At 60.6% G+C, this 56,696-nt stretch carries 52 protein-coding genes and 1 other RNA gene (1 of these 53 running past the window's edge); 35 read left to right on the top strand and 18 right to left on the bottom strand.

All coding sequences use genetic code 11. The annotated features are described in order from the left end of the window. From AC0Z5Z_RS22745 to AC0Z5Z_RS22725, 5 genes are all read left to right on the top strand, one after another. Positions 1 to 790 carry the end of a DUF1302 domain-containing protein gene (locus AC0Z5Z_RS22745; protein WP_056790239.1) on the top strand. It extends 1,100 nt beyond the left edge of the window, so only the last 790 of its 1,890 coding nucleotides appear in the window; its start codon lies off the left edge, out of view; the stop codon is at positions 788 to 790. Between the two features lie 27 nt (positions 791 to 817). Then, a complete protein-coding gene (locus tag AC0Z5Z_RS22740) occupies positions 818 to 2,182 on the top strand; it encodes a DUF1329 domain-containing protein (RefSeq protein WP_024014265.1) in 1,365 nt (454 codons plus the stop codon). 175 nt (positions 2,183 to 2,357) lie between these two features. After that, positions 2,358 to 5,093, top strand: coding sequence for a winged helix-turn-helix domain-containing protein (locus AC0Z5Z_RS22735; protein ID WP_485611678.1), 2,736 nt, complete (start codon positions 2,358 to 2,360; stop codon positions 5,091 to 5,093). A 60-nt stretch (positions 5,094 to 5,153) separates the two neighbouring features. Beyond that, positions 5,154 to 5,798: an MBL fold metallo-hydrolase gene (locus tag AC0Z5Z_RS22730; RefSeq protein WP_041479973.1), complete on the top strand. Its 645-nt coding sequence runs from the start codon at positions 5,154 to 5,156 to the stop codon at positions 5,796 to 5,798. Between the two features lie 120 nt (positions 5,799 to 5,918). Then, entirely contained in the window at positions 5,919 to 6,653 is a 735-nt protein-coding gene (locus AC0Z5Z_RS22725) for a YiaD family glycine zipper/OmpA-like lipoprotein (protein WP_041479972.1), read from the top strand. A gap of 226 nt (positions 6,654 to 6,879) precedes the next feature. On the opposite strand, the gene AC0Z5Z_RS22720 is transcribed toward AC0Z5Z_RS22725, so the two are convergent. Continuing rightward, entirely contained in the window at positions 6,880 to 7,314 is a 435-nt protein-coding gene (locus AC0Z5Z_RS22720) for a Z-ring associated ZapG family protein (RefSeq protein ID WP_016773251.1), read from the bottom strand. Positions 7,315 to 7,458: 144 nt separating this feature from the next. On the opposite strand from AC0Z5Z_RS22720, the gene AC0Z5Z_RS22715 reads away from it, so the two are divergent. The 3 genes from AC0Z5Z_RS22715 (at position 7,459) to zapE (ending at position 10,653) form a co-directional block, all read left to right on the top strand. Next, positions 7,459 to 8,088: an alpha/beta hydrolase gene (locus tag AC0Z5Z_RS22715; protein WP_160768466.1), complete on the top strand. Its 630-nt coding sequence runs from the start codon at positions 7,459 to 7,461 to the stop codon at positions 8,086 to 8,088. Positions 8,089 to 8,112: 24 nt separating this feature from the next. Beyond that, a complete protein-coding gene (locus AC0Z5Z_RS22710) occupies positions 8,113 to 9,468 on the top strand; it encodes a tryptophan--tRNA ligase (RefSeq protein ID WP_310218304.1) in 1,356 nt (451 codons plus the stop codon). 90 nt (positions 9,469 to 9,558) lie between these two features. Then, positions 9,559 to 10,653: a cell division protein ZapE gene (gene zapE, locus AC0Z5Z_RS22705; RefSeq protein WP_016773254.1), complete on the top strand. Its 1,095-nt coding sequence runs from the start codon at positions 9,559 to 9,561 to the stop codon at positions 10,651 to 10,653. A gap of 173 nt (positions 10,654 to 10,826) precedes the next feature. Here zapE and AC0Z5Z_RS22700 read toward each other — a convergent pair whose 3' ends face one another. Next, the gene (locus tag AC0Z5Z_RS22700; RefSeq protein ID WP_163012735.1) at positions 10,827 to 11,723 is read right to left on the bottom strand and encodes a GlxA family transcriptional regulator; all 897 of its coding nucleotides are present in this window, start codon (positions 11,721 to 11,723) and stop codon (positions 10,827 to 10,829) included. A 250-nt stretch (positions 11,724 to 11,973) separates the two neighbouring features. Between AC0Z5Z_RS22700 and AC0Z5Z_RS22695 the strand changes: the two genes are divergently transcribed. Then, on the top strand, positions 11,974 to 13,110 hold the full coding sequence (locus AC0Z5Z_RS22695) for an acyl-CoA dehydrogenase family protein (RefSeq protein WP_485611677.1): 1,137 nt from the start codon (positions 11,974 to 11,976) through the stop codon (positions 13,108 to 13,110). A gap of 156 nt (positions 13,111 to 13,266) precedes the next feature. Here the strand turns inward: AC0Z5Z_RS22695 and AC0Z5Z_RS22690 are convergent, their stop codons facing one another. After that, entirely contained in the window at positions 13,267 to 14,307 is a 1,041-nt protein-coding gene (locus AC0Z5Z_RS22690; RefSeq protein ID WP_039761359.1) for an NADP(H)-dependent aldo-keto reductase, read from the bottom strand. 244 nt (positions 14,308 to 14,551) lie between these two features. Between AC0Z5Z_RS22690 and rplM the strand changes: the two genes are divergently transcribed. The 7 genes from rplM to AC0Z5Z_RS22655 all read left to right on the top strand — a co-directional run bounded on the left by rplM (position 14,552) and on the right by AC0Z5Z_RS22655 (position 19,441). Continuing rightward, a complete protein-coding gene (rplM, locus tag AC0Z5Z_RS22685) occupies positions 14,552 to 14,980 on the top strand; it encodes a 50S ribosomal protein L13 (RefSeq protein WP_003228062.1) in 429 nt (142 codons plus the stop codon). A gap of 14 nt (positions 14,981 to 14,994) precedes the next feature. Then, positions 14,995 to 15,387: a 30S ribosomal protein S9 gene (gene rpsI / locus AC0Z5Z_RS22680; protein ID WP_003228056.1), complete on the top strand. Its 393-nt coding sequence runs from the start codon at positions 14,995 to 14,997 to the stop codon at positions 15,385 to 15,387. A gap of 273 nt (positions 15,388 to 15,660) precedes the next feature. Further along, a complete protein-coding gene (gene petA / locus AC0Z5Z_RS22675; RefSeq protein WP_041479967.1) occupies positions 15,661 to 16,254 on the top strand; it encodes a ubiquinol-cytochrome c reductase iron-sulfur subunit in 594 nt (197 codons plus the stop codon). Beyond that, a complete protein-coding gene (locus AC0Z5Z_RS22670) occupies positions 16,254 to 17,465 on the top strand; it encodes a cytochrome b (protein WP_016773261.1) in 1,212 nt (403 codons plus the stop codon). The genes petA and AC0Z5Z_RS22670 overlap by 1 nt, the downstream gene beginning before the upstream one ends. Next, positions 17,465 to 18,247 (top strand): cytochrome c1, encoded by a 783-nt coding sequence (locus AC0Z5Z_RS22665; protein WP_016773262.1) that lies wholly within the window; start codon positions 17,465 to 17,467, stop codon positions 18,245 to 18,247. The genes AC0Z5Z_RS22670 and AC0Z5Z_RS22665 overlap by 1 nt, the downstream gene beginning before the upstream one ends. Before the next feature lie 146 nt (positions 18,248 to 18,393). Further along, positions 18,394 to 19,011: a glutathione S-transferase N-terminal domain-containing protein gene (locus AC0Z5Z_RS22660; RefSeq protein ID WP_007961620.1), complete on the top strand. Its 618-nt coding sequence runs from the start codon at positions 18,394 to 18,396 to the stop codon at positions 19,009 to 19,011. A 16-nt stretch (positions 19,012 to 19,027) separates the two neighbouring features. Continuing rightward, entirely contained in the window at positions 19,028 to 19,441 is a 414-nt protein-coding gene (locus AC0Z5Z_RS22655; protein ID WP_016773263.1) for a ClpXP protease specificity-enhancing factor, read from the top strand. Positions 19,442 to 19,489: 48 nt separating this feature from the next. Here the strand turns inward: AC0Z5Z_RS22655 and AC0Z5Z_RS22650 are convergent, their stop codons facing one another. The 4 genes from AC0Z5Z_RS22650 to AC0Z5Z_RS22635 all read right to left on the bottom strand — a co-directional run bounded on the left by AC0Z5Z_RS22650 (position 19,490) and on the right by AC0Z5Z_RS22635 (position 22,933). Then, complete coding sequence (locus tag AC0Z5Z_RS22650) at positions 19,490 to 20,068, bottom strand: BON domain-containing protein (RefSeq protein ID WP_024014250.1); 579 nt, start codon at positions 20,066 to 20,068, stop codon at positions 19,490 to 19,492. Further along, positions 20,065 to 20,658 carry a phosphoheptose isomerase gene (locus AC0Z5Z_RS22645; protein ID WP_008082788.1) on the bottom strand — a complete coding sequence of 198 codons (594 nt, stop codon included), beginning with the start codon at positions 20,656 to 20,658 and terminating at the stop codon, positions 20,065 to 20,067. Before AC0Z5Z_RS22645 ends, AC0Z5Z_RS22650 begins: the two co-directional genes overlap by 4 nt. A 101-nt stretch (positions 20,659 to 20,759) precedes the next feature. Continuing rightward, on the bottom strand, positions 20,760 to 21,122 hold the full coding sequence (locus AC0Z5Z_RS22640; protein WP_122603711.1) for a YraN family protein: 363 nt from the start codon (positions 21,120 to 21,122) through the stop codon (positions 20,760 to 20,762). After that, complete coding sequence (locus AC0Z5Z_RS22635; protein ID WP_073473468.1) at positions 21,122 to 22,933, bottom strand: penicillin-binding protein activator; 1,812 nt, start codon at positions 22,931 to 22,933, stop codon at positions 21,122 to 21,124. The genes AC0Z5Z_RS22640 and AC0Z5Z_RS22635 overlap by 1 nt, the downstream gene beginning before the upstream one ends. A 177-nt stretch (positions 22,934 to 23,110) precedes the next feature. Between AC0Z5Z_RS22635 and rsmI the strand changes: the two genes are divergently transcribed. The 18 genes from rsmI to lpxC all read left to right on the top strand — a co-directional run bounded on the left by rsmI (position 23,111) and on the right by lpxC (position 42,664). Further along, a complete protein-coding gene (rsmI, locus tag AC0Z5Z_RS22630; protein ID WP_016773267.1) occupies positions 23,111 to 24,016 on the top strand; it encodes a 16S rRNA (cytidine(1402)-2'-O)-methyltransferase in 906 nt (301 codons plus the stop codon). Positions 24,017 to 24,089: 73 nt separating this feature from the next. Continuing rightward, an RNA gene (gene rnpB / locus AC0Z5Z_RS22625) (RNase P RNA component class A) lies at positions 24,090 to 24,443 on the top strand. Positions 24,444 to 24,845: 402 nt separating this feature from the next. Beyond that, positions 24,846 to 25,301 (top strand): division/cell wall cluster transcriptional repressor MraZ, encoded by a 456-nt coding sequence (mraZ, locus tag AC0Z5Z_RS22620; RefSeq protein ID WP_007917012.1) that lies wholly within the window; start codon positions 24,846 to 24,848, stop codon positions 25,299 to 25,301. Beyond that, positions 25,298 to 26,245 (top strand): 16S rRNA (cytosine(1402)-N(4))-methyltransferase RsmH, encoded by a 948-nt coding sequence (gene rsmH / locus AC0Z5Z_RS22615; RefSeq protein ID WP_024014247.1) that lies wholly within the window; start codon positions 25,298 to 25,300, stop codon positions 26,243 to 26,245. Before mraZ ends, rsmH begins: the two co-directional genes overlap by 4 nt. Beyond that, entirely contained in the window at positions 26,242 to 26,535 is a 294-nt protein-coding gene (ftsL, locus tag AC0Z5Z_RS22610) for a cell division protein FtsL (RefSeq protein WP_016773269.1), read from the top strand. The genes rsmH and ftsL overlap by 4 nt, the downstream gene beginning before the upstream one ends. After that, a complete protein-coding gene (locus tag AC0Z5Z_RS22605) occupies positions 26,535 to 28,274 on the top strand; it encodes a peptidoglycan D,D-transpeptidase FtsI family protein (protein WP_174823877.1) in 1,740 nt (579 codons plus the stop codon). The genes ftsL and AC0Z5Z_RS22605 overlap by 1 nt, the downstream gene beginning before the upstream one ends. Next, on the top strand, positions 28,274 to 29,737 hold the full coding sequence (locus AC0Z5Z_RS22600; RefSeq protein WP_016773271.1) for a UDP-N-acetylmuramoyl-L-alanyl-D-glutamate--2,6-diaminopimelate ligase: 1,464 nt from the start codon (positions 28,274 to 28,276) through the stop codon (positions 29,735 to 29,737). The genes AC0Z5Z_RS22605 and AC0Z5Z_RS22600 overlap by 1 nt, the downstream gene beginning before the upstream one ends. Continuing rightward, entirely contained in the window at positions 29,730 to 31,097 is a 1,368-nt protein-coding gene (locus AC0Z5Z_RS22595) for a UDP-N-acetylmuramoyl-tripeptide--D-alanyl-D-alanine ligase (protein WP_150741843.1), read from the top strand. The genes AC0Z5Z_RS22600 and AC0Z5Z_RS22595 overlap by 8 nt, the downstream gene beginning before the upstream one ends. Continuing rightward, on the top strand, positions 31,097 to 32,179 hold the full coding sequence (gene mraY, locus AC0Z5Z_RS22590) for a phospho-N-acetylmuramoyl-pentapeptide-transferase (protein ID WP_016773275.1): 1,083 nt from the start codon (positions 31,097 to 31,099) through the stop codon (positions 32,177 to 32,179). Before AC0Z5Z_RS22595 ends, mraY begins: the two co-directional genes overlap by 1 nt. Positions 32,180 to 32,184: 5 nt before the next feature. Then, on the top strand, positions 32,185 to 33,531 hold the full coding sequence (gene murD / locus AC0Z5Z_RS22585; RefSeq protein ID WP_485611676.1) for a UDP-N-acetylmuramoyl-L-alanine--D-glutamate ligase: 1,347 nt from the start codon (positions 32,185 to 32,187) through the stop codon (positions 33,529 to 33,531). Further along, complete coding sequence (gene ftsW / locus AC0Z5Z_RS22580; protein ID WP_016773276.1) at positions 33,528 to 34,745, top strand: putative lipid II flippase FtsW; 1,218 nt, start codon at positions 33,528 to 33,530, stop codon at positions 34,743 to 34,745. Before murD ends, ftsW begins: the two co-directional genes overlap by 4 nt. Then, the gene (murG, locus tag AC0Z5Z_RS22575) at positions 34,735 to 35,805 is read left to right on the top strand and encodes an undecaprenyldiphospho-muramoylpentapeptide beta-N-acetylglucosaminyltransferase (protein ID WP_016773277.1); all 1,071 of its coding nucleotides are present in this window, start codon (positions 34,735 to 34,737) and stop codon (positions 35,803 to 35,805) included. Before ftsW ends, murG begins: the two co-directional genes overlap by 11 nt. Next, positions 35,798 to 37,258 carry a UDP-N-acetylmuramate--L-alanine ligase gene (murC, locus tag AC0Z5Z_RS22570; RefSeq protein WP_039761387.1) on the top strand — a complete coding sequence of 487 codons (1,461 nt, stop codon included), beginning with the start codon at positions 35,798 to 35,800 and terminating at the stop codon, positions 37,256 to 37,258. The genes murG and murC overlap by 8 nt, the downstream gene beginning before the upstream one ends. Continuing rightward, entirely contained in the window at positions 37,255 to 38,229 is a 975-nt protein-coding gene (locus AC0Z5Z_RS22565) for a D-alanine--D-alanine ligase (RefSeq protein ID WP_016773280.1), read from the top strand. The genes murC and AC0Z5Z_RS22565 overlap by 4 nt, the downstream gene beginning before the upstream one ends. A 4-nt stretch (positions 38,230 to 38,233) precedes the next feature. Then, a complete protein-coding gene (locus AC0Z5Z_RS22560; protein WP_039761388.1) occupies positions 38,234 to 39,100 on the top strand; it encodes a cell division protein FtsQ/DivIB in 867 nt (288 codons plus the stop codon). A gap of 15 nt (positions 39,101 to 39,115) precedes the next feature. Further along, positions 39,116 to 40,375 (top strand): cell division protein FtsA, encoded by a 1,260-nt coding sequence (ftsA, locus tag AC0Z5Z_RS22555; RefSeq protein WP_016773282.1) that lies wholly within the window; start codon positions 39,116 to 39,118, stop codon positions 40,373 to 40,375. A gap of 68 nt (positions 40,376 to 40,443) precedes the next feature. Continuing rightward, entirely contained in the window at positions 40,444 to 41,640 is a 1,197-nt protein-coding gene (gene ftsZ / locus AC0Z5Z_RS22550; protein ID WP_016773283.1) for a cell division protein FtsZ, read from the top strand. A gap of 112 nt (positions 41,641 to 41,752) precedes the next feature. Then, positions 41,753 to 42,664, top strand: a complete 912-nt coding sequence (lpxC, locus tag AC0Z5Z_RS22545) for a UDP-3-O-acyl-N-acetylglucosamine deacetylase (RefSeq protein ID WP_007916984.1) — start codon at positions 41,753 to 41,755, stop codon at positions 42,662 to 42,664. 150 nt (positions 42,665 to 42,814) lie between these two features. On the opposite strand, the gene AC0Z5Z_RS22540 is transcribed toward lpxC, so the two are convergent. From AC0Z5Z_RS22540 to AC0Z5Z_RS22510, 7 genes are all read right to left on the bottom strand, one after another. Then, positions 42,815 to 44,323, bottom strand: a complete 1,509-nt coding sequence (locus AC0Z5Z_RS22540) for a sensor domain-containing diguanylate cyclase (protein ID WP_485611675.1) — start codon at positions 44,321 to 44,323, stop codon at positions 42,815 to 42,817. A gap of 185 nt (positions 44,324 to 44,508) precedes the next feature. Beyond that, on the bottom strand, positions 44,509 to 45,825 hold the full coding sequence (locus AC0Z5Z_RS22535) for an OprD family porin (RefSeq protein ID WP_485611674.1): 1,317 nt from the start codon (positions 45,823 to 45,825) through the stop codon (positions 44,509 to 44,511). A 194-nt stretch (positions 45,826 to 46,019) separates the two neighbouring features. Beyond that, on the bottom strand, positions 46,020 to 46,241 hold the full coding sequence (locus AC0Z5Z_RS22530; protein ID WP_016773285.1) for a hypothetical protein: 222 nt from the start codon (positions 46,239 to 46,241) through the stop codon (positions 46,020 to 46,022). Between the two features lie 299 nt (positions 46,242 to 46,540). Then, positions 46,541 to 47,905, bottom strand: a complete 1,365-nt coding sequence (locus tag AC0Z5Z_RS22525) for a heavy metal sensor histidine kinase (RefSeq protein ID WP_485611673.1) — start codon at positions 47,903 to 47,905, stop codon at positions 46,541 to 46,543. Continuing rightward, on the bottom strand, positions 47,895 to 48,572 hold the full coding sequence (locus tag AC0Z5Z_RS22520; RefSeq protein ID WP_016773287.1) for a heavy metal response regulator transcription factor: 678 nt from the start codon (positions 48,570 to 48,572) through the stop codon (positions 47,895 to 47,897). The genes AC0Z5Z_RS22525 and AC0Z5Z_RS22520 overlap by 11 nt, the downstream gene beginning before the upstream one ends. 7 nt (positions 48,573 to 48,579) lie before the next feature. Next, positions 48,580 to 51,693: a multidrug efflux RND transporter permease subunit gene (locus AC0Z5Z_RS22515; RefSeq protein WP_485611672.1), complete on the bottom strand. Its 3,114-nt coding sequence runs from the start codon at positions 51,691 to 51,693 to the stop codon at positions 48,580 to 48,582. Beyond that, the gene (locus AC0Z5Z_RS22510) at positions 51,690 to 52,850 is read right to left on the bottom strand and encodes an efflux RND transporter periplasmic adaptor subunit (protein WP_423665221.1); all 1,161 of its coding nucleotides are present in this window, start codon (positions 52,848 to 52,850) and stop codon (positions 51,690 to 51,692) included. Before AC0Z5Z_RS22510 ends, AC0Z5Z_RS22515 begins: the two co-directional genes overlap by 4 nt. Positions 52,851 to 53,257: 407 nt before the next feature. Here AC0Z5Z_RS22510 and AC0Z5Z_RS22505 point away from each other — a divergent pair, with 407 nt between their 5' ends. Next, positions 53,258 to 53,497, top strand: coding sequence for a hypothetical protein (locus AC0Z5Z_RS22505; RefSeq protein WP_016773292.1), 240 nt, complete (start codon positions 53,258 to 53,260; stop codon positions 53,495 to 53,497). Positions 53,498 to 53,632: 135 nt separating this feature from the next. Here the strand turns inward: AC0Z5Z_RS22505 and AC0Z5Z_RS22500 are convergent, their stop codons facing one another. The 4 genes from AC0Z5Z_RS22500 to AC0Z5Z_RS22485 form a co-directional block, all read right to left on the bottom strand. After that, on the bottom strand, positions 53,633 to 54,382 hold the full coding sequence (locus AC0Z5Z_RS22500; protein WP_485611671.1) for a YkgJ family cysteine cluster protein: 750 nt from the start codon (positions 54,380 to 54,382) through the stop codon (positions 53,633 to 53,635). Between the two features lie 83 nt (positions 54,383 to 54,465). Next, positions 54,466 to 54,792, bottom strand: coding sequence for a hypothetical protein (locus AC0Z5Z_RS22495; protein WP_252884808.1), 327 nt, complete (start codon positions 54,790 to 54,792; stop codon positions 54,466 to 54,468). 144 nt (positions 54,793 to 54,936) lie between these two features. Beyond that, the gene (locus AC0Z5Z_RS22490) at positions 54,937 to 55,419 is read right to left on the bottom strand and encodes a GNAT family N-acetyltransferase (protein ID WP_485611670.1); all 483 of its coding nucleotides are present in this window, start codon (positions 55,417 to 55,419) and stop codon (positions 54,937 to 54,939) included. A gap of 3 nt (positions 55,420 to 55,422) precedes the next feature. Further along, positions 55,423 to 56,325, bottom strand: coding sequence for a chemotaxis protein CheV (locus tag AC0Z5Z_RS22485; protein ID WP_016773296.1), 903 nt, complete (start codon positions 56,323 to 56,325; stop codon positions 55,423 to 55,425). Positions 56,326 to 56,696 lie beyond the last annotated feature (371 nt).

Here is a 56,696-nt window from a genome sequence, read left to right as displayed (position 1 = left end):
CCCGGAAGACATTCGTCTCTACGGTCTGAGCTTCTCCACCACTCTGCCTACCGGTACGGCGTGGAGCGGTGAGATCAGCTATCGTCCGAACGCGCCGGTACAACTGAACTCCACCGACATCCTGTTTGCCGGTGTGCGTCCATTGGGCGGTGCACTGACCAACGCTTCGCTGCTGACCGGCGTGCCGGGTCAGGATCTGCATGGCTATGAGCGCAAGGAAATCACCCAGATCCAGACGACGTTCACGCACTTCTTCGATCAGGTCATGGGCGCCAGCCGTCTGACCCTCGTCGGTGAAGTCGGTGCAACCTACGTCGGTGGCCTGGAAAGCCGTTCCGACAAGCGCTATGGCCGCGACCCGGTCTACGGTCCGGGTGAGTTGCCGGCTACTGGCACAGTCGATACCTGCGCCAACATCCTCAACAACAGCACCATCAACGGCGCAGGTCCCGGTTCGCCGCAGAACAACCGCAGCCGCAATTGCGAAAACGACGGCTTCACCACGTCGATGTCGTGGGGCTACCGTGGTCGGGCGATCTGGGAATACAACGACGTGTTCGCTGGCGTGAACCTGAAGCCGAACGTGGCCTGGTCCCACGACGTGAGCGGTTACTCGCCAGGCCCTGGCGGCAACTTCGAGGAAGGTCGCAAAGCGGTCAGCCTGGGCGTCGACGCCGAATACCAGAACACCTACACCGCGAGCCTGGCTTACACCAATTTCTTCGACGGCAAGTACACCACCGTGGATGACCGCGACTTCGTGGCGCTCAGCTTCGGCGTGAACTTCTAAGCACTGCATTTCAGGACGAACGAATTTATGAAAATAACAAAGAGTCTGTTCCACGCCGGTGTTCTGGGCCTGTCGCTGCTGGCGACCAGTGTCATGGCGGCGGTGCCTGCTGCCGAAGCGGATAAACTGGGCAAGAGCCTGACGCCGATGGGCGCGGAAATGGCCGGTAATGCCGACGGTTCGATCCCGGCCTGGAAACCGCTGCCAAAAAATGCCGGCAGCGTCGACAGCAAGGGCTTCCTGTCCAACCCTTACGCCAGTGAGCAGCCGCTGTTCACCATCACCGCCAAGGATGTCGACAAGTACAAGGACAAGCTTGCGCCGGGCCAGTACGCGATGTTCAAGCGCTACCCGGAAACCTTCAAGATGCCGGTCTATCCGTCCCATCGCGGCGCCACCGTGCCGGATGACGTGTTCGCCGCGATCAAGAAGAACGCCACCAGCACCAACCTGGTGTCCGGCGGCAACGGTCTGGAAAACTTCGATACCGCCGTACCATTCCCGATCCCGAAAACCGGTGTGGAAGTGATCTGGAACCACATCACCCGCTATCGCGGCGGGAGCGTGACCCGTCTGGTGACCCAGGCCACGCCGCAACCGAACGGCTCGTACAGCCTGGTGTACTTCCAGGATCAGTTCGTGTTCCGCGACAAGATGAAGGACTACGATCCGGCGAACCCGGGCAACATCCTGTTCTACTTCAAGCAGAAAGTGACTGCGCCGGCGCGTCTGGCCGGTGGCGTACTGCTGGTGCACGAGACGCTCGACCAGGTCAAAGAGCCGCGTTCGGCGTGGGTCTACAACGCCGGGCAACGTCGTGTGCGCCGTGCACCGCAAGTGTCGTATGACGGCCCGGGTACTGCCGCCGACGGCCTGCGTACCTCGGACAACCTCGACATGTACAACGGCGCGCCGGATCGTTACGACTGGAAGCTCGAAGGCAAGAAAGAGATGTACATCGCCTCCGACAGCTACAAGCTCGACGATCCGAAACTGAAGTACTCGGACATCATCAAGGCCGGTCACATCAACCAGGACCTGGCTCGCTACGAGCTGCGCCGCGTCTGGCACGTGGTCGCGACCCTGAAGGAAGGCCAGCGCCACATCTACGCCAAGCGTGACTTCTACATCGACGAGGACACCTGGCAGGCAGCGGTCATCGACCACTACGACGGTCGTGGCCAACTGTGGCGTGTAGCCGAGGCACATGCCGAGAACTACTACGACAAGCAAGTGCCGTGGTACGCCCTCGAAACCCTCTACGACCTGCAGTCCGGCCGTTATCTGGCACTGGGCATGAAGAACGAAGAGAAGCAGGCGTATGACTTCGGCTTCACCGCCACCACCAGCGACTTCACCCCGGCCGCTCTGCGTCAGGATGGTGTTCGCTAAACCTGCGTAAACCCGAGGCCGCATCCTCATGAAAACGCCCCGACCGGTTCGGGGCGTTTTTGTGTCTGTAGCCTTTTTGTAGCCATTTGTAGCAGCGACCTTCATTACCTCTTCGTTTAAGGCTAGGCTGCGGACATCTGCAACGCCGCCAATCGCCTTCGAACAAGAGCCGGCCATGACTGATCTGTCCCCACTTCCGGGTCCCGCAAGCATCACCGTCGCAGCACTGGACGGGCGTTTTTTTCGCCCGCCGCTGCCTGATGGCTATGTCTTGCGGCCGCGCCTTTGCCAGCGTCTGCAGGCCGGGCTCGGAGGTCGGTTGCTGCTGGTCAGCGCCCCGGCCGGATTCGGCAAGAGCTCGCTGGCGGTGGAGTTCTGTCAGAGCCTGCCGGCCCACTGGCAAAGTCTATGGTTGGGTTTGAGTCCGCGTGACAGCGATCCCGGACGTTTTCTTGAGCGCTTGCTCGAAGGTCTGCAGGACTACTTTCCGGCCTTGGGCGCTGGCGCTCTTGGTCTGCTGAAAATGCGTCAGCGTCATCAGCCATTTGCTTTCGAAGAGTGGCTCGACGGTCTGCTCGATGAGCTGGCGCTGCATCTCGATCCTGCTGCACCGCTGCTGCTGGTGCTCGACGACTACCACCTCGCCCAAGGGCCGGTGCTGGATCGTTGCCTGCAATTTTTCCTCAATCATCTGCCCGATGGCTTGCTGGTGATGGTCACCAGCCGTCAGCGCCCGGACTGGCATCTGGCGCGTCTGCGCCTGTCGCGGCAGTTGCTCGAGCTGCACGAACAGGATTTGCGCCTGACCCACGACGAGGCCCTGACCTTGCTCGATCGCCACAGCAGCTCACTGCGCGGCGAAGCACTGGAAAGCCTGATCCAGCGCAGCGAAGGCTGGGTCGCCGGCCTGCGCTTCTGGCTGCTGGCGGTGGCCGAGGCGGGCAACGATGCCGCGCTGCCGCAAGCGCTGAACGGCGGCGAGGGGTTGATACGCGACTATCTGCTCGAAGAAGTCATCGATTGCTTGCCGGCCGAAGTGCAATCGTTTCTCTACGAAACCGCTCCGCAGGAACGCTTTTGCAGCGAGCTGTGTGACGCTGTCCGTGAAGCCCATGACAGCGCGGAAATCCTGCGCTTTCTCCTCGCCCATCAAGTGTTTCTGGTGCCGCTGGACGAGCATGGTCACTGGTACCGCTATCACCATTTGTTCTCCGACTTGTTGCGCAGCCGGCCAATCGCCCAGGCGATGGTGCCCAACGCTACCCTGCATTTGCGCGCCTGCCGCTGGTTCAATGCGCAAGGCCTGCTCGACGAAGCGGTGGAGCAGGCGTTGCGTGCCGGGCATCTCGATGTCGCGGCTAATTTGGTACAGAACTTGTCCGAAGAACAGCTGCTCGCCGAGCAGAACGTCGGCATGCTGCTGCGCTGGAAAATGGACTTGCCCGACAGCCTGCTGATCAGCACGCCACGGCTGATCGTGCTCTACAGCTGGGCGCTGGGGCTGGCCTGTCAGCTCGACGCCGCTGAAGAGCTGGCCAGCCATTTGAGCCGTTTCCTGCCGGCGCCTTCGGCCACCGCGCAAAAATCCATGCTGGCGCAATGGCTGGCGCTGAGCGGGATCATCGCTCGCGGGCGCGGCCATCGCGATTTGACCCTGCGTTATTGCAGTGAAGCGCTGGAGAGCCTGCCGGCCAAGCGTTATGGCCAGCGGCTGATGTGCCTGTCGACCTTGTCCAATCTGGCGATCGCCGACGGTGATCTGTGGCGCGCCCGTGGCCTGAACCGTGAATCCCTCGAGCTGGCGCAACGGGTCGGCAATCCATTATTCGAAGCGTTGGCTCACTACGACAGAGCTCGAGTCTTGCAATCGAGGGGCGAGATTCTGCGTGCGCTGGATGAAGTGCATCAGGGTCTGGAGCGCTTGCGCGGTCTGTCGCCGCAACGCCTGTACGCCGTACGCGCACGGCTGACGTTGTATGAAGGTTTCCTGCTGGCGATGCGTTTGCAGCCGCAAGCCGCTCGCGTGCGTCTGCTGGCCGGCATTGGCGAGGCGCGCGCCTGTCGCGACATCAGCGTGCTGATCGGGCACTGCGTGATCGCTCGCTTGGACGGCGCCAGTGGCGAATTCGCCAAGGCCTTCGCCGAACTCGCCGAAGCCGAACGCCTGATGCACATCTGGGACGTACCGCCGATCTACTATCTGGCGATGATCACCCTGGTCAAATGCGAACTGTGGCTGGCCCAGGGCCGGATTGATCTTGCCGAGGCGTGGCTTGCACGCCTGGGCCAGACCTACACCGGCGAACACGCTGCGGCGCCACCGGAATTCCATCCGCAACTGCCACTGCATGTGGAACTGCAACAGGCGCTGCTCGATGTGATTCAGGGGCAACCGATGCTCGCCGAAGGGCGGCTGAACGTGTTGCATGAAAACGGCCAGCGGACCGGGCGGCAGTTGCTCAGTGTGATGGCGTTGACGCAGAAGGTGGCGCTGTTGCTGTCCAGTGGACGCGAGCCCGATGCGCGCAAGGTGTTGAGTCAGGCGCTGGAAGCTGCGGCCGGCGGCGTCTTCCAGCCCTTCGATGCGCTGCTGAAAAGTCATGCCGACTGGATGCGCGGGCAATTGCAGGCGCTTTCCTGCCACGCCGTCAGCCAGCAATTGCTCACACAGTTCCCAACAGCCGCGCCGCGACCGAGCGTAGAAAGCTCAACTACCGAACAACTCAGCAGCCGGGAATTGGCCGTGCTGCGCCTGATCGCCCAAGGCTGTTCCAATCAGGAAATCAGCGAGCAGTTGTTCATTTCCCTGCACACCGTGAAAACCCATGCCAGCCATATCAACAGCAAGCTCGGGGTTGAGCGGCGTACGCAGGCGGTGGCGCGGGCGAAGGCGTTGGGGTTATTGCTCTAGCGACGGTAAAATTCGCCATCGGCCGTTGCCAACGGCGTTGACCCTGTCCAGGATTTTTCCATGACCACGCCCAGCCCTGCGCTTATCCGCGAAACCTTCCCCGTCGGCCCGCTCCAGTGCAACTGCACGATCATCGGCGACCCACTCACAAAAAAAGCCATCGTCGTCGATCCCGGCGGCAACCCGGACCTGATCATGGCGCGCCTCGATGCCCATGGCCTGAAAGTCGTCAGCATCATCCACACCCACGCGCATCTCGATCACTTTCTCGCTTCCGGGCAGATGAAGGAGAAAACCGGCGCGACCCTGCATCTGCACAAGGAGGATCAATTCCTCTGGGACAACCTTGAAATGCAATGCCAGATGTTCGGCGTGCCTTACACCCCGGTGCCGTCGCCGGATCGCTGGTTGAGCGATGACGAAGAACTAGCCTGCGGTTGCGGTGTGGCACTGCACACGCCGGGACATACACCCGGGTCCATGAGCTTTTGGTTTTCCGAGGCTAAGCTGTTGATAGCCGGCGACACGCTGTTTCGTCGCGGGGTAGGGCGTACGGATTTGTGGGGTGGCGATCAGGCGACCATCGTGCGTTCGATCAAGCAGCGGCTGTATACGCTGGACGAGGACGCAACGGTTGTCACCGGGCACGGCCCGGACACGCGTCTGGGTGATGAGATGCGCGAGAACCCGTTTGTGCGTGCCTGAATTTTTTGTCACGGGCAGCGGGCGGAATTTTTAGGCATTGTCATGATCCAACGCCCGCGCAGGTCCATTGATTGATCAGTGGCCGCTGCACCACAGAATGCAGAAAACCAGGAGCTCTCCATGTTCACCACGCGTCGTTTGATTATTGTCGCTACTGCCGTGGCCGTGCTGTCCGGCTGCGCCTCGCCTAATCCGTATGACAATCAGGGTCAGGCCGACGGTGGCTCGCAAGGCATGAGCAAAACCGCCAAATACGGTGGCCTCGGCGCGCTGGCCGGCGCACTCGCCGGTGCCGCCATCGGTCACGACAACCGTGGCAAGGGCGCCTTGATCGGCGCTGCTGTCGTCGGTGCCTCCGCTGCCGGCTACGGCTACTACGCCGACCAGCAGGAAAAGAAACTGCGCGCGAGCATGGCCAACACTGGCGTTGAAGTGCAGCGGCAGGGCGATCAGATCAAGCTGATCATGCCGGGCAACATCACCTTCGCCACCGATTCGGCGAACATTGCCCCGAGTTTCTACCAGCCGTTGAACAACCTGGCCAACTCGCTGAAGGAGTTCAACCAGAACCAGATCGAAATCGTCGGTTACACCGACAGCACCGGCAGCCGCCAGCACAACATGGACCTGTCACAGCGTCGTGCGCAGAGCGTGGCGACCTACCTGACCTCGCAAGGTGTCAGCGGTGCCAACCTGTCGGCCCGTGGCGCCGGCCCGGATAACCCGATTGCCAGCAACGGCGACGTGAATGGCCGCGCGCAGAACCGCCGGGTCGAAGTCAACCTGAAGGCGATTCCGGGCCAGCAGTATGGTGGTCAGCAGCAACAGCCGGGTACGGTGCAGCAGTATCCATAAGCGATTGCCTGAATTAAGAAATGCCCGGTCTTGTGATCGGGCATTTTTTTGTTTCATCGGTGCCGCCCCTTTCGGGAGCAGGCTCGCTCCCGCATTTGAAATGCATTCCCCCTGTGGGAGCGAGCCTGCTCGCGAAGAGGCCGACGAGCGCAGCGAAGATTGCAGATACAAAAAAGCCCCCAGACACATCACTGTCCGGGGGCTTTTTGTTCGCAGCGAAGACTGCTTACTTCTTCAAACCATAATGTTCATCGAGCATGCCAGGGGAATTTGGCGATTTCGGTGCGTAGTCACGCGGTGGTTCCTGATCGCGCGGTGGCGTCAGGCGTTCACGTGGTGCCTGCGCTGCGTCGGCGTGCAGGGCGGCGATCAGGCGCTGGCGGGTCTGCTCGTCCAGGGCCAGACGATTGGCGCCCTCGGCGAGGTGGTCCTGCACTTCCTGATAGCTCTGGGTCAGTTTCTTGACCAGCATCGCTGTGCTGTTGAAGTGGGTGACCACTTCGTTCTGATAACTGTCGAAACGCTCCTGGATATCATCCAGTTGACGCTGCGTGCGGCTCGGTGCGGCGTTCGGCGCAACGCGCGCGATCAGGAATCCAATGGCGACACCCACAACCAGGGCAAGAGTCGGTAACAACCAAACTAAGAGCGAGTGTTCCACGAGTCCTTCCTCTATAAACGGCTTTGCTTTACGTTAACGGCTCGAACCTGCGCTGTATACCGCGATTCACTCGCAATAGATTGGCACAGACAATTTGCTAGACGAGTCGACCCGATTCGAGGTCACGGAGTTCCTCCCTTGCTGATGCGTGAAACCCCTGTAGTGATTGACGGCCCTGTCGGCCAAATTGAGGCTTTGTATCTGGATAACGAGCAGCCGCGCGGCATCGCGCTGATCTGCCATCCGAACCCGGTACAGGGCGGCACCATGCTCAACAAGGTCGTCTCGACCCTGCAGCGCACCGCGCGCGACGCAGGCCTGATCACCTTGCGTTTCAACTATCGCGGCGTCGGCGCCAGCCAGGGCACGCATGACATGGGCACCGGTGAAGTCGACGACGCCCAGGCCGCCGCCACATGGCTGCGGGAAAAACACCCGGATCTGCCGCTGACCCTGTTCGGTTTCTCCTTCGGCGGATTTGTTGCAGCAAGTCTCGGCGGCCGTCTCGAAGCCCAGGGCGTGCAGCTTGAGCACCTGTTCATGGTTGCCCCGGCGGTGATGCGTCTGGGCGAGCAGGATCAACTGCCGCAGCACGGCGGGTTGACCGTGATCCAGCCGGAAACCGATGAAGTCATCGATCCGCAACTGGTCTACCAGTGGTCGGAACAACTCCAGCGCCCCCATGAGCTGCTGAAAGTGGCAGAATGCGGACACTTTTTTCACGGCAAGCTGACCGATCTCAAGGATCTGCTGCTGCCGCGTCTCTCGAATTGATTGCAGTCTGACAAGCGATTACCCATGACCAACCGTACCCGCATTCTCACCGGCATCACCACCACTGGCACGCCGCACCTGGGCAACTACGCTGGGGCCATTCGCCCGGCAATCCTCGCCAGCCGCGACAGCCAGGCAGATTCGTTCTATTTTCTGGCCGATTACCACGCCCTGATCAAATGCGATGACCCGCTGCGCATCCAGCGCTCGCGTCTGGAAATCGCCGCGACCTGGCTGGCCGGTGGCCTCGATGTCGACCGCGTGACGTTCTACCGCCAGTCCGACATCCCGGAAATCCCCGAGCTGACCTGGCTGCTGACTTGCGTCGCCGCCAAGGGCCTGCTCAACCGTGCGCACGCTTACAAGGCGTCGGTGGACAAGAACCTCGAAACCGGTGAAGACCCGGATGCCGGCATCACCATGGGCCTCTACAGCTACCCGGTGCTGATGGCAGCGGACATCCTGATGTTCAACGCGCACAAGGTGCCGGTCGGTCGCGATCAGATTCAGCACGTGGAAATGGCCCGCGATATCGGTCAGCGTTTCAACCATCTGTTCGGCCAGGGCAAAGAGTTCTTCACCATGCCCGAAGCGCTGATCGAAGAAAGCGTGGCGACCTTGCCAGGCCTCGACGGTCGCAAGATGTCGAAGAGCTACGACAACACCATTCCGCTGTTCAGCAGCGCGAAAGAAATGAAGGACGCGATCTCGCGGATCGTCACCGACTCCAAGGCCCCGGGCGAAGCGAAAGATCCCGATAACTCGCACCTGTTCACTCTGTTCCAGGCCTTCGCCACTCCGGCGCAGGCTGACGAGTTCCGCAGCGAACTGCTCGGTGGTTTGGGCTGGGGTGAGGCGAAGAATCGCCTGTTCCAGTTGCTCGACAATGAGCTGGGCGAGGCGCGCGAGAAGTATCACCAGTTGATCGAGCGTCCTGCGGATCTGGAAGACATTCTGCAGATTGGTGCGAAGAAGGCCCGCGCCGTGGCCACGCCGTTCCTCAACGAATTGCGTGAAGCCGTTGGCCTGCGTTCTTTCGTCAATCAGGTTCAGGTCGCCGCGACCACCAAAAAGAAAGCCGCGAAAGCCGCACGTTTCGTCAGCTTCCGCGAGGACGACGGCAGCTTCCGTTTCCGTCTGCTGGCGGCCGATGGCGAGCAATTGTTGTTGTCGCGCAACTTCGCCGACGGCAAGACTGCCGGCCAGGTGACCAAACAGTTGCAGTCCGGCGAGTCGCTGGATGTGCGTACTGATGACCTGAGCTTCAGCGTCTGGCTGGCCGGTGAGTGCGTGGGTGACAGCCCGGCCTTCGCCGACGCTGCCGCGCGGGACGCCGCCATCGAGGCGTTGCGCGTCGCACTGACTCCAGCTCAAGACTGATCGGCGGCACGACCCGACCAAGGGCCGATTGCCATTCCCACAGGCCGTCGCTACAGTGACGGCCCGTTTTTGTTGCCTTGCTAACGAATTATGACGCCCCTAGAACGATATCAAGCTGATCTGAAACGCCCGGACTTCTTCCATGACGCCGCGCAGGAAACTGCTGTGCGTCACTTGCAGCGTCTGTACGACGACTTGATCGCCGCTGACCAGAACAAGCCGGGTTTGCTCGGCAAGCTGTTTGGCAAAAAGGATCAGGCACCGGTCAAGGGCCTGTATTTCTGGGGCGGCGTCGGTCGTGGCAAGACTTACCTGGTCGACACCTTCTTCGAAGCGTTGCCGTTCAAGGAAAAGACCCGCACGCACTTTCACCGCTTCATGAAGCGTGTGCACGAAGAAATGAAAACCCTGGGCGGCGAGAAGAACCCGCTGACCATCATCGCCAAGCGCTTCGCGGCCGAGTCGCGGGTGATCTGCTTCGATGAATTCTTCGTCTCCGACATCACTGACGCGATGATCCTCGGCACGCTGATGGAAGAGCTGTTCAAGAACGGCGTGACCCTGGTCGCGACGTCGAACATCGTGCCGGACGGCCTGTACAAGGATGGCCTGCAGCGCGCGCGCTTCCTCCCGGCCATCGCGTTGATCAAGCAGAACACCGAGATCGTCAACGTCGACAGCGGTGTTGACTATCGTCTGCGTCACCTCGAGCAAGCCGAGCTGTTCCACTATCCGCTCGACGAAGCCGCCCACGAAAGCCTGCGCAAGAGCTTCAAGGCACTGACGCCGGAGTGCACGGCAGCGGTGGAAAACGATGTGCTGATCATCGAGAACCGCGAAATCCGCGCTCTGCGCACCTGCGACGACGTGGCCTGGTTCGACTTCCGCGAACTGTGCGACGGCCCGCGCAGCCAGAACGACTACATCGAACTGGGCAAGATTTTCCACGCCGTGCTGCTCAGCGGCGTCGAGCAGATGAGCGTCACCACCGACGACATCGCCCGGCGCTTCATCAACATGGTCGACGAGTTCTACGATCGCAACGTCAAGCTGATCATTTCTGCTGAAGTCGAGTTGAAGGATCTGTACACCGGCGGACGCCTGACCTTCGAGTTTCAGCGCACGCTGAGCCGACTGCTGGAGATGCAATCCCACGAGTTTCTGTCGCGGGCGCACAAGCCTTAAGCGGAGTCTCAGCGACAAAAAAGGGCCTGCGATTGCAGGCCTTTTTTATGCGCTGAAGTTTTTCCCTGTGGGAGCGAGCCTGCTCGCGAAAGCGCAGTGTCAGCAACGTCAATGTTGCAGGTAAGTACGTATTCGCGAGCAGGCTCGCTCCCACATTGGATCGCGCAGTTGAGTTACGCAGCCTGCTGAAACTGTTGCCGATACTGGTTAGGCGACAGTTCGGTGTGCTGGCGGAACAGTCGCGCGAAGAAGCTCGCATCGTCGTAACCGACCTCATAACTGATGGTCTTGATGCTCTTGCGCGTGCCCGAAAGCAGGCCCTTGGCCGTCTCGATGCGCAGGCGTTGCAAGTAATGCAGCGGCTTGTCGCCGGTGGCGGTCTGGAAGCGGCGCATGAAGTTGCGGATGCTCATGCCGTGCTCGCGGGCGACGTCTTCGAAGCGGAACTTGTCGGCAAAATGTTCTTCGAGCCACTGCTGGATCTGCAGGATGATCACGTCCTGATGCAGCTTCTGCCCACCGAAACCGATACGTCCCGGCGAATAGCTGCGCTGCACTTCGTAGAGGATGTCGCGGGCCACGGCTTGCGCCACGTTCGCGCCGCAGAAGCGTTCGATCAGATAGATATAGAGATCGCATGCCGAGGTAGTACCGCCGGCGCAGTAGAGATTGTCGGCGTCGGTCAGGTGCTTGTCCTGATTCAGATAGACCTTGGGGAAGCGCTCGGCGAAGGCATTGAAGAAGCGCCAGTAGGTGGTCGCTTCCTTGCCGTTGAGCAGCCCGGCTTCGGCGAGCCAGAACACCCCGGTAGCTTCGCCGCACAACACCGCACCGCGCGCATGCTGTTCGCGCAGCCACGGCAGGATTTGCGGGTAACGGCCGCACAGCGTATCGAAGTCGTCCCAGAACGCCGGGAGGATGATCACATCGGCGTTTTCCAGGCCACCGTCGACCGGCATGACCACGTCGCTGAAGCTTTTTACCGGTTTGCCATCCGGGCTGACCAGGCGCGTTTCAAACGCCGGTGTCAGGCCGTGGCCCAGTTGTTTGCCGTAACGCAGGCTGGCCACATGGAAAAAATCCTTGGCTTGCATGAGGGTGTAAGCGAAAACCCGGTCGATGGCCAGGATGCTGACGCGCCGCAAGGGCGGGGAGACGTGCTTAGACATAATTCAACTTTTGTTTTGTTTTTATAAGGGAAAGTGGTCACCAGACGGCTGGATCGTCTTATTTTTTGTCGGATGTGTCCAGTGTCCCGTAGCGGGAGTCGGGCTTAGTCTCTGAGAGCCGAATCCCTCCAACAACAAAGAAAGGTGCCGCATGATCCCCAGAACCCTGTTCAGCCCCGAGCACGAATTGTTCCGCGACAGTGTGCGAACTTTCCTCGAAAAAGAGGCCGTGCCGTATCACGCGCAGTGGGAGAAGCAGGGGTACATCGATCGCGCACTGTGGAACAAGGCGGGGGAGGCGGGGATGCTTTGTTCGCATCTGCCGGAGGAGTACGGCGGGCTGGGCGCGGATTTCCTCTACAGCACCGTGGTTATTGAGGAAGTCGGGCGCCTGGGACTCACCGGCATCGGCTTTTCCCTGCACTCGGATATCGTCGCGCCGTACATCCTGCATTACGGCAGCGAAGCGCTGAAGCACAAGTACCTGCCGAAACTGGTCTCGGGCGAAATGGTCACGGCGATTGCCATGACCGAGCCAGGGGCGGGTTCCGACCTGCAAGGGGTGAAAACCACGGCGGTGCTCGACGGTGACGAATATGTGATCAACGGCTCGAAAACCTTTATCACCAACGGCTTTCTGGCTGATCTGGTCATCGTGGTGGCCAAGACCGACCCGAAGGCCGGGGCCAAGGGCACCAGCCTGTTCCTGGTGGAGGCGAATACGCCGGGCTTCGAGAAGGGCAAGCGCTTGGAGAAGGTCGGCATGAAGGCGCAGGACACCTCGGAACTGTTCTTCCAGGACATGCGCGTGCCGAAGGAGAACCTTCTCGGCCAGGCGGGGGCCGGGTTTGCCTATCTGATGCAGGAGTTACCGCAAGAGCGCCTGACCGTGGCGATTGGCGGCCTGGCCTCGGCTGAAGCGGCGTTGCAATGGACGCTGGATTACACCCGTGATCGCAAGGCGTTCGGCAAGTCGATTGCCGATTTCCAGAACACCCGCTTCAAACTGGCCGAAATGGCTACAGAGATCCAGATCGGCCGGGTTTTTGTCGACCGCTGCCTGGAGCTGCATCTGCAAGGCAAACTCGATGTGCCGACGGCGGCGATGGCCAAATATTGGGGCACCGACCTGCAATGCAAAGTGCTCGACGAATGCGTGCAACTGCATGGCGGCTACGGCTTCATGTGGGAATACCCGGTGGCCCGGGCGTGGGCGGATGCGCGGGTGCAGCGGATTTATGCCGGCACCAATGAAATCATGAAAGAGATTATTGCGCGGTCGCTCTGATGATCGTTCCCACGCTCTGCGTGGGAATGCCGCCGGGGACGCTCCGCGTTCCGCTGTTGAGGTAATCCGACTGGCCCCTTCGCGAGCAGGCTCGCTCCCACAGGTACAGTGTTCCACTGTGGGAGCGAGCCTGTTCGCGAAGCTTTTGGCGGTCAGTTACGGCGCCGGATTCGGATGATCCTTGTGAATCGCCTCGATCCCGGCCAGCACTTCATCGGACAGTTTCAGATCAAAACTGGCAATGTTGCTGTCCAGTTGCTCAAGCGTCGTCGCGCCAATGATGTTGCTGGTGACGAACGGTTGCTGGGTCACGAAGGCCAGTGCCATTTGCGCCGGGTCCAGACCGTGTTCACGGGCCAATGCAACGTAACGGCTGCACGCCGCTTCGGATTGCGGGTTGAAATAGCGGCTGAAGCGGCTGTAGAGGCTCAGGCGGCCTTTCGGTGGTCGGGCGCCGCCTTCGTACTTGCCGGAGAGGAAGCCGAACGCCAGTGGCGAGTAGGCGAGCAGGCCGCACTGTTCGCGAATGGCGATCTCGGCCAAGCCGACTTCGAAGCTGCGGTTGAGCAGGTTGTACGGGTTCTGGATCGACACTGCACGCGGCCAGCCACGGGCTTCGGCCAAAGCCAGAAAGCGCATGGTGCCCCACGGCGTCTCGTTGGACAGGCCGATGTGGCGGATCTTGCCGGCCTTCACCTGCTCGTCGAGGGCTTCGAGGGTGTCTTCCAGTGGCGTCAGGTTCGCTTCGATCTTGTGCTTGTAGCCCAGCTGTCCGAAAAAGTTGGTGCTGCGTTCCGGCCAGTGCAGTTGATACAGATCGATGTAATCGGTCTGCAGGCGCTTGAGGCTGCCGTCCAGTGCTTCGGTGATGTGCTGGCGGTTGTGGCGCAGGTTCTTGTCGCGGATGTAATCGATGGTGTTGCCGGGGCCGGCGATCTTGCTGGCGAGGATCCAGTCGGCACGGTCACCGCGACTCTTGAAGTAATTGCCGATGTAGCGCTCGGTGGTGGCGTAGGTTTCGGCTTTGGGCGGCACCGGATACATTTCGGCAGTGTCGAGGAAATTGATCCCGGCTTCCTTGGCCCTTTCGATCTGGGCGAAGGCTTCAGCTTCAGTGTTTTGCTCGCCCCAGGTCATGGTGCCGAGGCAGATTGCACTCACGTTCAGGTCGGTACGGCCTAGCTGGCGATAGTCCATCGGGTGCTCCTTGGGCAAAACAATCATAAAAGCAGGTTGAAAAATTTTTCGCAATCTGCATAATTGCCGACCTCTTTCTGCAGTGGAAGTGATGCGCCGCCGCCGAAGAATCTTGCCGTTGAACGGACGCGCCGACCCGAGCCCCCGAAAGCGTCTGTATCCGGCTGCCTTTGACTTGTCAAAGTACGCACTATTCAGTAAGATCCGCCGTCTTATTTACAGGCGGCCCCTGAGGCTATAAAGAATGAAAACTTTTACTGCTAAACCGGAAACAGTAAAGCGCGACTGGTTTGTCGTCGACGCTGCTGGTCAGACCCTGGGTCGTCTGGCCACCGAAATCGCGAGCCGTCTGCGTGGCAAGCACAAGCCTGAGTACACTCCTCACGTTGACACCGGCGACTACATCGTCGTCATCAACGCCGAGCAGATCCGTGTTACCGGCGCTAAAACCACTGACAAAATGTACTACTCCCACTCCGGTTTCCCGGGCGGCATCAAGTCGATCAACTTTGAAAAGCTGATCGCCAAAGCCCCTGAGCGCGTGATCGAGACCGCGGTTAAAGGCATGCTGCCTAAAAACCCACTGGGTCGCGACATGTACCGTAAGCTGAAAGTCTATGCGGGCGCTGCACACCCTCATACTGCTCAGCAGCCCCAAGAACTGAAGATTTAACGGAATAGTTCATTATGTCGGCGACTCAAAATTACGGCACTGGCCGTCGCAAGACCGCAACCGCACGCGTTTTCCTGCGTCCGGGTACTGGTAACATCTCCATCAACAACCGTTCGCTGGATAACTTCTTCGGCCGCGAAACTGCCCGCATGGTAGTTCGTCAGCCGCTGGAGCTGACCGAGACTGTCGAGAAGTTCGACATCTACGTCACCGTGATCGGCGGTGGTGTAAGTGGTCAGGCTGGCGCAATCCGCCACGGCATCACCCGCGCTCTGATGGACTACGACGAAACCCTGCGTAGCGCTCTGCGCAAAGCTGGCTTCGTTACCCGCGACGCCCGTGAAGTTGAACGTAAGAAAGTTGGTCTGCGTAAAGCGCGTAAGCGTCCGCAGTACTCGAAGCGTTAATTCCGCTTCCGCGTTCAAAAAAGAACGCCCGCCTCCTCACGGAAGCGGGCGTTTTTTTATGCGTGCGATTTATCAAAGAATTGCGTTGTGACAACTTGCCACAGCCGTAGACCCCCTATACTCCAAGGCTTGAGGGGTTGATCCCCGGGGAATTAACCTTGTCAGAATTGGGGGTTTTCATTACCATTCGGGCAAAATTTTTATAAGTAACATTTGATTTATTTAGTAGACGCCTGATTTAACAGGCCAAAAAAGCTGATGGGAGAGGACTGAATGAGCAATGACGGCGTGAATGCAGGCCGGCGTCGCTTCCTGGTGGCAGCCACATCCGTGGTGGGTGCTGCAGGAGCGGTGGGGGCTGCGGTCCCGTTCGTGGGGTCATGGTTTCCCAGTGCCAAGGCGAAAGCTGCCGGTGCACCGGTGAAAGTGAATGTCAGCAAAATCGAGCCAGGCCAGCAGATGATTGCTGAATGGCGCGGCCAGCCGGTGTTCATTGTCCGCCGTACCGAGGAAATCCTGGGGAATCTCAAGAAGATCGAGGGTCAGCTCTCCGATCCGACCTCCAAAAACTCCACGCAACCCACTTATGTCGACCCGGAAGTACGTTCGATCAAGCCGGAAATTCTCCTGCTGATCGGGATCTGTACGCACCTGGGTTGCTCACCGACCTTCCGTCCCGAAGTGGCACCTGCGGATCTGGGCAAGGACTGGGTAGGCGGCTATTTCTGCCCGTGCCACGGCTCCCACTACGATCTGGCTGGCCGCGTCTACAAGTCGCAACCTGCGCCTTTGAACCTGCCAGTTCCCCCGCATTCCTATGAGACCGATGAGCTGATTGTCATTGGCGTCGATACGGAGAAAGCGTGATGAGCAAGTTCATGGATTGGGTTGATGCGCGCTTTCCCGCGACCAAAATGTGGGAAGACCATCTCAGCAAATATTACGCACCAAAAAACTTCAACTTCTTCTATTTCTTCGGCTCGCTGGCGCTCCTGGTGCTGGTCAACCAGATCGTCACCGGCGTCTGGCTGACGATGAGCTATACGCCGTCGGCAGAAGAGGCATTTGCTTCCGTCGAATACATCATGCGCGACGTCGAGTACGGTTCGATCCTGCGTCTGCTGCACTCGACCGGCGCTTCGGCGTTTTTCATCGTCGTCTATCTGCACATGTTCCGCGGCCTGCTCTACGGCTCGTACCAGAAACCGCGCGAGCTGGTCTGGGTGTTCGGCATGCTGATCTACCTGGCGCTGATGGCCGAAGCGTTCATGGGTTACCTGCTGCCTTGGGGCCAGATGTCGTACTGGGGCGCCCAGGTGATCATCTCGCTGTTCGGTGCGATTCCGCTGATCGGCGATGACCTGACCCAGTGGATTCGTGGTGACTACCTGATCTCCGGAATCACCCTGAACCGCTTCTTCGCCTTGCACGTTGTCGCGCTGCCGATCGTGATTCTCGGTCTGGTGGTGTTGCACATCCTGGCGCTGCACGAAGTGGGCTCGAACAACCCTGACGGCGTCGATATCAAGAAGCACAAAGACGAAAACGGTATCCCGCTGGACGGCATCGCCTTCCACCCGTACTACACGGTGAAGGATATTGTCGGTGTCGTGGTGTTCCTGTTCATCTTCTGCTTCATTGTGTTCTTCTTCCCGGAAATGGGCGGCTACTTCCTCGAAAAACCAAACTTCGAGCCGGCTAACCCGTTCAAGACGCCTGAGCATATTGCCCCGGTCTGGTACTTCACTCCGTTTTACGCAATCCTGCGTGCGGTGCCGGACAAGCTCATGGGCGTTATCGCCATGGGCGCGGCGATTGCGGTGCTGTTCGTGCTGCCATGGCTGGATCGCAGTCCGGTGAGATCGATGCGCTACAAGGGCTGGATGAGCAAAATCTGGCTGGTGGTGTTCTGCATTTCTTTCGTGATTCTCGGCATCCTCGGCGTTCTTGCGCCGACGCCGGGGCGCACGTTGCTGTCGCAGGTCTGCACCTTCCTGTATTTCGCCTACTTCATTCTGATGCCGTTCTACACCCGGCTCGAGAAGACCAAACCGGTTCCGGAAAGGGTGACTGGCTGATGAAAAAGTTATTTCTTGCTCTGATTTTTACTGCGCTGCCTTCCCTGGCTTTTGCTGCCGGGGGCCATGGTCCGGAACTGGAAAGTGTCGATATCGACGTCTCCGACAAAGCCGCCCTGCAGGATGGTGCACGGACCTTTGCCAACTATTGCATGGGGTGCCACAGCGCCAAGTTCCAGCGTTACGAGCGCGTTGCCGATGACCTCGGCATTCCGCACGAGTTGATGCTGGAGAAGCTGGTATTCACCGGTGCCAAGATTGGCGACCACATGAACATCGGCATGCAGCCGGCCGACGCCAAGACCTGGTTCGGCGCAGCGCCACCCGATCTCACACTGGTAGCGCGGGTGCGCGGAACCGATTGGCTCTACGGTTACCTGAAGTCGTTCTACGAAGATCCGGCGCGTCCATGGGGCGTGAACAACAAGGTCTTCCCGAACGTCGGCATGCCTAACGTGCTGGTCGGCCTGCAAGGTCGGCAGGTCGTCGGCTGCAAGCAGGTGCAGATCGTGGAGGACGGCAAGAAGCAATACGATCCGCTGACCGGCACGCCGCTGACTCATGAAGCGTGTGATCAGTTGACCATCGTGCCGAAGTCCGGTGCTCTGAACGAAGAGCAGTTCGATGAGAAGGTCAAGAATCTGGTAACCTTCCTGGCTTACTCGGCTAACCCGGTTAAGCTGCAACATCAGCGCATCGGTACTTATGTCTTGCTGTACCTGGCGTTCTTCTTTGTGTTCGCCTACCTGCTCAAGCGTGAATACTGGAAAGACGTGCACTGATACGCTTCAAGCATTGCTGTTAATCGCGCGCGCCCAAGGGCGCCTCCGCTAAAGCAGGGTCTGCTCAGTCAGACCCTGCGGGAGGTGCCCTCTGGGCGCGCGCGTTTTTCCGGTTCCGACAAATTCAACAAGCGAGGAGGATCGCCATGGGCGTGACCAATCGGTTGGCCTGTTACTCCGACCCCGCCGACCACTATTCCCACCGAGTGCGCATCGTGCTTGCAGAGAAGGGTGTCAGCGCCGAAATCATCTACGTGGAAGCGGGCCGCCAGCCGCCTAAACTGATTGAGGTGAACCCTTACGGCAGTCTGCCGACGCTGGTCGATCGTGACCTGGCGTTGTGGGAGTCGACCGTGGTGATGGAGTATCTGGATGAGCGTTACCCGCACCCGCCGCTGATGCCGGTTTATCCGGTAGCGCGGGCCAACAGTCGTCTGCTGATCCACAGGATTCAGCGTGACTGGTGCGGGCTGGTGGATCTGATTCTGGATCCCAAGAGCAAAGAGGCTGCACGGGTCGTGGCGCGCAAGGAATTGCGCGAAAGCCTGACCGGCGTTTCGCCGCTGTTTGCCGACAAACCGTTCTTCCTCAGTGAGGAACAAAGTCTGGTGGATTGCTGCCTATTACCCATACTCTGGCGTTTGCCGATTCTGGGTATTGAACTGCCGCGGCCGGCCAAGCCGCTGCTTGATTATATGGAGCGTCAGTTTGCGCGTGAGGCTTTCCAGGCGAGTCTGTCTGGTGTCGAACGCGATATGCGCTAAGGCTTAAGGAGCCGCTATGAACTCCAGTCGACCTTATCTGGTCCGCGCGCTCTACGAGTGGATTGTGGATAACGATTGCACCCCGCACATGCTGGTCAACTCCGAGTACCCGGCGGTGCAGGTGCCACAGGGTTTTGCCAGTGACGGCCAGATCGTCCTGAACATCTCGCCCAGTGCCGTGCGTCATCTGCACATGGACAACGACGTGGTGACGTTCGAAGGCCGCTTCGGCGGTGTTCCGCACAGTCTCTACGTGCCGATCAGCGCGATCCTGGGCATCTACGCCCGGGAGAACGGCCAGGGCATGGTGTTTGACCTCGAGTTGCCGATGGACGACGAGGAAGACATCGATCCGGATGACGACTCGCCGCCACCGGGCAGCGAGCCGCCACGTCCGAGTGGCCGGCCAAGCTTGAAGGTTGTGAAATAAAAAAAGGCGATCCGGATGGATCGCCTTTTTTATGTCTGCCTTTTACGGTCAGTCGATGTATTCGAACAGCTTCACGATCTTCTGCACACCGGACACACCCTGAACCAGATTGGTTGCCTGAGTGGCTTCCTGTTTGGTCAGCAGGCCCAGCAGATAGACGATGCCATTCTCGGTCACGACCTTGATACGCGAGCCGGGGATGCTGGCGTCGGTGAGCATCTGGGTCTTGATCTTGGTGGTCAGCCACGCGTCGTTCTGGCGCGCGAGCAGGGAGGACGGTTGCAGCACTTGCAGTTCGTTGTGCACCTTCTTCACGCGCTGGACGTTGGCGGCGGCCTGTTCGGCTTTGGCCTTGAGGTCTTCGCGTGGCGTCTGGCCGGCGAGCAGGACCACGCCGTTGAAACTGGTGATGACGATGTGCGAGTCGTTGTCCAGGGCCGGGTCGGCCTTGGCGATGTTCACGCCTGCTTTGGTCTCGATCAGCGAGTCGTCGATCTTGCTGCCGAATGTGCGCGTGCCACGGTCGTCTTCGATCGGCGCTTCACGGCTGGCATTCACCACCGAGGTGCAGCCGCTGATGCCGAGGCACAGGGTCAAGGCCAGAAGGCCAAGGCGATTAGGGGTCATTCTTCACTCCCGAACAGTTGGCTGTCGATCAGATCGCAAAGGCAATGGATCGCCAGCAAGTGGACTTCCTGAATACGTGCAGTGACGTTGGCCGGTACGCGAATCTCGACGTCCTCGGGCAACAGCAGCGACGCCATGCCGCCGCCATCGCGTCCGGTCAAAGCTACGACAATCATTTCGCGATCATGTGCGGCCTGGATCGCTTGAATAATGTTCGCCGAGTTGCCGCTGGTCGAAATCGCCAGCAATACATCGCCCGGCTGGCCGAGCGCGCGGATCTGCTTGGAGAACACTTCGTTGTAGCTGTAATCGTTGGCGATCGAGGTGATCGTCGAAGTGTCGGTGGTCAGCGCAATCGCCGGCAGGCTCGGACGCTCGCGCTCGAAGCGGTTGAGCAGCTCCGAAGAAAAATGCTGGGCATCGCCGGCCGATCCACCGTTGCCGCACGAGAGCATTTTGCCTTCGTTGAGCAGGGCGTTGACCATGATCTGGCTGGCTTGCTCGATGTGCGGTGCAAGTACGTCCATCGCCTGTTGCTTGGTGTCGATACTGGCCTGAAATAGCTGGCGAATTCGGGATTGCATGTCCATCTGTGTGACCTTAAGTGGCGCGGCTGTTCGGCACGTGAATGTGCAGCCGGCAAAGCAAAGAGCAAAATGTGTCGGACGAAAACGGGGCAGGGTGCAGGCGATCAACTGTCGAAAGCATTCTGCAACCAGTTCAGCTGATTCGGGTGGCTGTCGATCGCCACCACATCGAAGCGGCAGGGGGAATTGGCCCAACGCGACTCGCGCTGAAGAAAATACTGTGCTGCAAAGATCAGTTTCTGCTGCTTGCGCTCGTCGATACTGGCGAGCGCGCCACCCCATTGAGTGTTTTTTCTGTAGCGAACTTCAACGAATACTACTGTATCGCCATCAAGCATGACCAGATCAAGCTCGCCGCGTTTGCATAACCAGTTCTGCGCCAACAGGTGCAGACCTTGTTGTTGCAGATGTTCGAGCGCTTGGCGCTCGGCATCCTTGCCGCTTTGCGAGCGTGACCTGTCGGGCATCAGCGCGGTGTGTCCGGCAGGCGCTGCACCTGACCGCTGACGAACTGTGCCCATGGCAGCTGGCGCACTACGCGTTGGGTCTGGGTCATGCCGAGGCTGCCCGACTGACCTTCGATGCGGCTGTCCGGCAGGGCCTTGAGTTGGCCCAGACGCGGTGCCAGGCGATAGGCGTCGGCGCCCATGGCGTACAGGCGACCGAGGCTGCCATTGGCTTGCGGCCATTGCGCAGCCACCTGCTGGCGCAGCGGATCGCTGGTTTCCAGCAGCCATGGGGTTTCGCAGAAGCGAATGCCGTTCATGTCGTTGTACTGATTGACGTCGCCGCTGGCGCTGTACACGTGGGAAGTCGCGTAGACCGGCACGTCACCGGCGTACTGGAAGTTCAGGGTCGGCTTGATCTGCTGGGCCTGTTGCGGCGTGGCGGCCAAGAAGATGAATTCGATGTCCTGGCGACGCGAAGGCTGGGCGGCGACATTGGTGCCGGCAACATTCTGCAGGCTCTTGGCGCGAGCTTCGCTCTGACGCAGCTGGAACATGTCGGCGATCTGCTGGGCCAGTTGCACCGGCTGATCGACACGCTCGGTGGCAACGATACTGCCGCCATTGGCTTGCCAGTCCTGGCTGAAGGCACGCAGGACGCGATCGCCCCATTCGCCCTTCGGCACCATGATCGCGGCGCGATGCAGGCCGTCGGCACGAGCGCGACGGGAAACTTCGCGAGCTTCGTCTTCAGCCGCCAGGCCGAACTGGAACAACTGCGCCGGGCCTTGCTCGCCTTCGCTGTAGTTCAGCGCCAGGGTGGTGATTGGCAGTTGCGGGCGAGTGCTCAGTTGCTTGACCAGTGGTTTTTCCAGTGGGCCGACTACCAGTTGCACGCCGTCAGCCTGAGCCTTGCGATAGAACTCGTCCATCGAAGTCAGCTTCGAGCTGTCGTAGAACTCGATGGCAGGTGGGTTCTGGCCGGCCTGTTGCGCCTGATAATGCGCGGCCATGAAGCCTTCACGCAGCGCTTTGCCGACCGACGCCAACTGGCCGTCCTGTGGCAGCAGCAGGGCGATTTTGCTCAGTGGCTGGCTGGCCAGTTCCTTGAGCTTGGTCAGCGGCAGCGGCAGGTTGATCGCCGCCGGGTGCTTTGGATTCTGCGCACGCCAGTTGTCGATCGCGGCTTGTTGCTGTTCCAGCGTGCCTGCGGTTTTCACCGCTTGCGCCAGTGCCATCCAGCCGCCGAGATCGTCGGTGTTGTTCGGTTGCAATTGATCGGTTGGCAGCGAAGCGATCAGGGTCCAGATCGCTTCGTGGTTCTTGCTCGCCGCTTCGCCTTCCAGCATCGGTGCAATGAACACACGCTCACGGGCAGCGGCCAGCGTCTGGCCATCGGCTTCAAGGGCGCGGGCGTGAACAGTGCCAGTGCGCACTTGCTGCTCTTCCGGCATTTCCCCGAGCTTCTGGAAGCTCGGATGGCTCAGGGCGGTCAGCGCAGCTTTCGGCTGATTGCGCGTCATGGCCAGTTCGGCGGACAGCGTATTGGCGAAAATCTGCTGGCCTGGCTTGAGTTGCTCCACCGGCACTTGTTGCAGGATTTGCGCGGACTGGCCGGCATTGCCTTGGCGGTAGGCCTGGTCCGCCGCGCTCAGGCGCAGCAGGGCGGCTTGTTCCGGGGTTTTAGCCTGCGCAGCCTGTTCGAGCAGTTGCTCGATGCTGGCGTCCGGAGTCCGTGGAAGTTCGCCAAGGCTGGAGGAAGGGGAGCTGGCACACGCGGCCAACAAGGCAGCGAGGCAGAGGGCAGTGAACAGCCGCAGGCAAGCGATCATGTAAGTGTTCCTGATACTCGATCAAATTAGCGTGGAATTGTACCCAAGCACTGGCCGGGGCGCGATGTTACTGGCATGAATCGGTCAATTTAGCAGGAGTAAATGTTGCGCAAACGCACAACCGGGCGAAAAACCGCACTCGGCCGGAGCGCATCGCAAGCCTCATGACGCGCTACAATGGCCGCTTTTACCGATCACGAGGTGTGCGCTTTGACTGCTCCAGGTCCTTTGAATTCCGCTGCTGGCTCGCTTTATGTGGTGGCGACGCCCATCGGCAACCTGGACGACATCAGCGCCCGGGCCTTGAAAATCCTCCGTGAAGTGGCCCTGATTGCAGCGGAAGACACCCGGCATTCGGCGCGCCTGATGCAGCACTTCGGCATCGGCACGCCCTTGGCCGCATGTCACGAACACAACGAACGGGATGAGGGTAGCCGCTTTATTACGCGGTTGTTGGCGGGCGACAACGTCGCGCTGATCTCCGATGCCGGCACGCCGCTGATTTCCGATCCGGGTTATCACCTGGTGCGTCAGGCCCGTGCGGCCGGGATCAACGTGGTGCCGGTGCCGGGTGCCTGTGCGTTGATCGCAGCGCTGTCGGCGGCGGGCTTGCCGTCCGACCGTTTTATCTTCGAAGGCTTTCTGCCGGCCAAGTCGGTCGGACGCAAGGCGCGTCTGGAAGCAGTCAAAGAAGAGCCGCGCACATTGATTTTCTATGAAGCGCCGCATCGCATTCTCGAATGCCTGCAGGATATGGAAGCAGTGTTTGGCGGCGAGCGTCAGGCTCTGCTGGCGCGGGAAATCACCAAGACCTTCGAAACCCTCAAAGGCCTGCCGCTCAGCGAACTGCGTGCGTTCGTCGAGTCCGACAGCAATCAGCAGCGCGGCGAGTGCGTAGTGCTGGTGGCCGGCTGGACCGCGCCGGAGTCGGAGGACGCGGTCAGCAGCGAAGCCATGCGCATCCTCGATCTGCTTCTGGAGGAAATGCCGCTCAAGCGCGCCGCCGCACTGGCAGCGCAAATCACCGGCGAGCGCAAAAACGTGTTGTATCAGGTGGCGCTGGATAAACAGAAAGGCGTGTAAGCCGTCGCCCATGGCGTTCTTGAGGGTTTTAGCGCTTGTTCTTCCGGCGCTCTGCCGTTAACCTTCGCGGCGGAGAGTCGATCGGACAGTCGCTGCCCTCTATGAAAATTAGGGGGGGGAGGAAAGTCCGGGCTCCATAGGGCGAAGTGCCAGGTAATGCCTGGGAGGCGTGAGCCTACGGAAAGTGCCACAGAAAATAACCGCCTAAGCGCGCAAGCGCCGGTAAGGGTGAAAAGGTGCGGTAAGAGCGCACCGCACGTCTGGCAACAGTTCGTGGCTAGGTAAACCCCACTTGGAGCAAGACCAAATAGGGTCCCAAGGCGTGGCCCGCGCTGGGACCGGGTAGGTTGCTAAAGATGTCCAGTGATGGCCATCGTAGACGAATGACTGTTCAAGACAGAACCCGGCTTACAGATCGACTCTCCACCTTTTTCTTTCCCTGCTTGAAACAAAGAAGACGCGGCTGTGTAATATCAGCCGGCCTGGTCTGAAATTCCGGCAGCGGCAAACGCGGTAATAGCCTTTTCCCACCCTGCTTCAATCAACAGCCGAAGCGCCTTTGTAATACCGAAAAAATCTTACTCTTAACAAACTACTTTAACTTTCGAGCGCAGCTTTCAGTGCTGCATCAAGTTATTGACCAAAACTTCACGTCAGATTCTCGTTGAGCCTCCTTTTACGTCGCTAAATCTCCGTTCTGTAAGGCTTTTCCTTTAATCCGCGCCTTGACGGTGTGGTGGGCGCATTCCTATAGTGTGCGCAAGTGGCGGAAAGTGGCATGAAGTGGGTTTTTTGAGCTCAAAACGATAAAAATTGGAGAAACGCTGACGTGTTTCGCGGAGCTAACGCTATCAGTCTCGATGCAAAGGGCCGTCTCGCCATGCCGAGCCGGTACCGTGACGAGCTCGATTCGCGCAGTTCCGGCCAATTGATCGTGACCATTGATGCCGTTGATCCATGCCTCTGTGTCTATCCGCTCGATGAGTGGGAAATTATTGAAACCAAGTTGCGCGCACTCCCTTCGCTTCGCGAAGAGAACCGTCGCCTGCAACGTTTATTGATTGGTAATGCCGTCGACCTCGAACTCGATGGCAGTGGTCGTTTCCTGGTTCCGCCGCGTTTGCGCGAATACGCCAAGCTCGATAAGCGCGCGATGCTGGTCGGCCAACTGAACAAGTTCCAATTGTGGGACGAGGATGCATGGAATGCGGTATCTGCCGCTGACCTTGCTGCTATTCAACAACCGGGCGCGATGCCTGATGAACTGCGTGATTTGATCCTGTGACTATTGATAGCGGCTTTAACCACATCACCGTACTGCTTGACGAAGCCGTCGAGGCTCTCGCCGTACGTCCTGATGGCTGCTATCTGGACGGCACGTTCGGGCGCGGCGGGCACAGTCGGTTGATCCTCAGCCAGCTCGGGCCGGACGGTCGACTCATCGGATTCGACAAGGATCCTCAAGCGATTGCCACCGGGCAAACGCTAGCGGCCGAAGACGGCCGCTTTGTCGTTGTGCAGCGCAGCTTTGCCGAGCTCGGTTCGGTGGTTGCCGAGCAAGGCCTGACCGGCAAGGTCAGCGGCATTCTGCTCGACCTCGGCGTGTCGTCGCCGCAGCTCGATGACGCCGAGCGCGGCTTCAGTTTCCTCAATGACGGGCCGCTGGACATGCGCATGGACCCGTCCCGTGGCATCAGCGCTGCCGAATTCGTCAACACCGCGCCGGTGGAAGAAATCGCCCGGGTGTTCAAGGAGTATGGCGAAGAACGTTTCTCCGGGCGTATGGCCCGTGCCGTTGCCGAGCGCCGTGACATCAAGCCGTTCGAGCGCACCGCCGATCTGGCCGAAGTGCTGAAAGTCGCCAACCCGGCGTGGGAAAAGGGCAAGAACCCTGCCACCCGCGCGTTCCAGGGGTTGCGCATTCACGTCAACAACGAACTCGGCGATCTGGAAGCCGGTCTCGACGCCGCGCTGGAAGCGCTGGAAGTTGGCGGCCGTCTGGTGGTGATCAGCTTCCACTCGCTGGAAGACCGCATCGTCAAACTGTTCATGCGCAAGCTGGTGAAAGGCGAGGCCGACAATTTGCCGCGCAACCTGCCGGTTCGCCACGTCGCCTTCGAACCGAAAATCAAAATCCACGGCAAAGCGCAGACGGCCTCCGACGCCGAACTCAAAGCCAACCCACGTTCCCGTAGCGCCGTCATGCGTGTCGCGGAGAAGTTGCGGTGAGCAAGCTTTTCGCCAAACCACTGCCCGGCGGCAGCTTTCTGATGCTGCTGCTGTTTATCGGCGTGCTGTTTTCGGCCATTGCCGTGTCGTACAGCGCGCACTGGAACCGGCAGTTGCTCAACACCCTTTATAACGAACTCAGCGTGCGCGACAAGGCGCAGGCCGAGTGGGGCCGCTTGATTCTCGAGCAGAGCACCTGGACTGCGCACAGCCGCATCGAAGTGCTGGCCACTGAACAACTGAAAATGCACATCCCTGGCGCGGCTGACGTGAAGATGGTGGCGCCATGATGAAACTCGAAGGCGCACTGTTCCCATGGCGCTTCCGCCTGATGGTGGCGCTACTCGGTCTGATGGTCGCGGCGATCTGCTGGCGGATCATCGACCTGCAAGTGGTCGACCGTGACTTCCTCAAAGGGCAGGGCGATGCGCGCAGCCTGCGGCATATTCCGATTCCGGCGCACCGTGGCCTGATCACCGACCGTAACGGCGAGCCTCTGGCTGTCAGTACCCCAGTGACCACGCTGTGGGCCAACGCCAAGGAAATGCAGTCGGCCAAAGAGAAGTGGCCGGCACTCGCCGCCGCGCTGGGCCAGAACCCGAAAGCCCTGAGCGAACGCCTCGAAGCCCAGGCCAACAAAGAATTCATTTATCTGGTGCGCGGGCTGACCCCCGAGCAGGGTCAGGCTGTGCTCGATCTGAAAGTGCCGGGCGTCTACGGCATCGAAGAATTCCGCCGCTTCTACCCGGCCGGTGAAGTCACCGCGCACATGGTCGGCTTTACCGACATCGACGATCACGGTCGCGAAGGCGTCGAGCTGGCCTATGACGAATGGCTGGCCGGGGTGCCGGGCAAACGACAAGTCATCAAGGATCGCCGTGGCCGGTTGATCAAGGATGTTCAAGTCACCAAGAACGCCAAGGCTGGCAAGCCCTTGGCGTTGTCGATTGACCTGCGTCTGCAATACCTGGCCAACCGCGAGCTGCGCAACGCGATCATCGAAAACGGCGCTAAGGCCGGCAGTCTGGTGATCATGGACGTAAAGACCGGCGAGATCCTGGCCATGGTCAACCAGCCGACCTACAACCCGAACAACCGTCGCAACCTGCAACCGGCGATGATGCGCAACCGCGCCATGATCGACGTGTTCGAGCCGGGTTCGACCATGAAAGCCATTTCCATGAGCGCGGCAATCGAAACCGGCCGCTGGAAACCGAGCGACACCGTCGAGGTGTATCCGGGCTCGTTGCAGATCGGTAAATACACCATTAAAGACGTGTCGAAGACCGAAGGGCCAGTGCTCGATCTGACCGGCATCCTGATCAATTCCAGTAACGTCGGCATGAGTAAGGTCGCCTTCGATATCGGCGGCGAAACGATTTTCCGTCTCGCGCAGAAAGTCGGCCTCGGTCAGGACACCGGCCTGGGCTTCCCCGGCGAACGTGTCGGCAATCTGCCCAACTACCGCGAATGGCGCAAGGCTGAAACTGCAACCTTGTCTTACGGCTACGGTATTTCCGTGACCGCGATCCAGTTGGTGCACGCGTTCTCGGCGCTGGCCAACAACGGTCGTCTCGCGCCACTGACCCTGATCAAAACCGACAAGATGCCGCAGACCACCCAAGTGCTGCCGGAAGCCGTGGCGAAAACCATGCAGGGCATGTTGCAGCAGGTAATCGAAGCGCCGCGCGGCGTGTTCCGTGCGCAGGTGCCGGCTTATCACGTCGGCGGCAAGTCGGGTACCGCGCGCAAGACTTCGGTCGGCACCAAGGGCTACGCAGAAAACTCCTACCGTTCGCTGTTCGCCGGCTTCGGCCCGATGAGCGATCCGCGTTACGCCATCGTTGTGGTGATCGATGAACCGACCAAGGCCGGGTACTTCGGTGGTCTGGTGTCCGCGCCGGTGTTCAGCCGTGTGATGTCCGGCACCCTGCGTCTGATGAACGTGACCCCGGACAACCTGCCGACCACCCAACAGGCCAACGCCACCCCGGTCGTTCCGCTGAAAGCCAATGGAGGGCGCGGCTGATGTCATTAAGTCTGAACAAGATATTTCCCCACGCCGGCCACGATCTGTTGATCCGTGAACTGGCGCTGGACAGCCGCAACGTGCGCGCCGGCGACTTGTTTCTCGCCGTGCCCGGCGGCCGTTTCGATGGCCGTGCGCACATCGCCGATGCCTTGCAACGCGGCGCGGCTGCCGTGGCTTATGAAGTCGAAGGCGCCACCGTGCTGCCGATCACTGACGTGCCGCTGATTCCGGTCAAGGGTCTGGCGGCGCAACTTTCGGACATTGCCGGGCGTTTTTACGGTGAGCCGAGTCATCACCTGAACCTGATCGGCGTCACTGGCACCAACGGCAAGACCAGCGTGACCCAACTGGTTGCGCAGGCACTTGATCTGCTCGGCCAGCATTGCGGCATCGTCGGTACGCTGGGTTCCGGTTTCTACGGCGCGCTGGAAAGCGGCCTGCACACCACGCCGAACCCGATTGCCGTGCAAGCGACCCTGGGTGACCTGAAAAAGGCCGGTGCCAAAGCCGTGGCCATGGAAGTCTCGTCCCACGGTCTGGATCAGGGCCGGGTCACCGCGCTGGCGTTCGACGTGGCGGTGATGACCAACCTGTCCCGCGATCATCTGGATTATCACGGCACCATGCAGGCGTACGCCGAGGCCAAGGCCCGGCTGTTCGCCTGGAATGACCTGAAGTGCCGCGTGGTCAACCTCGACGACGATTTCGGCCGGCAACTGGCGGCGGAAAAACGCGAGTCGCGTTTGATCACCTACAGCCTGCTCGACAGCAGTGCCTACCTGTTCTGCCGCGAAGCGCAGTTCGACGACCATGGTGTACGCGCCACGCTGGTCACGCCGCAGGGCGAGCATCACCTGCGCAGTACGCTGCTTGGTCGTTTCAACCTGAGTAACGTGCTGGCCGCAGTCGGCGCCTTGCTCGGTCTGGATTACGCTCTCGACGAAATTCTCAAAGTGCTGCCGAAGCTCGAAGGCCCGGCCGGTCGCATGCAGCGTCTGGGTGGTGGCACGCAGCCGTTGGTGGTGGTCGATTACGCCCACACCCCGGATGCACTGGAAAAAGTTCTCACAGCACTGCGCCCGCACGTAAAAGGCCAATTGCTGTGCCTGTTCGGCTGCGGCGGTGATCGCGATCGCGGCAAACGTCCGTTGATGGCCGAAGTGGTCGAGCGTCTGGCTGACCAGGTGTTGGTCACCGACGACAACCCGCGCACTGAAGATCCGGCAGTGATCTTCGACGACATCCGCGCCGGTTTCACCGCTGTGGATAAAGTCACTTTCGTCGCCGGTCGCGGCCAGGCCATCGCGCAACTTATCGCCGGCGCGACCGCTGACGACGTGATTGTTCTCGCCGGCAAAGGTCACGAGGACTATCAGGAAATCAACGGCGTGCGCCATGCCTTTTCCGATCTGGTCGAGGCCGATCATGCCCTGACCGCGTGGGAGGTGGCCCATGCTTAAGGCCCTGACACTCAGTGAACTGACCAACGTCCTCGAAGCCCGTTTGATCGGCGCTGATGCGAGTTTCGACGGCGTCAGCATCGACAGCCGTGCGATCCAGCCTGGTCAGTTGTTCATCGCCCTGACCGGCCCGCGTTTCGACGGTCATGATTATCTGAACGACGTTGCCGGCAAAGGCGCCGTGGCGGCACTGGTCGAGCGCGAAGTCGCCGACAGCGCGTTGCCGCAATTGCTGGTCAAGGACACCCGTCAGGCGCTGGGCCAACTCGGCGCGTTGAACCGTGCTGCGTTCACCCAGCCAGTGGCGGCGGTGACCGGTTCCAGTGGCAAGACCACGGTCAAGGAAATGCTCGCGAGCATCCTGCGCACGCGCGGTCCGGTGCTGGCGACCCGTGGCAACCTGAACAACGACCTCGGCGTCCCGCTGACCCTGATCGAACTGGCGCCGGAACACACCTCCGCCGTGATCGAACTGGGCGCTTCGCGTCTCGGTGAAATCGCCTACACCGTCGGCCTGACCAAGCCGCACGTAGCGATTCTGAACAACGCCGGCACCGCTCACGTCGGTGAGTTCGGCGGTCCGGAAAAAATCGTCGAAGCCAAAGGTGAAATCATCGAGGGTCTGGCCGCCGATGGCATCGCCGTGCTCAACCTCGATGACAAGGCCTTCGGTATCTGGAGGACCCGCGCTGCCGGTCGTCAGGTGCTGACCTTCGCTCTCAGCAACAGCGAGGCGAATTTCCACGCCAGCGATCTGGCCACCGATGCCCGTGGTTGCCCGGCGTTCAATCTGCACACGCCTGAAGGTAGCGAGCGCGTGCAACTGAACCTGCTCGGTACTCATAACGTCGCCAATGCCCTGGCTGCCGCCGCTGCTGCTCACGCCTTGGGCGTGTCGCTGTTCGGCATCGCCACCGGCCTCGGTGCGGTGCAACCGGTCAAGGGGCGCACCGTCGCGCAACTGGCAAAAAACGGCATGCGCGTGATCGATGACACCTACAACGCAAACCCCACCTCGATGTGCGCGGCCGTTGATATACTCGCCGGCTTTTCCGGCCGCACCGTCCTGGTGCTCGGCGATATCGGCGAGTTGGGCGACTGGGCGGAGCAGGGGCACCGCGACGTGGGCGAGTACGCCCGAGGCAAGGTTTCTGCGCTTTACGCGGTCGGGCCGAACATGGTCCACGCGGTAAACGCTTTCGGTGAGCAGGCGCAGCACTTCGGCACCCAGGCCGAGCTGATCCAGGCCCTCGCCGCCGAGCAGGACACAAACACCACCATTTTGATCAAGGGTTCGCGCAGCGCAGCGATGGAAAACATCGTTGCGGCTCTGTGCGGGTCCAGTCTGGAGAAACATTAATGCTGCTGCTGCTAGCGGAGTATCTGCAACAGTTCTACAAAGGCTTCGCGGTCTTCCAGTACCTGACCCTGCGCGGGATTCTCGGTGTGCTGACCGCGCTGGTCTTGTCGCTGTGCTATGGCCCGTGGATGATCCGTACTCTGCAGAACCGTCAGATCGGCCAATCGGTGCGTAACGACGGTCCGCAATCGCACCTGTCCAAATCCGGTACGCCGACCATGGGTGGCGCGCTGATTCTGTCTTCGATCGGCGTCAGCACCTTGCTCTGGGCTGACCTGAGCAACCGCTACGTCTGGGTGGTGCTGCTGGTGACCCTGCTGTTCGGCGCCATCGGCTGGGTCGACGATTACCGCAAAGTCATCGAGAAGAACTCCCGTGGCCTGCCGAGCCGCTGGAAGTATTTCTGGCAGTCGGTGTTCGGCCTCGGCGCTGCGATCTTCCTTTATATGACTGCCGCGACGCCGGTGGAAACCACGCTGATTCTGCCGATGCTCAAGGACTACAGCATCCCGCTGGGCGCCGGTTTCATCGTGCTGACCTACTTCGTCATTGTCGGTTCGAGCAACGCGGTCAACCTGACTGACGGCCTCGACGGCCTGGCGATCATGCCGACGGTGATGGTCGGCGGCGGCCTGGGGATTTTCTGCTACCTGTCGGGCAACGTGAAGTTCGCCGAATACCTGCTGATTCCTTACGTGCCGGGCGCAGGCGAATTGATCGTGTTCTGCGGTGCGCTGATCGGTGCCGGTCTCGGTTTCCTCTGGTTCAACACCTATCCAGCGCAGGTGTTCATGGGCGACGTCGGTGCCCTGGCACTCGGCGCGGCACTGGGCACCATCGCGGTGATCGTCCGTCAGGAAATCGTCCTGTTCATCATGGGCGGCGTGTTCGTGATGGAAACCCTGTCAGTGGTCATTCAGGTTGCCTCCTTTAAGCTGACCGGTCGCCGCGTGTTCCGCATGGCGCCGATTCACCACCACTTTGAACTCAAGGGCTGGCCTGAGCCGCGCGTGATCGTCCGTTTCTGGATCATCACCGTGATTCTCGTCCTGGTCGGCCTTGCCACCCTGAAGCTGAGGTAGAACGAGTGTCTCTGATCGCTTCTGACCACTTCCGCATCGTTGTCGGCCTCGGCAAGAGCGGCATGTCCCTGGTTCGCTTCCTGGCGAACCGGGGCACGTCGTTTGCTGTGGCCGACACGCGGGAAAATCCACCGGAACTGGCCACGCTCAAGCGTGACTATCCGCACGTGGAAGTGCGTTGTGGCGAGCTGGACGTCGAATTCCTCTGCCGTGCCGACGAGCTCTACGTGAGCCCCGGCCTGGCGCTGGCGACTCCGGCCCTGCAAGCCGCCGCTGCCCGTGGCGTGAAAATGTCTGGCGACATCGAACTGTTCGCGCGTAACGCGCGGGCGCCGATCGTCGCGATCACCGGCTCCAACGCGAAAAGCACCGTGACCACGCTGGTCGGCGAGATGGCGGCTGCGGCGGGCAAACGCGTCGCCGTTGGCGGCAACCTCGGCACCCCGGCGCTGGACCTGCTCAGCGATGACGTCGAGTTGTATGTGATGGAGCTGTCGAGTTTTCAACTGGAAACCACCGACCAGCTCAACGCCGAAGTCGCCACCGTGCTGAACATCAGCGAAGACCACATGGATCGCTACAGCGGTCTGCCGGCCTATCACCTGGCCAAGCACCGGATCTTCCGGGGCGCGAAGCAGTTTGTGGTCAACCGTCAGGACGCCCTGAGCCGTCCATTGATCGGTGAAGGTCAGCCATGCTGGACCTTTGGCCTGAGCAAACCGGATTTCAAGGCGTTCGGCATTCGCGAAGAAGACGGCGAGAAGTACCTCGCCTTCGAATTCCAGAACCTGATGCCCGTGCGTGAACTGAAGATTCGCGGTGCGCATAACCAGTCCAACGTGCTCGCCGCATTGGCACTGGGTCACGCTGTGGGTCTGCCGTTCGACGCCATGCTCGCGGCGCTGCGCACGTTTGCCGGGCTCGAACACCGCTGCCAGTGGGTGCGCGATCTCGACGGCGTGGCTTATTACAACGACTCCAAAGCCACCAACGTTGGCGCCGCTCTGGCCGCGATCGAAGGCCTCGGTGCGGACATCGACGGCAAGGTCATTCTGATCGCCGGCGGTGACGGCAAAGGCGCCGAATTCAACGATCTGCGCGATCCGGTGGCGGCCAACTGCCGCGCTGTGGTCCTGATGGGCCGCGACTCCGACAAGATCGGCGCAGCCCTTGGCGATGCCGTGCCGCTGATCCGCGCGACCTCGCTGGTCGACGCCGTCGCGCAATGCCGCGCAGCTGCCCAGCCGGGTGACGTGGTGCTGCTGTCTCCGGCCTGCGCCAGTTTCGACATGTTCAAGAATTACGAAGACCGTGGTCACCAGTTCGTCCGCGCTGTGGAGGAACTGGCATGAACCTGAGAAACATCATCAAGCCGTACCCGTCGCCGCTGATCACCGGGCGTGGCATCGACCTCGACTTCCCGATGCTCGCCGGTTGCCTGGCGCTGCTGGGCCTGGGTCTGATCATGATCGCCTCGGCGTCCACCGAAGTGGCGGCGGCGCAGTCGGGCAGTCCGCTGTATTACATGATTCGCCACCTTATCTATGTGGTGCTGGGCCTGGGTGCGTGCATTGTCACCATGATGATCCCGATCGCCACTTGGCAGCGCCTCGGCTGGATGATGCTGATCGGTGCGTTCGGCCTGTTGGTGATGGTGATCATCCCCGGCATCGGCCGCGAAGTGAACGGTTCGATGCGCTGGATCGGTTTCAGCTTCTTCAACGTGCAGCCGTCGGAAATCGCCAAGGTGTTCGTGGTGATCTACCTCGCCGGTTATCTGGTGCGCCGGCAGAAAGAAGTGCGCGAGAGCTGGATGGGCTTCTTCAAGCCGTTCATCGTGCTGCTGCCGATGGCGGGTCTGTTGCTGATGGAACCGGACTTCGGTGCCACCGTAGTCATGATGGGCGCGGCGGCGGCGATGCTGTTTCTTGGCGGGGTCGGACTGTTCCGCTTCTCGCTGATGGTGGTGCTGGCGGTTGGCGCGGTGGTTCTGCTGATCCAGATGCAGCCGTATCGAATGGCGCGTCTGACCAACTTCGCCGACCCGTGGGCCGACCAGTTCGGTGCCGGCTATCAGTTGTCGCAGGCCTTGATCGCTTTCGGTCGCGGCGAGTGGCTGGGCGTCGGCCTGGGCAACAGCGTGCAGAAGCAGTTCTACCTGCCGGAAGCGCATACCGACTTCGTGTTCTCGGTGCTCGCCGAAGAACTCGGTGCAGTCGGTTCGCTGTGCACCGTCGCGCTGTTCGTGTTCGTGTGTATTCGCGGCATGTACATCGGCCTGTGGGCGGAGAAGGCCAAGCAGTTCTTTGCCGCTTACGTGGCTTACGGCTTGTCGTTCCTGTGGATTGGTCAGTTCCTGATCAACATCGGTGTGAACGTCGGCCTGCTGCCAACCAAGGGTCTGACCTTGCCGTTCCTCAGTTACGGCGGCAGCTCGCTGGTGATCTGCTGCGCCTGTCTGGGCCTGTTGCTGCGCATCGAGTGGGAGAGTCGGACCCACCTGGGCAGCGAAGAGATGGAATTCCAGGAGAGCGACTTCGCCGAGGAGCCGACTCATGGGCGCTAACGTATTGATCATGGCCGGCGGTACCGGCGGCCACGTGTTCCCGGCGCTGGCCTGTGCCCGCGAGTTTCAGGCTCGCGGCTACACCGTGCACTGGCTCGGCACGCCACGCGGGATCGAAAACGAACTGGTTCCGGCGGCAGGGCTTGAACTGCACCGGATCAACGCCAGCGGTCTGCGCGGCAAGGGCAAGCTGTCGCTGCTCAAGGCGCCGCTGATGTTGCTCAAATCGGTGTGGCAGGCGCGGGCGATCATGCGCCGCCTGAAACCGGTGTGCGTGGTTGGCTTTGGCGGATATGTGACCGGCCCTGGTGGTCTTGCCGCGAAATTGGCTGGCGTGCCGGTGATCGTTCACGAGCAGAACGCTGTCGCCGGCACCGCCAATCGGTTGCTGGTGCCGTTCGCCGCCCGAGTGTGTGAAGCGTTCCCCGACACCTTTACTCTGTCGGACAGCCGCCGTACCACCGGTAATCCGGTGCGCAGCGAGCTGTTCCTCGACACATCGCGACCGGCGCTGGCCGGGCGCAAAGCGCGTTTGCTGATCCTTGGCGGCAGCCTGGGCGCAGAACCGTTGAACAAATTGCTGCCTGAAGCCCTGGCCCAAGTCGCTGCCGACCTGCGCCCGGAAGTGTTTCATCAGGCCGGCAAAAATCACGATGAAGTGACTGCCGAGCGTTACCGCGCCGTGGGTGTGGAAGCGCAGGTGCAGCCGTTCATCAAAGACATGGCCCAGGCCTATGGCTGGGCTGACCTGGTGGTGTGCCGCGCTGGCGCGTTGACCATCAGTGAGCTGGCGGCCGCCGGTCTGCCCTCGATGCTGGTGCCCTTGCCCCACGCGATCGACGATCACCAGACCCGCAACGCCGATTATTTGGCCCGCGAAGGCGCTGCCTTCCTGATGCCGCAAAGAACGACTGGTGCCGCGGATCTTGCCGCGCGCCTGACAGAGGTCTTGATGCAACCGCAACGACTCGAAGCAATGGCCCAAGCGGCCCGCCGACTGGCCAAACCCGATGCCACCCGTAGCGTGGTCGATACCTGTCTGGAGGTGGCCCATGGTTGAGAATCAGAAAGCCATGCCACAACCGGAAATGCGCCGCATCCGTCGCATCCACTTCGTCGGCATCGGCGGCGTGGGCATGTGCGGTATCGCTGAAGTGTTGTTGAACCTGGGCTATCAAGTCTCCGGTTCCGACCTGAAGGCGTCGCCGGTCACCGAGCGCCTGGAATCCTTTGGCGCGCAGATCTTCATCGGTCACCGTGCCGAGAACGCCGCTACCGCCGACGTGCTGGTGGTGTCGAGCGCAGTGAACACGTCCAACCCGGAAGTGGCGACTGCCCTTGAACGCCGCATTCCAGTGGTGCCGCGTGCAGAAATGCTCGCCGAGCTGATGCGCTATCGCCACGGCATCGCCGTCGCCGGTACCCATGGCAAAACCACCACCACCAGCCTGATCGCTTCGGTGTTCGCGGCCGGAGGTCTGGACCCGACATTCGTGATTGGTGGTCGTCTGAACGCAGCGGGCACCAATGCCCAGCTTGGCACCAGCCGTTACCTGATCGCCGAAGCCGACGAAAGCGATGCGAGCTTCCTGCATCTGCAGCCGCTGGTGGCCGTGGTCACCAACATCGACGCCGACCACATGGCGACCTACGACGGTGACTTCAACAAACTGAAGAAAACCTTCGTCGAATTCCTGCACAACCTGCCGTTCTACGGTTTGGCGGTGATGTGCCTGGACGATCCGGTGGTGCGCGAAATCCTGCCGCTGGTCAAGCGTCCGACCGTGACCTACGGCTTCAGCGAAGACGCCGATGTGCGCGCGATCAATGTCCGTCAGCAGGGCATGCAGACCTTCTTCACCGTCCTGCGCCCGGATCGCGAGCCGCTGGACGTGTCGGTGAACATGCCCGGCAACCATAACGTGCTCAACTCGCTGGCGACCATCTGCATCGCCACCGATGAAGGCGTCAGCGATGAGGCCATCGTTCAGGGCCTGTCGGGCTTCCAGGGTGTCGGTCGGCGCTTCCAGGTCTACGGTGAACTGCCGGTAGATGGCGGCAATGTAATGCTGGTCGACGACTACGGTCACCACCCGACCGAGGTCGCTGCGGTGATCAAAGCCGTGCGCGGTGGCTGGCCGGAGCGTCGTCTGGTGATGGTCTACCAGCCGCATCGCTACAGCCGCACCCGTGATCTGTACGACGACTTCGTCAATGTACTGGCCGACGCCAACGTGCTGCTGCTGATGGAAGTCTATCCGGCCGGCGAAGAGCCGATCCCGGGCGCCGACAGCCGCAAGCTGTGCAACAGCATCCGCCAGCGCGGTCAGCTCGACCCGATCTACATCGAGCGGGGCGTTGACCTGGCGCCGTTGGTCAAGCCGCTGCTGCGCGCCGGCGACATTCTGCTGTGCCAGGGCGCTGGTGATATCGGCGGTCTCGCGCCGAAGCTGTTGAAAAGTGAATTGTTCGCCGGCGCCGTGGCGGCGCCGGTCGAGGGGAAGTTGAAATGACTGCTGCCTACGCCAAGCTGTTCTCCACCATCGCGCCGAAAGACTTCGGCCGCGTCGCCGTGCTCTTCGGTGGCCTGAGTGCCGAGCGTGAGGTTTCGCTGAAATCCGGCAACGCCGTGCTCGAGGCGCTGCAAAGCGCTGGCGTCGATGCGTTCGGCATCGATGTGGGCGAAGACTTCCTGCAGCGTCTGCTCAGCGAAAAGATCGACCGCGCGTTCATCATTCTCCACGGTCGCGGCGGTGAAGACGGGAGCATGCAGGGCCTGCTCGAGTGCGCCGGCATCCCTTACACCGGCAGCGGCATTCTTGCTTCCGCACTGGCGATGGACAAACTGCGCACCAAGCAGGTCTGGCACAGTCTCGGGATTCCGACGCCGCGTCACGCCGTGCTGTGCAGCGAAGCCGATTGTATTTCCGCAGCGACGGAACTGGGCCTGCCTTTGATCGTCAAACCGGCGCATGAAGGTTCAAGTATCGGGATGGCCAAAGTGAATTCTGCGTCCGAGTTGATCGACGCATGGAAAGCGGCCAGTACCTACGATTCGCAAGTGTTGGTCGAGCAATGGATTCAAGGTCCGGAGTTCACCATCGCCACCCTGCGTGACCAGGTGTTGCCTCCTATCGCCCTGGGTACACCGCACACGTTCTACGACTACGACGCCAAGTACATCGCCAACGATACCCAGTACCGCATTCCGTGCGGGCTCGACGCGGCCAAGGAACAGGAACTCATGGAACTCACGGCCAAGGCCTGTGAGGCGCTGGGTATCGCCGGTTGGGGCCGGGCGGACGTGATGCAGGACGCCGACGGGCAGTTCTGGTTCCTCGAAGTCAATACCGCACCGGGCATGACCGATCACAGCCTGGTGCCGATGGCGGCGCGGGCTGCCGGTCTGGATTTCCAGCAACTGGTTCTGGCCATTCTGGCCGCCAGCGTCGAAGACGCAGGCGCAACAGAGGCGCGAGGTTAAGACCATGCAAGGCGCTCATCTCAGACATCAGCCACCCGCACCCGGCCGCAAGCCGGTGCCGCGGGGTGCCAGCCGAATGGTGGCGAAAGAGCCGATGTCCGCGCGCCTGCCGAAAGCCAATTTCAGCTTTCTGAAAAGTCTGTTCTGGCCGGTGCTGCTGGTGGCGCTGGGCTTTGGTACCTACGAAGGCGCGCAGCGTTTGCTGCCGTACGCCGACCGGCCGATCAGCAAGATCGCGGTGCAGGGCGACTTGAGCTACATCAGCCAGCAGGCGGTGCAGCAGCGGATCGCGCCGTTCGTGGCGTCGAGCTTCTTCACCATCGACCTCGCCGGTATGCGTACCGAGCTCGAGCAGATGCCGTGGATCGCCCACGCCGAAGTGCGTCGGGTGTGGCCGGATCAGGTAGTGATCCGCCTCGAAGAGCAATTGCCGGTGGCGCGTTGGGGCGACGAGTCGTTACTCAACAACCAGGGCCAGGCGTTCACGCCCAAGGAACTGGCGAACTACGAACACCTGCCGCAGCTGTTCGGCCCACAACGGGCTCAGCAGCAGGTGATGCAGCAGTATCAGGTGCTGAGCCAGATGCTGCGCCCGCTGGGTTTTTCGATTGCACGCCTGGAATTGCGTGAACGCGGCAGCTGGTTCCTGACCACCGGTGCCGGCAGTTCCGGCCCCGGCATCGAGTTGCTGCTGGGACGCGGCAACCTGGTGGAAAAGATGCGCCGCTTTATCGCCATCTATGACAAGACGCTGAAAGAGCAGATTACGAACATTGCGCGCATCGATCTGCGCTACGCCAACGGCCTCGCTGTTGGCTGGCGGGAACCCGTAGCGCCGACGACAGCCCAACCCGCTGTCGCAAAGAATTAAGAAGAGGCAGGACCCATGGCAAACGTGCAAAGCGGCAAAATGATCGTCGGTCTGGATATCGGCACCTCCAAAGTGGTGGCGCTGGTAGGCGAGGTCGCGGACGACGGCCAGCTGGAAATCGTCGGGATCGGCACGCATCCGTCCCGCGGCCTGAAGAAGGGCGTGGTGGTCAACATCGAATCCACCGTGCAGTCGATCCAGCGCGCGATCGAAGAAGCCCAACTGATGGCCGGCTGCCGCATTCACTCGGCGTTCGTCGGCGTTGCGGGCAATCACATCCGCAGCCTGAACTCCCACGGCATCGTCGCGATCCGTGATCGCGAAGTCAGCTCGGCTGACCTTGAGCGTGTGCTCGACGCCGCTCAGGCCGTGGCGATCCCGGCTGACCAGCGCGTGCTGCACACTCTGCCGCAGGATTACGTGATCGATAACCAGGAAGGCGTGCGCGAGCCACTGGGCATGTCCGGCGTGCGTCTGGAAGCCAAGGTTCACGTGGTCACCTGCGCCGTCAACGCTGCACAGAACATTGAAAAATGCGTGCGCCGCTGCGGTCTGGAAATCGACGACATCATTCTCGAGCAACTGGCCTCGGCCTACTCGGTGCTGACCGACGACGAGAAAGAACTGGGCGTGTGCCTGGTCGACATCGGCGGCGGCACCACCGACATCGCGATCTTCACCGAAGGCGCGATCCGTCACACCGCGGTGATCCCGATTGCCGGTGATCAAGTGACCAACGACATCGCCATGGCGTTGCGCACCCCGACCCAGTACGCCGAAGAGATCAAGATCCGTTACGCCTGCGCCCTGGCCAAACTGGCCGGTGCCGGTGAAACCATCAAGGTGCCGAGCGTTGGCGACCGTCCACCGCGTGAGCTGTCGCGTCAGGCCTTGGCCGAAGTGGTCGAGCCGCGTTACGACGAACTGTTCACCCTGATCCAGGCCGAGCTGCGTCGCAGCGGCTACGAAGACCTGATCCCGGCGGGCATCGTGCTCACCGGTGGTACTTCGAAAATGGAAGGCGCCACTGAACTGGCCGAAGAAATCTTCCACATGCCGGTGCGCCTCGGTGTACCGCATGGCGTGAAAGGTCTGGATGACGTGGTGCGCAACCCGATTTATTCCACTGGCGTCGGCTTGTTGATGTACGGCCTGCAAAAGCAGTCCGATGGAGTTTCGTTCTCCGGCATCGGCAGCCGCGACAGCTACAGCAGCGAAGAGCCTCAGGCGCCGCTGCTGGACCGACTGAAAAAGTGGGTTCAGGGCAATTTTTAAAAGCTTTACCGCAACACCGCTACAAACAGCAGTAGGCGAAAAAACTAGAGAATGTAAGGAGAGGGAAAATGTTCGAACTCGTAGACAACATCCCCGCAAGCCCGGTAATCAAAGTTATCGGTGTCGGCGGTGGCGGCGGCAACGCTGTCAATCACATGGTCAAGAGCAACATCGAAGGCGTTGAGTTCATCTGCGCCAACACCGATGCTCAAGCGCTGAAAAACATCGGCGCGCGGACCATCCTGCAACTGGGCACCGGCGTGACCAAGGGCCTGGGTGCCGGCGCCAATCCTGAAGTCGGCCGTCAAGCCGCTCTGGAAGACCGTGAGCGCATCGCTGAAGTGCTGGCCGGCACCAACATGGTGTTCATCACCACCGGCATGGGCGGCGGTACCGGTACCGGTGCAGCGCCGATCATCGCCGAAGTGGCCAAGGAAATGGGCATCCTGACCGTTGCGGTCGTGACGCGTCCGTTCCCGTTCGAAGGCCGCAAGCGTATGCAGATTGCCGACGAAGGCATTCGCATGCTTTCCGAAAGCGTCGACTCGCTGATCACCATTCCGAACGAAAAACTGCTGACCATCCTCGGCAAAGACGCAAGCCTGTTGTCGGCTTTCGCCAAGGCTGACGATGTCCTGGCCGGTGCCGTTCGCGGTATCTCCGACATCATCAAGCGTCCGGGCATGATCAACGTCGACTTCGCCGACGTACGCACCGTGATGAGCGAAATGGGCATGGCGATGATGGGCACTGGCTGCGCCAGCGGTCCGAACCGTGCACGTGAAGCTACCGAAGCGGCAATCCGCAACCCGTTGCTGGAAGACGTCAACCTGCAAGGCGCGCGCGGCATTCTGGTGAACATCACCGCCGGTCCTGACCTGTCCCTGGGTGAGTACTCCGACGTGGGTTCGATCATCGAAGCCTTTGCTTCCGAGCACGCGATGGTCAAAGTCGGTACCGTTATCGATCCGGACATGCGCGACGAGCTGCACGTGACTGTGGTTGCCACCGGTCTGGGCGCGAAAATCGAGAAGCCTGTAAAGGTCATCGACAACACCGTTCACACCTCCATGGCCTCGGCGCAGGTGCAACAACCGGCTCCGGCCCGTCAGGAGCAGCCAGCGGTGAACTACCGTGATCTGGACCGTCCGACCGTCATGCGCAACCAGGCTCAGGCCGGTGCTGCGGCTGCCGCGAAGATGAATCCGCAGGATGACCTGGACTATCTGGACATTCCGGCATTCCTGCGTCGTCAGGCCGATTGATGGAATGTATCAGGGCTATGAAGGTGATTGGTGTTCAGCAAAGGCATGGTCTGCTATCATCGCCAGCCTTTGTTGATACCAGTTCGCAATTTGCGCTGAAGCGGCCCAAGCCATGATTAAACAACGCACACTGAAAAATATTATCCGTGCCACAGGTGTAGGCCTGCATTCCGGCGAGAAGGTCTATCTGACCCTCAAGCCTGCGCCTGTCGACACTGGCATTGTGTTTTGTCGCGCTGACCTCGACCCTGTGGTGCAGATTCCTGCCCGCGCGGAAAACGTCGGTGAAACCACTATGTCGACGACGCTGATCAATGGCGACGTCAAAGTGGACACGGTAGAGCACTTGCTCTCGGCCATGGCTGGCCTGGGCATCGATAACGCCTACGTCGAGCTCTCCGCGTCCGAAGTCCCGATCATGGATGGCAGCGCTGGACCCTTCGTATTCCTGATTCAATCGGCAGGCCTGGAAGAACAGGACGCCGCCAAGAAATTCATCCGCATCCTGCGTGAAGTGACAGTGGAAGACGGCGACAAGCGCGCCACTTTCGTCCCTTTCGAAGGCTTCAAGGTGAGCTTCGAGATCGATTTCGATCACCCGGTATTTCGGGACCGCACCCAGAGTGCAAGCGTGGATTTTTCCAGCACTTCGTTCGTAAAAGAAGTCAGCCGCGCCCGTACCTTTGGCTTCATGAGTGACATCGAGTACCTGCGCAAGCACAACCTCGCACTCGGCGGCAGCGTGGAAAACGCGATCGTAGTCGACGCTGATGGCGTGTTGAACGAAGACGGTCTTCGTTATGAAGACGAATTCGTCAAACACAAGATCCTCGACGCGATTGGCGACCTGTACCTGCTGGGCAACAGCCTGATTGGTGAGTTCAAAGGCTTCAAGTCCGGTCATGCACTGAACAACCAGCTGCTGCGCAAATTGATTGAGCAGACAGATGCTTGGGAAGTGGTGACGTTCGAAGACGCCAGCACCGCACCGATCTCTTACATGCGCCCGGTTGCGGCGGTGTAAGTAAAAAACCTCTCTAGTTTTTTGAAGGCCATCCTCGGATGGCCTTTTTTTATGCCCTTTAAAAGATCAAAAGATCGCAGCCTTCGGCAGCTCCTACAGGGATACCGCATTGCAGATGTAGGAGCTGCCGAAGGCTGCGATCTTTTGACTTTAAATTGACACTACAACGCGATTGCGCCCGCCTTCCTTGGCCTGATACAGCGCCTTGTCCGCTGCAAACAGCAGCTGCTCAAGTGTCATCTCGCTCGCCGATGTCCAGGTGGCGATGCCGATACTCACCGTCATCGCCCGCTCAGCGCCTTCAACCCATGGCAAGTTTTCCACAGCCCGGCGAATCTGCTCGGCGATCTGCTGCGCCCCGGCGCTGTCGGTCTCGGCGAGAATCACCGAAAACTCTTCACCGCCATACCTCGCGACCAGATCCGCCGGGCGCCGCACGTTCGCGGTGATTACCCTGGCCAGTTCGCGCAACACCTGATCCCCGGCCTGATGGCCATGGCGATCATTGAAGGCCTTGAAGTGGTCAGCATCGATCATCATCACCGACAGCGGCTGGCCGGAGCGCTGCGCGCGGAACCATTCGTGGCGCAGGGTCTGGTCGAGCATGCGTCGGTTGGCAACGCCGGTCAGATCATCGGTGGCAGCCAGTTGCGCCAGTTCGCGTTCGGCGCGATGGCGCAAACGCAGTTCCCGAGCGAGCAGCCAGGTCAGCCACAACAGCCCCAGGCACAACACGCCGGTGGCGCCGCTGATCAGAATCGCTGTGCGGCGCCAGGTGCCGAACACCTCCTCGCTGGACAGCGCGACCATCACCGTCAACGGCAGATTGCCGACCCGCGAGTAGGTATAGAGCCGGCGTTGTTTATCCATGCTCGAGGTACTGGTGAAACTGCCGCTGCCATCGCGATCGTTGAGAATCCGCATGACATTCGGGCGGTTGCCGAAACTCTTGCCGACCGAATCGCTTTGCAAATAGGGCTTCTGCGCGAGCAGCACGCCATCGCTGTTGATGATGTTCAGTGTGCTGTCGGTGCCGATGTCGAGGCTTTTGAACAGGTCGTCGAAGTAGTCGAGTTTCAGCGACGCCACCGCTACGCCGAGGAATTCGCCGGTCTGCGAGGAGATGCGCCGGCTGAAGCTAATGCGCCACTGATCGGCCTCTTCGCAATCGCAACGGGTCTTGAACGGGCGGCTGATGAACATGCCCATGTCACGGTTGAACGCATGGGCGAGGAAATAATCGCGGTCGGCGAAATTGCCCGGTTTCGGTTCGATGCGCGAGGAGTCGGCGATCACCTCGCCATGCTTGTCGAGCAGGAGGATGTCGCCCTTGAAACGCGCGGTGGCAGAGCGATCGAACAGTGCCAGATGACGGATCTGCGGCGAGACGTTCTGCAGGTCGTCACGCTGAGCGGCGGCGATCAGGCCTTGCAGCGTCAGGTCGTACAGCTCGACGGTGCGCAGCACATCGGCGTCGATCAATTGCGCGATGGTCGTGGCGCGGCGCGTGGCGACTTCCTGCGCACTGGCGTACTCGCGGATCAGCAGAAATGTGACGATGCACACCATCGCAATCACCGTCAGCAGGCTGCCGAGGATCAGCAGGCGCTCGGGGCGACCGGTAAGGCCTGTGATGGAAGGCGTGCGGCTGGTGATCATGATGGGCTGTCGGTAGGAGTGGTTTCGTAAGCTTAGTAGGGCTGACGCCGGACAAACTTGTGGGAGCGAGCCTGCTCGCGAAAGCGGTGTGCCATTCAACATCAATGTTGATGGATCAACCGCGTTCGCGAGCAGGCTCGCTCCCACAGGGTAGATCACAGGATCTGAAAAACGCAGCGCCGATCTTAGAAGACGTTGACCGGGTAGTCGATGATCACGCGGTATTCATCTGTATCCGAATCAATCGCGCCGTAGCCGTTGCCGCCACGGTTGGTCGCCCATTGCAGGCGCACCGCCAGGTTCTTGGCCTGGCCGCTTTGCACGACGTACTGCAAATCGATGTCGCGTTCCCAATGCTTGGCGTTATGGCCGTCGGCGCTGTACCAGCTGGAATAGCCTGCGCTGTTCGGGTCGGCTTTGCTCAGATCCACCGTGCCGCGTGAATAGGACAGCGCCGAGGTCAATCCGGGCATGCCGAGGCCAGTGAAGTCGTAAGCGTACTTGAGCTTCCAGGAGCGTTCGTTCGGGCCGTTGAAGTCCGAATACTGCTGCGAGTTGTCGAGGTAAACGCTGTCGCCCTGGCTGATGTAGTCGAACGGCGTGTTGCCGTTGACCCGCTGATAGGCGGCAGTGACGCTGTGGCTGCCGATGCCGACGGTGAGATGCGCGCTCCAGGTGTTGTTGTCGATATCGCCGAGCAGCGCATCACCGGTGTCTTGCGTGTGATAGAAGTGCACGCCCGGGTTGAGGCTTATCACATCGTTCAAGTGCCAGGTGTAGTCGAGGTCGTAGTAGTACTGGTTCCAGATGTCCTTGAGCTCGGACGCGTAAAGGCTGCTCGTCAGGCCTTCAACGCCGCTCCAGGCCACTCCGGCCCAGTTCAAGTGTTGGCTGTCATCGCCATCGGCGAGCGTGCCGTAGGACGTGCCGATTCGGGTATGACCGCTCTGGTTATACGGCTTGGTGAAACTGGCCTGGCCACCTTCGATCAGCCAGCCGTCGAAGCTGCGGTTACTCAGGCTGATGCCACGAAAGGTCTGCGGCAGCATCCGCGTGTCGCCGCCGGCAATCACCGGGTTGGTGAGGAACAGGTCACCGGCCTTCAGTTCGGTATCGAATGCTCGCAGCTTCAGGGTCCCGCCGGCGGTTGAAAACGAGCCCGGCGCTTTGCCGTTGCCGTCGCTGATCGGCAGGATGCTCGAACCGTCGGTACCGCCTCCGCCATCGAGTTTCAAGCCGAGCATGGCATGAGCATCGACGCCGAAGCCGACCGTGCCTTCGGTATAACCCGATTCGAAAACCCCGAGAAAACCTTGCCCCCATTCAATGTTGTCGTCCGCTTTCTGCAAGCGGTTGCGATTCATGTAGTAGTTGCGGGCATTGAGGCTGAGGCTTGAGCCTTCGACGAAACCTTGTTCAGCGAGCTCGTCGGCGTGGACAGCGGGGGCAATCGTTGCGGCAATTGCAATGAACAGCGGGGTGAGGCAGGCAGGGTAAAACACGTGCGGTGGAGCTCCTTGGGTCAGCGGGCCGCTCTGGTTCATGAGCGGCTTGATGTTTCTTGTTTTTTCAGACGCGCCAGACGGCTTTCAGACCACAACGAAAAAAGGCCGCTGAATGGCAGCGGCCTGGAGTGACGACGGTTGAACGGGAAGAGCCAAACAACCGCGTCGAGGGAAACCTTTCGCGGTGCGACTCAGCTGTCTTTCTCGAGCGCTTGAGCCTGGGAAGTAGCGGCTTGCGGGGATTGCGTCGCGTCTTGAGCCTTGGCCATCACTTCGGCCTGATGCTGATCGAATGCCTGTGCGCGCGCGACGTTGTGCGCCACGAACGCTTGCGATTCTTCAGCCATCGCCATCGGCGACAGGATCAATGAGGACAAAACGAATGCGCTGGCAATACCCATACTGTTGGACATCTTGAAAACCTTCTCGCTTGGCGAGTGCTGTTTGGTGCGGGCAAAGATAAGGTTGCCGAGGGTTGGGAAACAGCGCGATTTTCATAAATGACTGTTACAGCAAAAGCAAAGATCGGCACGGGTAACAACCCGGTCTGTGCGTGATGGTGGCCTGTGGCGAGGGGATTTATCCCCGTTGGGCTGCGAAGCGGCCCCAAGAATTCCAGCCTCAAAGATTCTTAGAGCTTGTGCACAGGATTTGCGACTGCTGCGCAGCCGAGCGGGGATAAATCCCCTCGCCACAGGGCTTGGCTGAGCATTCAGACCGGGAGATGGATGCCAAAGGTGTTCATGCCCCGATCACTGCGCACAAACACATCCCCGCCATGCATCAGCGCAATCGCCTTGACGATCGCCAGCCCCAGGCCGTGGTTATTGCCGCTGTTGCTACGCGAGGCATCGACCCGATAAAACCGTTCGAACAACCTCGGCAGATGCTCGCTGGCAATCGGCGTCCCGGGATTGGCCACGCCAATGCTCACCTGGTGTTCTTCAACCTCGATGCGCACCTCGATCACCTGGCCCGGATCGGTATGCTGCACCGCGTTGCTGAGCAAGTTGATCAACGCCCGGCGCAGATGCGCGACCTCGATTTGCACTTGCGCATCGCCGCAGACCTGCACTTCAACCTGCGCGTCTTCAAGGATGAAATCCAGATAGTCCAGTGTCGTCGCCACCTCATCAGCCAGTGACGTCGAGGTCAGTTTGGTCGCCTTGTTGCCTTGATCGGCGCTGGCCAGAAACAGCATGTCATTGATGATCGAGCGCAGTCGCTCAAGCTCTTCGAGATTGGATTGCAGCACTTCGAAATAGTGTTCGGCGGAGCGCCCGCGAGTCAGTGCGACCTGGGTCTGGCCGATCAGGTTGGTCAGCGGCGAACGCAGTTCATGGGCGACGTCGGCGTTGAACGATTCCAGCCGCGAATAGGCCAGTTCAACCCGTTCCAGAGTTGAGTTGAACGATTCGACAAACTGCTCCAGTTCCGGCGGCAGCGGCGACAGGCGCAAGCGTCCGGCGCGCAGTGGTGGGGCCAGACGCTGGGCTTCCTGCGACAGCTTGATCAACGGCTTCAGACCGATTCTTGCGACCCAATAGCCCAATGCCGAGGCCAGCAGCACCCCGACAATCGCCAGACTGATCAGGGCGATGAGCAAGTGATGCTGGGTCTGATGCAATGTCTCGGTGTCGATGCCGATCATGAAGCGCAGCGGCGGGCGCTGGTCCTTGGCCGGGAACTGACTGACCAGCACTTTCAGCGGGTAGGGCTGATCGGGCAGTTGCAGATCGTGCATGCCCAACGGGCCGTTGATGGCCGCGCGAATCTGCGGCGTAAGGTTGCCGTACTCGTAGCGCGGATCACCGCTGCTGATCCAGAAACTGATGCGCTTGTCTTCCTCGCCGAGCAGTTTGAGCTTGTTGTTGATCTTCACCCAATGCTCCGGCGTGCCATAACGCCCGACGGTGGATTCGAGCACGCTGTACCGCGCATCCAGCTCGGCTTCGGGCAACAATCCCAAGCCCTTGTCGACCTGTTGATACAGCGCGCCGCCAATCAACAGAAACACCACCAGCGCCACCAGCGTGAACATGCCGCTGAGGCGCAAGGCAATCGAGTTACTGGACACCACGGCTCTCCAGCACATAACCCATGCCGCGAATGGTGTGCAGCAGTTTTTCGTTGAACGGCCCATCGAGCTTGGCGCGCAGGCGTTTGATCGCGACTTCGACGACGTTGGCGTCACTGTCGAAATTGATGTCCCAGACCATTTCCGCGATGGCGGTTTTCGAGAGAATTTCGCCTTGGCGCCGGGCGAGCACACTGAGCAGGGAAAATTCTTTCGCCGTCAGGTCCAGGCGCGTGCCGGCGCGGGTGGCCTTGCGGCTGATCAAATCGATCCACAGGTCGGCGATGGTCACTTGCACCGGTTCGTGGCCGCCGCTGCGCCGGGTCAGCGCTTGCAGGCGGGCGACCAGTTCGAGAAAGGAAAACGGTTTGCCGAGGTAATCGTCGGCGCCGTCGCGCAGGCCCTTGATGCGATCTTCGACGCGCTCGCGGGCGGTGAGCATGATCACCGGGGTTTGCTTGCGCGCACGTAATGCGCGCAGTACGCCGAAGCCATCGAGCCCCGGCAGCATGACGTCGAGGACGATCACGGCGTAATCGCATTCCAGCGCCAGATGCAGGCCTTCGACGCCGTCGCGGGCAAGGTCCACGGTGTAGCCCTGTTCGGTCAGGCCACGGTGCAGATAGTCCGCGGTTTTTTCTTCGTCTTCGATAATCAGAACGCGCATGACCGCCTCAGTCTGTGGTCGCCAGTGCCGTTGCGGGCGTTGGAGCTGGTGGGTGTGAGTGCCGGTGAAACAGCCGCTCGAGCCATAAGTATATGACCGGAGTGGTAAACAACGTCAGCATCTGGCTGACCAGCAAACCGCCGACCACCGCGATCCCCAACGGTTGGCGCAGTTCGGCGCCGGTGCCGTAACCGAGCATCAGCGGCAGCGCGCCAAGCAGGGCGGCGAGGGTGGTCATGATGATCGGCCGGAACCGCGTGATGCACGCTTCGAAAATCGCCTCCTGCGGCGACAGACCTCGGTGGCGCTGCGCTTCGAGCGCGAAGTCGATCATCAGGATGCCGTTCTTCTTGACGATACCGATCAGCAACACCAGGCCGATCAACGCCATGATCGAAAAGTCCTGGCCGCAGATCCATAGCATGATCACTGCGCCCAAACCCGCCGCCGGCAATGTCGAAATGATCGTCAGCGGGTGCACGAAGCTTTCATAAAGCACACCGAGAATGATGTACACCGCCACCAGCGCCGCGAGAATCAGCCACGGCTGGCTGGCCAGCGAACTCTGGAACGCCTGCGCCGCACCCTGGAAATTGCCGCTGATCGCCGTCGGCATGCCGATCTCGGCCTTGGCCTGATTGAGCAGAATCACCGCATCACCCAACGCTACGCCGGGCGCGAGGTTGAACGACAGGTTGGCGGCCGGGAACATGCCGTCATGGGCGATCGACAGCGGGCCAATGGTTGGCGCATCGAATTTGGCCAGCGCTGACAGCGGCACCATCTCGCCACTCAGCGGTGAGCGCAGGTAGAAATAGTTGAGGCTTTCGGCCTTGCCGCGTTGTTTGGTGTCCAGCTCCAGAATCACGTTGTACTGGTTGACCTGAGTCTGGAATTCATTGATCTGCCGTTGCCCGAAGGCATCGTACAGCGCCTCGTCGACATCGCTGGCGGTCAGGCCGAAACGGGCGGCGGCGCTGCGGTCGATGCTGATGTGGGTGATGCTGCCGCCCAGTTGCAGGTCGTTGGAGATGTCGCGGAACGCCGGGTTGCTGCGCAGTTTTTCCGTGAGGCGTTGCGTCCATGTCGCGAGGGTCGCGCCGTCGTTGCTCTTCAGCACGTACTGATATTGCGCGCGGCTCGGGCCGGAGCTGAGGTTGATGTCCTGGCCAGCGCGCAGATAGAGAACGATGCCGGGGACTTTCATCAGTTGCGGGCGGATACGGTCGATGAACTGGCTGGCGCTGACGTCACGGTCGCCGCGTTTTTTCAGGGCGATCCAGAAGCGGCCGTTGGCGATGGTCTGGTTACTGCCGGACACGCCGACCGAGTGGGAAAACGCTTGCACCGCCGGATCGGCGGCGACGATTTCGGCCATCGCCAGATGTTTTTTCACCATGTCGCCGTAGGAAATATCCGCAGCCGCTTCAGTGGTGCCGAGGACGAAACCGGTGTCCTGCAACGGGAAGAAGCCTTTCGGGATAAAGATGTAACCGCCGATGGCCAGCGCCAGCGATAAACCGAACACGCCAATCATCAATTTCTGATGGGCGAGGGCGCGGCGCAGACCTTTCTCGTACCAGCCGAGCAGACGTTCGCTGAAGCCCGGTTTGGCGTGGGCGTGGTGCACCGGTTTGCGCATGAACAGCGCCGCCAACGTTGGAGCCAGAGTCAGCGAGACCACCACGGAAATCATGATGGTCGAGGTCGCGGTCAGGGCGAATTCCTTGAACAGTCGCCCGACCACACCGCCCATGAACAGCAGCGGAATAAACGCTGCCACCAGCGAGAAACTGATCGAGACCACGGTGAAGCCGATCTCGCCGGCGCCCTTGATCGCCGCTTCGCGCATATCGTCGCCGGCCTCCAGATGGCGGTGGATGTTTTCCACCACCACGATGGCATCGTCGACCACAAATCCCACGGCCACCACGATCGCCACCAGCGTCAGGTTGTTCAGGCTGAAACCGAGGATGTACATCAGGGCGAAACTGGCGATCAACGACACGCCGAGTACTGCCGAAACAATCAGGGTTGCCGACAACTGACGCAGGAACAGCGCCATCACCGCGACCACCAGCAGGATCGCGATCAACAGGGTGATCTCGACCTCATGCAGGGAGGCACGAATGGTCTGGGTGCGGTCGATCAGGGTTTTCACCTGCACCGAGGCCGGCAGCATCGCTTCGAGGCCGGGCAGGGCGGCTTGAATGCGGTCGACGGTTTCAACGATGTTCGCGCCCGGTTGACGCGAGATCACCAAGTTCACCCCGGGTTGATCACCGGCCCAGGCTTGCACGTAGGCATCTTCCGAACCGTTGACGACTTTGGCGACATCGCGCAGGTGAACCGGGGCGCCATCCTTGTAGGAAACGATGAGTTGGCTGTAATCCTCGGGGTGGAACAACTGATCGTTGGTCGACAGTGTGGAAATGCTCGATTCGCCGTACAGCGCACCTTTGGCGAGGTTGAGGCTGGTCTGCTGGATCGCCAGACGAATGTCGGCGAGGGTCAGGCCGATCGCCGCGAGTTTGTCGGCCGAGGCTTGTACGCGAATCGCCGGACGTTGCTGACCGGTGATGTTGATTTGGCCTACGCCGTCGATCTGACTGATCTGACGCGAGAGCAGGGTTTCCACCAGGTCGCTGAGTTCGGTGCCGGGCATTTGTGACGAGCTGACACTGAGGATCAGCACCGGGCTGTCGGCCGGGTTGACCTTCTTCCAAGTCGGCAGGGTCGGCATGTCCTTGGGCAGTTTGCCGGCGGCGGTGTTGATCGCCGCTTGGACTTCCTGGGCGGCGGTGTCGATGCTTTTATCGAGGGTGAACTGCAGGGTCAGCAGGCTGGAGCCGAGCGCACTGCTGGAGGTCATCTGGGTCATGCCGGGGATGGCGCTGAATTGCACCTCCAGCGGCGTGGCCACGGACGAGGCCATGGTGTCGGGGCTGGCGCCGGGCAACTGCGCGGACACCTGAATCGTCGGAAATTCCGCTTCCGGCAGTGGGGCAATCGGTAAACGCGGGAAGGCAATTACGCCGACCAGTACCAGAGCGAACGTCAGCAAAATCGTCGCTACCGGGTGATCGATGCACCAGGTCGAGATGCCCTTGTGCGAGTTCATGGCTTGGGCTCCGCCTGCACCACTTGCGGCGGCTCGCTCATGATTTGCACGATCGCCCCGGGCTTGAGCCGCGACTGGCCGTCGGTCACCAGTACGTCACCGGCGTTGACGCCTTTGATGATGTCCTGACCGCTGCCCTGATAAACCATTTGCACCGGCACTGCCTCGACCTTGTCGTCCTTCACGCGGTAAACGAAGTGTTGTTCGAGGCCTCGCTGTACGACGGTGGGCGGAACCACCAGCGCGTCTTTATCCACAGCGGTCTGAATTTTCACCGTCACCAGCAAACCCGGCCAGAGCTTCTGGCTGGCATTGGCGAATTCGGCCTTGGCGCGGATGGTGCCGGTGTTGGCGTTGATCTGGTTGTCGATCAGGGTCAGCTGACCTTCGCCGAGCAGATTGCCGGTTTCGCCATCAGTATCGGCTCCGATGTACGCCTTGACCGGGGCGCGTTGCGGGTCGCTGATCAGGCTCTGCAGGGTCGGCAGCATCTGCTGCGGCAGGGAGAACTCGACGGCGATCGGGTCGATCTGCGTGACGGTGAACAGGCCCTGAGTGTCGGTCATGCGCAGGAAGTTGCCTTCATCGACCGTACGAATGCCGACGCGCCCGGTGACCGGGGAGCGAATCTGCGTGTAGGACAGTTGCACCTGCGCCGCATCGATCGAGGCCTGATTGCCTTGCGCGGTGGCTTTGAGCTGATTGACCAGCGCTTGCTGCTGGTCGAAGGTCTGCTTCGACACGCCGTCGTCGACGCTGAGCAGTTTGTAGCGCTTGAGATTGACCAGCGCGACCTGCAACTGCGCCTGACTCTCGCCCAACTGCGCCCGGGCCTGATCGAGGCTGGCGCGGATCGAGCGGTCGTCAATGGTGGCGAGCAGGTCGCCTGCTTTGACCAGCTGACCTTCCTTGACCAGAATCTTCGTCAGAATGCCGTCGATCTGCGGACGCACCACCACGCTGTGCAGCGAGAGCACGGAGCCGATGCCGCTGGTATAGCGCGGCACGTCTTTTGCGCTGACCGTCACCACCCGCACCGGGATGGCAGTCGGTGTAGCCAGTTTGGCCGGCGCCGGTTTCAGCGCGAACCACAGGCCGGCGGCTGCCAGCAGAATCAGGAGAGTGGCCAGCAGGATTTTGTTTTTCTGGATGGACATGCGCGGCGCCGAAGTCTGGAGTTTGGGCAGATTGACCAGTTATAAACCGCTCAGGCGGTCGGCAGGGTGACGGCTGGCTGTCAGGATTGTCAGTTTCGTTTGTATAGATGGGGAGTAGCAGTGTGCGGCGATGCTCTTGTGTTGGATTCGCCCCTCACCCCAGCCCTCTCCTCAAGGAGAGGGAGCCGATTTGTGGGCTTTTCGAACCTGAGTTCGACTCGGTATCCCATGTCGGCGAACCTCGAGTAAACACCTCGGTCTGTCCCCTCCCCAGGGCGAGGGTTAGGGTGAGGGGAAAACCGTTCAGCGCACGGTGCAAATCTTCAGATGCCGAGCCAGAGCGCACAGGTATACTGCGCGCCTTTGCGGCTCACTGATCGGGCCGACTTTTTGTTCCCGGAGCTTTTATGACTTCCCCGACCCAACCGCCGGTTGACGACGCTGTGAGCGACGTCCCGGCTGAAGTGGCTGATGCCAGCGAAACCAAGGCCGAGATCCCGGCGTTCAAGTTCCCGTTCAAGCCGGGCGAGCTTGCCTCGGCGAAAGGCTCGAATCAGCCGTGGTACAAGAATGGCGCGAAGAATGGCCACACCAAAACCCCGGGCATGGCGCCGCCGGGGACGCGTCGGTCGATGGGTAAGCGCTGACATCGGAAAGTGATGGTGCTTGTGCTGGCCTCTTCGCGAGCAGGCTCGCTCCCACAGGTTTTGTGTTTGGCGCAGATCCAATGTGGGAGCGAGCCTGCTCGCGAATGCGACAGCCGCTACAGCACAAATGTCAGATCAAGCCGCGCGCAATGAAATAAACGCATAAGTCTGCGCCGGTTCAGTCACCACCAGCCCACCCGCAGCCAGCACCTGTCCGGCCACGTCATCGCCGGACAAATGAAACAGCCATTCACTGGTTTGCGCCGCTAGCGGTTGCGCGCTCACTTGGTCGATCACTGCCGCAAAGGCATCCATGTTCGGCAAGTACGCGGTGAACCCGTCGCCCTTGAGCGCCGTGGTGCGAATTCCCAGGGTTGCGCAGATCGCATCCTTGAGTCTGATGTCATCCCGATCCGCCTGACGTGAACGCTGAATCAACTCAACCAGTTCCCGATCAACCAACTCGCCCCCCACAATCAGCTCCGGTCCCTGTTCCCAGGACTCCGGTGGGCAATCCTTGGCAGCAGGATTGAGCGGGATGTGCGGATTGATTTCCGCCGGGTAAATCCGGCACACCAGCGGGCGACGCTCGTAGATCCGGCAGCGCTTTTCGTCGTCAAGATTCCGGCAGGGGCCGACGTTGTAGGCGGCAAAGGTGATCGCCACGTGAGCATCAGTAGTGCCACTGCGGACCATCGCCGAACGGCGCTCGGCATGTTCGCGCTGTCGCGCTGGCAGCCCCAGGCCATTGCCGAGAAAAGCCTCGGCCAGCACGATCACCTGACCGCCATCCGCCGCCCACATGCGGGCTTCGGCGAGCGTCAGCGGGACATGGTGATCGGTGCAGCATTTGCCGCAACCTACGCAGGAAAACGTCGTATTCATTGAGCGATCTGTCTTCAATCAGGGTGTGAAACGGTGGCGGAAAACCACCGCACAGGGCCGGGTCGAAGCAAGTTGTGCGCCATTCACTGAGGTTTGGCGGTCGGGCGAATCGAATCCCACTCGGTGACGTACGCGGTTTTCGACTGTTTGTTGTACAGGCACAGCTCGCTGCCTTGCTGGCCTTTCATGTGTTTTTGCGGGTATTGGCCTTGCAGCAGAACGGCGGTGTAACCGACGCGGTCGTCGAATTGCGCCGGTGTGCCGACCGGTTTGGCGTTTTTCAGACCGCTGGCCTTGGTGCAGCTGGCGAGGACGGTCTTGTCATAGGCAGCCCAGGCGTCGGGGCTGGAGGCATGGGCCTGGGAGGCGAGGGCGATGAGGCTGAGCAGCGCCAGGGTGATGGCTTTCATGGTTGGGGCATCCTTGGTTATGGCCAAGGTTGGAGTCTGTCGGATAGCGGAAGTTGCCAGTGCTGCCCTTCGCGAGCAGGCTCGCTCCCACAGTTTGAAATGCAATCCACCTGTGGGAGCGAGCCTGCTCGCGAAAGCGGTAGATCAGTCGGGCACAGGCTCGCGCCGAACCACAACCATCCCGGCATTTTCATACAACCGCCGCGCCCGCAGGTTGTCCTCCAGAACCCGCAAATCGACAAACCCCTCGCGCCGCTGTTGAAAGACGCTGAAGGCATGCAGCAACAACGCGCGTCCAAGCCCCCGGCCCTGCATTCGCGGGTGCACCACCAGATTCTTGATATACGCACTGGTCCAGCACTGCGCCACGCCCACCACACCCTCGGCATCGCAGGCGACGAAACACAGCGCTGGATCGTATTCAGGGTCGCTGGCAAAGCGCCGCTGCCAATCGTCCAGTGACGGCACTCGACCGCCACCTTCCAGATGTCCGAGCTGCATCAACTGATGCACCGCCGGCGCCAGTTCCTCGCGGTAGACGGACAGCTCAATCCCGTCCGGCCGCTGAGCATCCGGCAGAGGTCCACTCAAGTCGCGGCGCAGCAGAAAGCAAAACGTCTCGGCCAAGACTCAGTGCCCGTTGGCCGCGACGTGCTTGGCGGCTTCGATCAGGCGTTGGGTCAGCTCCGGCGAGGAGAACTTGGTCAGCACCGCGTTGGCACCGGCCAGGCGAGCTTTTTCACTGTTCATCGCGCTGTCGAGCGAGGTGTGCAGCAAGACGTACAAGTGAGCGAAGTCCGGGGTTTCACGCAGGGTGCGGGTAAAGGCATAGCCGTCCATTTCCGACATTTCGATGTCAGAGACGATCAGATTGATCTGCTGCGCGGTGCCTTGCAGGTCGAGCAGGCAGTCGATGGCTTCCTTGGCACTGCGCGCGGTGTGGCATTGCAGGCCGAGGTTGCGCAGGGTGTGCACCGATTGCTGCAGGGCCACCTGGCTGTCATCGACCACCAGAATGCGCGCGTTGCCGAGCACTTCGGCGTCTTCCATGGTCAGGTCGGTCGGCGCCATTTCGATCTGCGCCGGGGCGATGCTGTGGATGACTTTTTCGATGTCCAGCACCTGTACCAGCGTACCGTCCACCGAGGTCACGCCGGTGATGTAGGCGCGCGAGCCGCCGGAGCCGAAAGGTGGTGGCTTGATGTCGGTGGTCAGGCAATGGACGATCTTGCTCACCGCCTGCACATGCAGACCCTGCTTGGAACGGCTGACATCGGTGACGATCAGGCAGCCACCGTTGGGATCTTCCAGCGGCCGTTCGCCGATCGCGCGGCTGAGGTCGATCACCGACAAAGAGGCACCGCGCAGGGAGGCGATGCCTTTGACGTGCGGGTGCGACTCCGGCAGCTTGGTCAGCGGCGGGCAGGGGATGATTTCACTGACTTTCAGCAGGTTGATCGCCATCAGCTTGCCGCTGCGCAAGGTAAACAGCAGAAGCGAAAGTGAATCTGCGCGGGCTTTGGTGGAGGACATAAGAACCTTCTGTGGGGCGAGAGTGGAAATCGCCAGAAACCTTTGATGCCGTGTTATCGGCGTTAAAGGGGTGGGCTTTAGGTTAGTTGTCGGGTAGTCGGCTTGAGTTGATCGCTGTTCTCTCTATCACTGCCCCTCACCCCAGCCCTCTCCCAGAGGTAGAGGGGGCCGACGGAGGTGTCTGGCGTTTTACACCGACCTGAACGACCGAGTCGATTATGGATTCGGAAGAAATCTTTCACGTCAGTTGAGTTCTTCAATATCCCCCAATCAGTCCCCTCTCCCAGAGGTAGAGGGGGCCGACGGAGGTGTCTGGCGTTTTACACCGACCTGAACGACCGAGTCGATTATGGATTCGGAAGAAATCTTTC

The sequence above is a fragment of the Pseudomonas sp. 1L-E-NC-VB-C3 genome, assembly GCF_057291535.1.
This window is presented reverse-complemented; position numbering and strand designations above follow the sequence as displayed.

Coding starts and splice junctions, on each gene's coding strand:
- AC0Z5Z_RS22740 (WP_024014265.1), top strand. CDS start 818: ATGAAAATAACAAAGAGTCTGTTCCACGCCGGTGTTCTGGGCCTGTCG.
- AC0Z5Z_RS22735 (WP_485611678.1), top strand. CDS start 2,358: ATGACTGATCTGTCCCCACTTCCGGGTCCCGCAAGCATCACCGTCGCA.
- AC0Z5Z_RS22730 (WP_041479973.1), top strand. CDS start 5,154: ATGACCACGCCCAGCCCTGCGCTTATCCGCGAAACCTTCCCCGTCGGC.
- AC0Z5Z_RS22725 (WP_041479972.1), top strand. CDS start 5,919: ATGTTCACCACGCGTCGTTTGATTATTGTCGCTACTGCCGTGGCCGTG.
- AC0Z5Z_RS22715 (WP_160768466.1), top strand. CDS start 7,459: ATGCGTGAAACCCCTGTAGTGATTGACGGCCCTGTCGGCCAAATTGAG.
- AC0Z5Z_RS22710 (WP_310218304.1), top strand. CDS start 8,113: ATGACCAACCGTACCCGCATTCTCACCGGCATCACCACCACTGGCACG.
- zapE (WP_016773254.1), top strand. CDS start 9,559: ATGACGCCCCTAGAACGATATCAAGCTGATCTGAAACGCCCGGACTTC.
- AC0Z5Z_RS22695 (WP_485611677.1), top strand. CDS start 11,974: ATGATCCCCAGAACCCTGTTCAGCCCCGAGCACGAATTGTTCCGCGAC.
- AC0Z5Z_RS22690 (WP_039761359.1), bottom strand. CDS start 14,307: ATGGACTATCGCCAGCTAGGCCGTACCGACCTGAACGTGAGTGCAATC.
- rplM (WP_003228062.1), top strand. CDS start 14,552: ATGAAAACTTTTACTGCTAAACCGGAAACAGTAAAGCGCGACTGGTTT.
- rpsI (WP_003228056.1), top strand. CDS start 14,995: ATGTCGGCGACTCAAAATTACGGCACTGGCCGTCGCAAGACCGCAACC.
- petA (WP_041479967.1), top strand. CDS start 15,661: ATGAGCAATGACGGCGTGAATGCAGGCCGGCGTCGCTTCCTGGTGGCA.
- AC0Z5Z_RS22670 (WP_016773261.1), top strand. CDS start 16,254: ATGAGCAAGTTCATGGATTGGGTTGATGCGCGCTTTCCCGCGACCAAA.
- AC0Z5Z_RS22665 (WP_016773262.1), top strand. CDS start 17,465: ATGAAAAAGTTATTTCTTGCTCTGATTTTTACTGCGCTGCCTTCCCTG.
- AC0Z5Z_RS22660 (WP_007961620.1), top strand. CDS start 18,394: ATGGGCGTGACCAATCGGTTGGCCTGTTACTCCGACCCCGCCGACCAC.
- AC0Z5Z_RS22655 (WP_016773263.1), top strand. CDS start 19,028: ATGAACTCCAGTCGACCTTATCTGGTCCGCGCGCTCTACGAGTGGATT.
- AC0Z5Z_RS22650 (WP_024014250.1), bottom strand. CDS start 20,068: ATGACCCCTAATCGCCTTGGCCTTCTGGCCTTGACCCTGTGCCTCGGC.
- AC0Z5Z_RS22645 (WP_008082788.1), bottom strand. CDS start 20,658: ATGGACATGCAATCCCGAATTCGCCAGCTATTTCAGGCCAGTATCGAC.
- AC0Z5Z_RS22640 (WP_122603711.1), bottom strand. CDS start 21,122: ATGCCCGACAGGTCACGCTCGCAAAGCGGCAAGGATGCCGAGCGCCAA.
- AC0Z5Z_RS22635 (WP_073473468.1), bottom strand. CDS start 22,933: ATGATCGCTTGCCTGCGGCTGTTCACTGCCCTCTGCCTCGCTGCCTTG.
- rsmI (WP_016773267.1), top strand. CDS start 23,111: ATGGCCGCTTTTACCGATCACGAGGTGTGCGCTTTGACTGCTCCAGGT.
- AC0Z5Z_RS22605 (WP_174823877.1), top strand. CDS start 26,535: ATGAAACTCGAAGGCGCACTGTTCCCATGGCGCTTCCGCCTGATGGTG.
- AC0Z5Z_RS22600 (WP_016773271.1), top strand. CDS start 28,274: ATGTCATTAAGTCTGAACAAGATATTTCCCCACGCCGGCCACGATCTG.
- AC0Z5Z_RS22595 (WP_150741843.1), top strand. CDS start 29,730: ATGCTTAAGGCCCTGACACTCAGTGAACTGACCAACGTCCTCGAAGCC.
- mraY (WP_016773275.1), top strand. CDS start 31,097: ATGCTGCTGCTGCTAGCGGAGTATCTGCAACAGTTCTACAAAGGCTTC.
- ftsW (WP_016773276.1), top strand. CDS start 33,528: ATGAACCTGAGAAACATCATCAAGCCGTACCCGTCGCCGCTGATCACC.
- murG (WP_016773277.1), top strand. CDS start 34,735: ATGGGCGCTAACGTATTGATCATGGCCGGCGGTACCGGCGGCCACGTG.
- murC (WP_039761387.1), top strand. CDS start 35,798: ATGGTTGAGAATCAGAAAGCCATGCCACAACCGGAAATGCGCCGCATC.
- AC0Z5Z_RS22565 (WP_016773280.1), top strand. CDS start 37,255: ATGACTGCTGCCTACGCCAAGCTGTTCTCCACCATCGCGCCGAAAGAC.
- AC0Z5Z_RS22560 (WP_039761388.1), top strand. CDS start 38,234: ATGCAAGGCGCTCATCTCAGACATCAGCCACCCGCACCCGGCCGCAAG.
- ftsA (WP_016773282.1), top strand. CDS start 39,116: ATGGCAAACGTGCAAAGCGGCAAAATGATCGTCGGTCTGGATATCGGC.
- ftsZ (WP_016773283.1), top strand. CDS start 40,444: ATGTTCGAACTCGTAGACAACATCCCCGCAAGCCCGGTAATCAAAGTT.
- lpxC (WP_007916984.1), top strand. CDS start 41,753: ATGATTAAACAACGCACACTGAAAAATATTATCCGTGCCACAGGTGTA.
- AC0Z5Z_RS22540 (WP_485611675.1), bottom strand. CDS start 44,323: ATGATCACCAGCCGCACGCCTTCCATCACAGGCCTTACCGGTCGCCCC.
- AC0Z5Z_RS22530 (WP_016773285.1), bottom strand. CDS start 46,241: ATGTCCAACAGTATGGGTATTGCCAGCGCATTCGTTTTGTCCTCATTG.
- AC0Z5Z_RS22520 (WP_016773287.1), bottom strand. CDS start 48,572: ATGCGCGTTCTGATTATCGAAGACGAAGAAAAAACCGCGGACTATCTG.
- AC0Z5Z_RS22515 (WP_485611672.1), bottom strand. CDS start 51,693: ATGAACTCGCACAAGGGCATCTCGACCTGGTGCATCGATCACCCGGTA.
- AC0Z5Z_RS22510 (WP_423665221.1), bottom strand. CDS start 52,850: ATGTCCATCCAGAAAAACAAAATCCTGCTGGCCACTCTCCTGATTCTG.
- AC0Z5Z_RS22505 (WP_016773292.1), top strand. CDS start 53,258: ATGACTTCCCCGACCCAACCGCCGGTTGACGACGCTGTGAGCGACGTC.
- AC0Z5Z_RS22500 (WP_485611671.1), bottom strand. CDS start 54,382: ATGAATACGACGTTTTCCTGCGTAGGTTGCGGCAAATGCTGCACCGAT.
- AC0Z5Z_RS22495 (WP_252884808.1), bottom strand. CDS start 54,792: ATGAAAGCCATCACCCTGGCGCTGCTCAGCCTCATCGCCCTCGCCTCC.
- AC0Z5Z_RS22485 (WP_016773296.1), bottom strand. CDS start 56,325: ATGTCCTCCACCAAAGCCCGCGCAGATTCACTTTCGCTTCTGCTGTTT.